Consider the following 57,671-nt stretch of genomic DNA (forward strand, 5'->3'; position numbering starts at 1 on the left):
GTTTTGAAAACCACCTGCTATGCGGGTGGTTCTAAAGAGCTTTCAGCGTGGTATTAAAAAAGCCTCCTAAAATGATAAGATAAATTTGGTTTCCCGACCACAAAATATCAATCATATAGGAGGTTCCTTATGAAAAAGGACAATCAAAGTTTATCACACACAACATGGAAATGTAAGTATCATATAGTTTTCGCACCTAAATACAGACGACAAATCATTTATGGAAAATACAAACAAAGTATTGGAGAAATTCTAAGATTATTATGTGAACGAAAAGGTGTTGAAATAATTGAGGCTAACGCATGTAAAAATCATGTTCATATGTTAGTAAGTATTCCACCAAAATTAAGTGTTTCAGGATTCATATAAATCTATGTTACCAACCTTGGCTCAAGGAGTATCTATTGTTACAGGTACAGCACTGTCATTACCATTAATTATGAAAGTAGATTTTATATTTGATAAAAGTACTAGACCCCAAAGTGATACAATTAATTTAGTAAGTCTTTGGAATGATTAAACTTAATAACAGAAAGTAACTCATTTTTAGTTTTCTGGATCCGTGTGTATTAGGTATTATTCCGAATGAGTTAAAAGAATTACTCGCTTTAAATGAGTTAACTCCTTTTGTTGAAGAGAATGATCAAGTACTTATTCAAGAAAACACAATAGATTATATTGGAATCAACTATTATCAACCAATGAGAGTTAAAGAAGCTACTGGGAAAGATTTTCTCGCAGTGACGACTGATGATCTTTATTCATCTTATGATTGGCCTGATAAACGAATTAATCCTTATCGTGGTTGGGAGATTTATCCAGAGGCTTTGTATGATGTTGCAATGATGATGAAGGAAGACTACGAGAACATACCGTGGTATGTTTCAGAAAATGGCATGGGTGTCGCAGATGAAGAAAGATTTATGGATGCAGAGGGTATGATTCAGGATGATTATCGAATTGAATTTATGGAGGAACATTTAAAGCAATTGCAAAAAGGTATTCAAGAAGGAAGTAATTGCTTTGGTTAACATACTTGGACTTTTGTAGACTGTTGGTCTTGGTTGAATGGTTATAGAAATAGATATGGATTTTACCGAGTTGATTTAGATAATAATTTTTCACGCTCATTGAAAAAAAGTGGGTTGTGGTTTAAAGAGTTTGTTTCCAAAAAAGCATAATAAATAAAAGAAAAGCTCTCTAATTTTAATAGAAAGCTTTTCTTTTCATTATCCCATAAAAACTAACATTTTTTTCTCTAGTAACTCGCTTAATAATGAAATTGTTTGATTACCATACTCCACAAATTTATAGTGATTGTCATTAAATATAAAGGAAATTTCTTCAGTATTATAAACAGTATGTGTCTTAAATTCTTCGATTTTTTCTAAAGGAATTTGTATATTAAGCGGCTTTTTGCCATTGCTGCGGTCTTTTAAAAACAAGGTATCGTCATTTAACTCGATGGTCACAAAATAAAAACAAAGGGTTGTACCGTTACTTACTTCTACCAATCCATAAATGTCTGTCATGTAAATCATCTCTCCTTAATAGGTTTTCTTGATGTATTCACATGATAATCTATAAAACCCGTACCATAGCAAGAACAAAATAAAAAATCTCTCTAAAATAAGAGAGATTTAAATTTCTAAGCCATTGATAAGGCTAATGTATATATTTTTCTTCTTTTTTCATCTGCACTGATATTCAGCACTATTCCAATTAAGATAGAAAGAGTTAAGAGGTTAGACCCGCCATAACTCATAAAAGGAAAAGGTACACCAGTCATTGGGATAATCCCTAAAATTCCACCTAAGTTAACAAATACTTGAATCAGAATAGCTGAGCCTACACCAATAGCAACTAAAGAGTTAAAACTTGTTGTTGCTTGGATACCAATAGCAAATATACGTAAAATTAGGAAAAGTAAAAGGCCTAGTATAATAAATGAACGGATTAAGCCGAGTTCTTCAATGGTTACAGAGAAGATGAAATCTGTCTCAGCAACGGGTAAGAATCCTTTTTTTTGAATACTTTGTCCTAAACCAAGTCCGAACCAGCCACCATTATAGATAGCATAGTAGGAGTTAACTAACTGGAAGCCGTTGCCCAATTGGTCTGAAAAGGGATCTTTCATGACAGAAAAACGATCATAGACGTGAGAAAATTTACCAGGTAGTAAAAAGCCATCTTTAAACATAACTAGTTGAGTCATGATAAAAGCAAATACTGCCGTAAATCCGGCACCAACAACCATGTAGAGATAGGGAATTCCACTTGAGAACAAGATAGCTAGATAAATCATAGTTAAAATAGCAGCTCCACCAACGTTTGGTTGGATAAATACAAGTAGTATCAAAATTCCGACGATGATAGAGGGGCCAACAACAGTTTCTTTTAGTTGAGAGCCAATCTTATTTTGTTTGACGGAAAATATATAAGATGAGTAGATAATAATAGTAATCATGATAAATTCAGATGGTTGAATGCTGATTGGACCAATATCAATCCACCTTTGAGCCCCACCAATTGTTTGCCCTAGTCCTAAAACTGAGGTTGCTATAAGAACAATCGCAGAGGCGCTAATAAGCATTTTATTAAAGAAGGACGTTTGATAGATCTTTAAATTCGTCCGATAAATAACCATGATCATGATGACCGAAACAATTAAAAAGAACAGTTGTTTTGATGCGATGGACATGGAACTTAATCCTTTTTGGTCAAGATTATAAGAACTGGCACTAAAAATCATAATAATACCAGTGATATTTAGAATAATATAGGGAATTAAAATTTTAAAATCAAGTAATTTAAATTTATTTATCATAAAGTTGTAAACACTCCTTTTAGTCAAGATTTAGTTTAACATAACATTCATAAAGAGACGAGTGTTTCTAAGAGATACTTTTTATAAAATGTATATTTTAAGAAAAATTAATGTTTCCTTAAAGAATTATAGTAGTTACCTAAGGATATCTATTGCTTGGGTGCAAACAATGGTTTACTATGATAGAGTTGAGATAATTAAGGGGGATGAAAAATGGCGAATGTTATCAAAGGAAAAGAAGTTGCTAAGTTTTTTTTATCTAATAGACCAAAAAAGAACTTAGAAGCGAATCTTTCTAAACCTAAACTAGCAATTATTCGTGTTGGTGAAGACGAAAGTGAGAAATCATATGAGCGTTCAGTATTAACAAAATTAGTTCCTCTAGGAATTGATTGCGAATCAAAAGTAATGGATGTTAATGTTTCTCAAGATGTGTTCAATCAAACATTTGATGAAATAAATAGAGATCCTTCTATTCATGGTATACTCTTATTAAAACCTGTGCCAAAGACACTCTCTTTAGATCATGTGATTCAAACAATTGATCCTTTAAAAGATGTGGATTGTATTGGAGCAGTAAATATGGCAAGGATTTACCAAGAAGGTCCAAAAGGTTTTATTCCGTGTACAGCAAAAGCGGTGATGAAAATTATTGAATTTGAACAAATAGATTTAAAAGGTAAGTCTGTCGTGATGGTTGGTTTTGGTATGGTGATTGGTAGACCATTAACTTTACTTTTAGTAGAGGCAGGAAGTACGGTCACTATTTGTAATGAATTTACGAAAGATTTGAAAAAAGAATCTTCCAGAGCAGATGTATTAATCGTTGCCACAGGTGTCAAACATCTCATTAGCGCATCCCATGTGAAAAAAGATGCGGCTGTGATTGATGTAGGAATTAATGTAGCTGATGATGGTCGCATTGTCGGTGACGTTGATTTTGATGAAGTTGTTAATAAAGCAGGTAGCATTACACCAGTTCCTGGAGGTGTTGGGACTGTTACAACTTATGTCTTAGCAGAACATGTCATGGAAGCTTATGAGTTACAAAACAAATTGAAGTAGTAGAAAGTTGGCAATATATGGATTATAAAATAAATAAAGTCACACCCTATGCTGTGTTATCTATATCTCTAATTTTAACGAGTGGTATGGCGATTAACGGGACACTTCCCTTAATTAAAGAGCAACTTAGTTTAACTCAAACTCAAAGCGAGTTACTTGGGACAATCCCAAGTTTAACTGTTTTTCTATTTGTTTTATTTTCAAATGTCTTAATTGATAAATTAGGAATGAAACGCTTAGTCTTATTAGGCTTAGGTTTAGTTGCGATTGGAGGGACTTTACCAGTCATTATCCCTGGTAATTACACGTTAATTTTATTAAGTCGTTTGATTTTAGGAGCAGGCTTAGGTTGTTATAATTCCTCATCTGTAAACTATATTAATGAGTTATTTACAGGAAAAGAGCGAATGACTCTATTAGGTCTACGTAATTCAATGGAAAGTATCGGTCAAATGGCATTGACTTTTTTATCAGGCTTTTTATTATTTTTTGGTTGGCGTTATTCTTATTTAATTTACTTATTCGCTATTCCAATTGCTATTATTTTTTATTTATATGTACCTGAGGCTAAAAAGGAAGAAAAACAAGAAAAGGAAGCCTTTAAACCTCAATTGATTTCTATTTTATCCGTCTTGTTTGCTTCTGTAATGGTCATGAATAGCATTGCTATAGCTGTTCGTTTCCCTGGTTTAGCAGTTGACCTTAAAGGACCAAGCTACAATACCAGTTTCTTTTTAGCATTGATGCCTGTTTTAGGAATTGTTTCAGGTTTTTTATTCCAGCAAATCACGTCAAAAATAAAACATCGTATTCTCTACTTAGCTGTTTTTATTAACGCCATAGCTAATTTATTAATGGCATTAGGTCAATATTCGTTTAGTTTACTCGTAATTGGCTTACTGATTTCAAGTATTCCAGTTGCATGGGTACTGCCGTATCTCTTTAATCACATTGAAGTGATTGCTAAAGGAATCAGCACACGAGTATTAACGTCTTTTATTTTCTTAGGGTGTAATATAGGAGTCTTAGTTGCTCCGTTATTAATGAGTCTCATCGCTTTTATTGGCGGAACAGATGATTTATATTTTCCTTTTTATGTCTTTACGGCATTGTTTATACTTATTTTAATTGGACTGATGATTGGTCTAAAAAATATGGAGAAAAACACAACAGATTAATGTTGTGTTTTTTTTATTAAATTATTATGAGAAAGAGGCTTAGAGAGTTTGTTCAAAAAAATAGCACGTGATACTATAAAGAAGGAAAGCGCTTACTATATTTAAAGCATCTCTAACTAGGAGGAATTCACATGGAATTATTTAATGAAATGGAGCTCTATGATTACGAACAAGTTGTTTTTTGTCAGGATAAAGCATCTGGTTTAAAAGGAATTATCGCCATTCATGATACGACATTAGGACCTGCATTGGGTGGTTGTCGTATGTGGCCTTATGAAAATGAGGAAGAGGCTTTACGAGATGTTTTAAGATTGTCAAAAGGCATGACATATAAAAACGCTGCAGCTGGATTAAACATCGGTGGTGGGAAATCAGTTATTATCGGGGATCCAAGAAAAGATAAAAGTGAAGCCTTATTTAGAGCCATGGGACGTTTTGTTGAGAGTTTGAATGGCCGCTATATCATTGCTGAGGACGTTGGAACAACTGAAGAAGACATGAACTTTATGTACCTTGAAACAGATTATGTGACAGGAAGTACAGCTAGTGCCGGAGCTTCAGGTAACCCAAGTCCAAAAACGGCTTTAGGCATTTACTATTCAATGAAAAGAACGGCAAAAGAAGTTTTTGGAACAGATTCTCTGGCTGATTTAACGATTAGTGTTCAAGGAGTAGGAAATGTAGCTTATGAATTATGTCGCTTAATTCATGAAGAAGGTGGAAAACTGATTGTCACAGATATCAATAAGGAAGCCGTTCAACGAGTGGTTGATGATTTCAATGCCACAAGTGTGTCAGTTGATGAGATTTATGACGTAGAAGCGGATATCTTCTCACCATGTGCTTTGGGAGCTATTTTGAATGACACAACTATCCCAAGACTAAAAGTCAAAGCTATTTGTGGTTCTGCCAACAATCAATTAGCAGAAGGAAAAAAACATGGAAAAATGCTAGAAGATGCTGGCATTTTGTATGCACCAGACTTTATTGTTAACAGTGGTGGTGTGATTAATGTAGCAGACGAATTAGGAGGCTACAACGAAGAACGCGCGGTTAAGAAAATTCAAGGTATCTATGATCAAATGGGACAAATTTTCCTTATAGCTAAAGAACAAGGGATTACAACAGTTGAAGCTGCTAACCATTTAGCTGAAGAGAGAATTAACCAAATGCTAAATGTAAGAAGAACGTTCTTGAGTAGTGAAAAATCATCTATTTCTAAAAGATAATAAATTGAAAAAGAAAATATTGTTAGAAAAGCAGTTGTCTACGATAAAGAACATGATATTGTGACAGCGATAGGGTTTGCGTATAGAGAATTTGCTGTTAAAGTTGCAGAATTATTTAGGATATGATGACGTTGCAAGACGATTATCTGGAGTCAGAGTGGACCGGGAGTATACGCCAGAGGAATTAACCTTTTACATGAATCCTCCCACAGATACATCGTTATAAACAAAGAAAAAAGTCCGATTTATATCAGGACTTTTTTTGTTTGTTTAGCTAATTCAAGAATAGTGCGAGCTACGTCTTCTTCTGAAACATATGTTGCTTGATCAACTTCTTTAAGTAAGTTACCAACAACAAATTTTTGATTGGCATTTTCAAACATAGGTAAGTCGTTAGTGTCATTACCAAACATGACTAGATTGCCTTCGATACCTAATTGCTTAAAAGCAGTCCATTTTGAAATACCTGTTGGTGATAAATCGATTAATTCTTCGCTTCCATGAAAATGGACAGAAATAGCTTGTTCTTCTAATTCAGAAATAACGGTTTTGTCTGTTGTAAATAACACCACTTTGACAATTGTTTCCAGTTCTCGAGGGTGAATATTATTTGCTAGGTTATTTGGATCAACGCCTAAAAAAAGAGGATGTGTCGTGTCTCCTTTAAAGGAGTAATCCCACTGACTGTCCATCATGTAATTAAGTTGACGGGTTTCAATTAGGTCTAGCATAAAAGCGATTTGCTGATCAGTAAAACTAGAAGTTTGTATCGTTTCACCTTGTTTGGTAAAGGCTCCGTTACCGCCAATTAAATCAAAGTTATAGAACACCTCTGGTAACACTGGTAACATATCGCGAATTGGTCGTGCTGAAGCAAAAATAACTTGGTGTTTTTCGCTTAGTAACTCAATTGCTTGAGTGATTTCTGAGGTCATTTTTTGACCTTTAAAAATAGTGGTACCATCTAAATCAAAGACAACTGGCATGACATTTCGCTCCTTTTTGTATCAATAGTGTTATCCTACCTAAAAAAAGGATTAAATGCAATGGAGTAATGAATCTTAAAACGTTATACTAAGGTTATCAATAAGTGAACGGAGGGATTGTTCTGGCGAATCATCATGCATTATCAGTTAGATTGATTGAAGTAAACACTCTTTATATAAATGAAAACGATCGAAATACTTTTAGTCTTTTTTTTGCCATTAAAGGCAACTTTTTATGCAAGAAGAAAAACGAAGAGTTTTTATTAAAAGAACAGACCTTTATGTTTAATAATAGTGGAGAGTCTCTTGTGGTGTACCAGGAAAATCATCAAAACTCTTTATTGCAGTTGAAGTTTTATTTTTCTGAAATCGAAAAAATCATTGGCGAAGATTGGCGTCCTTATTTTAGTGATGATAAATTGATTTATACGAGTGAAGAAGAAAAGACCGTCCTAACAGAAAATATTTTTCGTCTTGTTTTAGATTACTCAGAGTACGGGATTAAAGACCAACCATTTGCAACAATGAACCGATTATTTTCATTTTTAGATCAACTTAATAAAATTGTCTTGATTGAAAAACAAGTCGAGAATTCACCTTCGTTTTTGGTTAGTGACCATCCTAAGATTATGTCAGTCATTCAGTACGTTGAAGAGTTTTACAACAGACGAATTAGCTTACAAGAAATAGCGAAAAGAGAATTTTTGTCAGAAGCTTATTTATCTCGTTTGTTTAAAGAAGAAACGGGGATTAATTTTTCTGATTATGTGGACTCCATTCGACTCCAACATGCAGTCGAAGAATTAAGACAGTCACAATTACCGATTTTAACGATTGCTCTTAATAATGGTTTTTCCACTGCCAAACGCTTTTCCAGTTTATTTAAAGAAAAATATGACATGACACCTAATCAGTATCGAAAAGAAATCGTTACTGAAGAAAATAAGGTTCTAGCAAAAGAAGGACTAAAAGAAGATTACCGTGTTGTGCCTGAAGATGAAATGATTCAAATAATTGCTCAATTTATGTTAAACAAAAACATAAAAAAAGACCCCGATGAGCTACCAACTCAATATCAATTATCAGTTGAGACAAAGAGCTACCAGCAACTAACAAAACCTGAAAAAATCATCAATATTGGAGCAGCAGAAAAAGGGATTTCTGAAGATGTGAGGGAGCAGATCCGTTTGCTTCAAGAAAAAATTTCTTTCGAGTACATTCGCTTCTTCGGGTTATGCGATGAAGCGTCTCATGAAGGTCATATTATCATGGATAAATTTGTTAATAATCATCGTCTATTCACCTTTATTCATGATATGAGGCTAAAACCAATTATCGTTCTTGAGGTTAAAGAGGAAACGACTTTTGCTTCTTGGGAGAAAGAATTGAGGAGCCTTCGAAAGATTATTCGAGGTTACGTTCACTTTGAAGCTAGTTTTAAATTTGGTTGGTATTTAGAGATTAAGGTTCCTGATACAGGAGATAGCGAAAAATACATTCAGTTCTATCATGATGCAGCAAAGTTTTTAAGAAACAATTTTACGACAGGTTTTATCGGGCTCACCGTATCCTATAAAGAAAAAAGATTGTTTAAAGAGATTTATGAATGGGCGGCAGATACTTTTTATCAGCCTGATTTTATTTCTTTTAATTACCGAGATAACGCTATTAAAGGCAAACGTCATGAGTCAGAATATTTAGAGTTCATCGAAGAACTGGATCGATTAAAAGTCTGGCTTGAAGAAAAAAATAAAACTAAGGTTCCAGACATAATGGTAACCGAGTGGAATATTATTGCCAGCAACAAACAAGTTTTAACGGGAACTTTTTTTCGTTCAGGGATTGTGATGAAGTCTTTAGTCCAATTATCCACTCGTGTCAAAAGTGTGGGATTCTGGTTAAATTTAGAAAGTGAAACGACACTAAAGGACAATCGAAATAGAGATTCAAATTTGTCTATCTTCCTTCATGGTTCTTTAAGGAGGCCTTTGTTCTTTGTGTTAACTCTGTTTGAACGAGTAGGAGACCAAATTATTCTTGAAGAAGATAACTTTATTTTAACCAAACGCTTTAATTCTTATTACCTATTATTTTATAATTACTACTATATTAATCCGGCTGATACAGCGTATCAAAATCTTTGGAAAACGTCTCAGAAAGAAGCTATCTTTTCTTTTGACGATTTAAAAGCAGGTAAATATCTAGTCAAACGTTTTTTATTAGATAGTAATCATGGCGGTATTTACAATCAGTGGCTAAAAGCTGGTGGTTTATCAGAAATGGATACGGATATTCAAGAGTATTTATTTCAATCTGTTGTGCCAGATTTTCAAGTAAAAGAGCTAGACATTGATGATGGTCGTTTAGAAGAAAAAACAAACCTAGAGATCAATGCTTGTTATTTACTGATCATAAATCGGATCACTTAAAGGCAAATATCAAAAAAAGACCTATCAATTTTGATATTATAACGCTTTATTAGTGAAAGAAACAAAATCAACCCATAAATATCATAAAAATCCACACGACATGTATCATAATAAAGCTTATGATACATGTGTGAAGACGTATAAAGAGGTGCGCAAGTGAAAAAAGTATTAGTGTTACATACAGGTGGTACTATTTCTATGACTCAAGAACAAGATGGAGCAGTTAGTTTATCAGAGAATCATCCACTTAGTCAGAGCATGGATTTAATGCCAAAAAATGTCGACGTAATCGTCGAAGAAATATTTAATTTACCTTCACCACATATTACACCGAAAGAAATGTTGGTGTTAAAAAATCGAATTGAGAAAGCTCAAGAGGAACAATTTGATGGTGTTGTTATCACACACGGAACAGATACATTAGAAGAAACAGCTTATTTCTTAGATATTTCCTTTGAGAAAAAAATCGCTGTTGTGTTAACTGGAGCCATGCGCTCAAGTAACGAATTAGGTTCTGATGGGTTGTACAATTATGTACAAGCTATTATTACAGCTTCTGATGATAAGTCGAAAGAACAAGGTGTCTTAGTTGTTATGAATGATGAAATTCATGCGGGACGTTTTGTTACGAAGACTCATACAACAAGTGTTGATACTTTTAGAACACCGACGTTTGGTCCTATTGGTATTCTATCAAAACGACAAGTTATCTTTTTAAAAGAAGTTGTTGAACATGATTCCATGACAATTGATTCGGCGGAAGGGAAAGTCATTTTACTAAAAGCCTATGCGGGCATGGACGCTATGTTATTTGAGATGTTAAAAGAATCTCAAGTAGACGGCGTGATTATTGAAGCCCTTGGTGCAGGTAATTTACCTCCTCAAGTCATTGGAAGTTTAGAGGCGCTTATTCAATCGGGTGTGCCAGTTGCTTTAGTTTCAAGATGTTCTAACGGAATTGCTGAGGACATCTATGATTATGAAGGTGGCGGTATCCCACTAAGAAAGATGGGTGTCATGTTTGTCAAAGGTTTAACAGGTCCAAAAGCGAGATTGCGCATGCTCGTAGGAATTAATGCACGTTTATCACATCATGAGTTACGTCAGTTTATGACAGAATAAGACTATAAAAGGGGATAAACCACATGATGTATCGTATAGAAAAAGACAGCGTTGGAGAACTTGAAATACCGATAGATAGTTATTACGGGGTACATTCGCTACGTGCGAAAATCAATTTTCCAATTACCAATCAATCATTAGATCAAGATTTTATTATTAGCTTGGCTGAAGTCAAAAAAGCAATGGCTTTAGCTAATCACCAATTAGGATTGCTATCTGACGAGAAGGCTCGAGCAATTGTTCAGGCTAGCGACGAAATAATCAATGGTAAATGGCATGACCAATTTATTGTCGATCCTATTCAAGGTGGTGCTGGAACAAGTAGTAATATGAATGTTAACGAAGTGATTACAAACCGCGCTATTGAAATTTTAGGCGGGGTAAAAGGTGATTTTTCTATTATTCATCCCAATGATGATGTTAATAAAGGTCAATCAACTAATGATGTATACCCAACAGCTGGTAAATTAACCATGTTGAAAAAAGTACCAATGTTAATGTCAGAATTAGATCGATTATCAGATGTGTTAAAAGATAAAGCAGATGCGTTTAGAGATATTCAAAAATTAGGTCGAACTCAATTAAGTGATGCTGTTCCAATGACGTTAGGTCAAGAGTTTCATGCCTATTACTCAGTTGTGAAGCGTAACATGAAACGACTAGAGCATGTTAAATCAGAAATTACAGCTGTTAATCTTGGTGGAACAGCTATTGGTACAGGTATTACAGCACACACAGAGTTATCTGAAACAGTATTACCTTATTTAAATGCTATTACAGACCAACAAATGACCATTGCAGATGATTTAGTTGATGGTACGCAAAACATTGAGCAATATGTTGCCTTATCAGATACGTTAAAAGTTATTGCTATTAGTTTATCAAAAATTGCCAATGACATTCGTTTACTGTCATCTGGTCCAAACTCAGGGATAGGTGAAATTATTATTCCAGCTAGACAAAATGGTTCGTCTATTATGCCAGGAAAAATCAATCCAGTTATCCCAGAAGTGTTGACCCAATGTGCTTTTGTGGTTATGGGAAATAACAGTGTGATTGGTTCTGCAGCAGAAGCAGGTCAATTAGAGCTAAATGCGTTTGAACCTGTTGTTTTTCATAAATTATTAGAATCTTTCCAAGTACTAACCAATGGTATTTCAACCTTTATTGATCATTGTGTGATTGATATTGAAGCAAATGAAGAGAGATGTTACGACAATTTAGAACGCAGTACTTACTTAGCAACTGTTCTTTCTGAAACAATCGGTTACACAAAAGCCGCAGAAATTGCTAAAGAAAGCCTAACAACAGGTAAAACAATTAGAGAAATCGCCTTACAACAAGGTATTTCTATTGATGGAAAAAACGAAGTATCTGTTAAATAAATTGGAATAGGGAGTGTCATTTTTGGACGTTAAACAACAAGCATTAGATGCTCACGAACAACATCATGGGAAAATCGAAATAACTAGTAAAATGAAAGTGACTAATAATGAAGAGTTAGCACTTGCTTATACACCAGGAGTGGCTGAACCTTGTAAAAAAATCGCTGAAAACCCAGAAGATAGCTATAAATACACATCAAGAGGTAATTTAGTCGCAGTTATATCTGATGGGACTGCTGTTTTAGGATTAGGGGATATTGGTCCTCGTGCTGCCATGCCGGTTATGGAAGGTAAAGCAATTTTATTTAAAGAATTTGCTAATATTGATTCGATTCCTTTAGTGTTAGATGAAACCAATCCAGACAAACTAGTGGAAATTATTTCATCTCTTCAATATAGTTTTGGCGGGATTAATCTTGAGGATATTTCTGCACCTCGTTGTTTTGAGATTGAGAAACGATTAAAGGAACAATTAGAAATCCCTGTATTTCATGATGATCAACATGGAACAGCCATTGTCACTGTTTCAGGAATCATCAATAGTTTAAAGCTTAAGAAAAAAGAATTCTCGGAAATGAAAGTTGTATTAAATGGTCCAGGAGCTGCTGGGACTGCCATTATCAAATTGCTTTTAGAATTTGGTGTGACAGACATTATTGCTTGCGACCGTAAAGGCGCTATCTATCAAGGGCGTGAGGGACTCGCCGGTACTTACAAAGAAGAGCTAGCAGAACTAACTAACCCAAGAAGTGTTCAAGGTAACCTAGAAGAAGCTATTAAGGGTGCTGATATCTTTATTGGTGTGTCTGTAGCAGGAGCCTTAACTAAAGAAATGGTTCAGTCCATGAATCAGGAACCGATTGTTTTTGCTATGGCTAATCCTGTACCTGAGATAATGTATGAGGAAGCGATTGAAGCAGGTGTCTTTATTATGGGGACCGGTCGTTCAGATTTTCCTAATCAAATCAATAATGTACTAGCTTTTCCTGGTGTCTTTAAAGGGGCATTAAGTGTGAGAGCTAGCCAAATCAATGAAGAGATGAAAAAAGCAGCAGCTCTTGCCATTGCGTCAATTATTTCAGAAGAAGAGTTAACAACTGAGTATGTAATTCCAAATCCTTTTGATCCTCGTGTAGCAGAAGCAGTAGCGTTTGCTGTGGCAGAGGCAGCTAAGGCAACTGGTGTTGCAAAAGGAGGAAATTAATTAATGAGTTATCGGATTGAAAAAGATTCAATAGGCGAAGTGAAAGTTCCTTTAGAGAATAAATGGGGAGCTCAAACAGAAAGAAGTCGCCAAAATTTTAAAATAGGTAAAGATTTAATGCCAATCGAAGTGGTGTATGGTTTAGTTGAAATTAAACGAGCAGCAGCTATCGTTAATCATCAATTAGGTAAATTATCTGAAGAAAAAGCAGAAGTGATTGTTTCTGTTTGTGATGAAATTTTAAAAGGTGTTTGGGATTCTGAATTTCCTTTAAGAGTTTTCCAAACAGGTAGTGGAACTCAAAGTAATATGAACGTCAATGAAGTGATTGCTCATTTATGTGAAGAAAGAGGTAGTCTAATCCATCCCAATGATGACGTGAACATGTCGCAAAGTTCTAATGACACATTTCCAACAGCAATGCACATTGCAGGCTTAACGTTATTGCAGCCTTTACAACAAGAGCTTAGTCAATGGATTGACTTACTCCAAGAATTAGAAACAAAGAATAAAGGCATTATTAAAATTGGCCGTACTCATTTACAAGATGCCACACCTTTAACCTTTGGACAAGAGATAAGTGGTTGGAAAACCATGATCATGAAAGCTAAATCCTTCATTGAAACAAGTAGTGAGTCTCTTAACTATTTAACAATTGGCGGAACGGCTGTTGGGACAGGTTTAAATGCACCAGTTGGCTTCGATGTTGAAATGGCTAAAGAAATCGCTGCTCACACTGGTTTACCTTTTGAAACGGAAGAAAATAAGTTTTATGGTTTAACTAGTTATTCAGGTATCTCTTTTACTCATGGGGCGTTACGTGCCTTAGCAAGTGATTTGATGAAGATTGCTAATGACATTCGTTGGTTAGCAAGTGGTCCTCGTGCAGGATTAGGTGAAATCACGATTCCTGAAAACGAACCAGGTAGCTCAATTATGCCAGGAAAAGTTAATCCAACTCAAGCAGAGGCCTTGACGATGGTCGTTTGTGAAGTTCTTGGAAACGACACGACGATTCAATTTGCCAGTAGCCAAGGAAACTTTGAACTAAATGTCTACAAACCAGTCATTATAGCTAATTTTCTAGAGAGTGTTACCTTATTAACAGAAGGAATGAAGTCATTTAGAACAAATTGTCTTTCAGGTGTTGAAGCAAACGTTGAAGCTATGACACGAGGAGTGGAACGTTCATTAATGTTAGTGACAGCTCTAAGTCCTTATATTGGTTATGAAAAATGTGCTATTGTAGCTAAATTAGCTCATAAAGAAAACCTTTCTTTAGAAGAGGCGATACTTAAATTAGAGTATGCAACAAAAGAAGAATTTAACGAATGGGTTAGACCAGAAGAGATGATCTAACCCGTCGTTTTGAATAGATAAGAGTCTTAAAAACGAGAACGAACCCCTTGTTCTTTGTTTTTGAGGCTTTTTTCTATTGTGAGAGTTCTCTAAACTATAGTAAACTGATACTAATAAAGAAGGTGGAGGCACGTATGAAGATTTTGTTAGTGGAAGATGATAGTAAATTAAGTCATTTAATTAAAAGCCACTTAGAAAAGTATGGTTATGAGGTATTTGTTCCAACAGAGTTCAAAAATTTACTTGATTATTTCAAGTCAATTGCACCAGATTTGATTCTAATGGATGTTAACTTACCTGTATTTGACGGGTTTTATTGGACTAAACAATTGCGTCAATTGACAAAATGTCCGATTATTTTTCTCTCAGCAAGAGATAGTCAGATGGACCAAGTTCTAGCTCTAGAGTACGGTGGGGATGATTATATCGTTAAGCCTTTTTCATATGATTTGTTACTTGCTAAAGTCAAAAGTCACTTAAGAAGAGCTTACGGGGAGTATGCCGTAGTCAAAGAAGAAAGTAGTCTAACTGTCAAAGAAATGACTTATTTTCCCGATCGATTAGAGATGGTAGTTAAGGAAAAACAAGAAACGTTGTCCTTAAAAGAAGGGCAGCTACTAAAAGTCTTGATGTCCAATTATCCTGATGTTGTCTCAAGACAAGAGCTATTAGGTGAGATTTGGGATGATGAGAGTTTTGTCGATGATAATACACTTTCAGTTAATATGACACGTTTAAGAAAAAAATTGGCTCAAATGGATTTAGAAGAAAGTGTGTTAACAGTCCGTGGAAAAGGTTATCGTTTAGTCATTTAATGGATAGGAGAGTCAGATGAAAGAATTTCTAAAAAATCAAAGTCTCTATCTCATTAGTTTGATTACAAGTATTAGCTTAGTTGTGGGAATCATGTGGTTAGATGGCTATCGTGATACTAAATTATTAATTTATGCGTGTTTACTGACACTACTAAGTGTGGTTTTATTTTTAGGTATTACGTACTTAAGACAAAAAAAGTTATATCAATTAATGGAATCTAAAGAAGTACGGGTGAATTTTGAGCAAGTCCAGGAAGATTCAAGTAACTTATCAAGGAATGTTTATGAGTTACTTAATAAGGAACACCTCTATTATTACCAAGTCATTCAGGAACAGAAATATGCACTAGAAGAGCATCAACATTTTATGTATCAATGGGTTCACCAGATGAAAACGCCGTTAGCTGTTATTGAATTGATGGTTGACGGGGGAGAGTTGGATAAACATAGTTTGTTAGAAGAAACGGATCGTATGAAAGAAGGTCTAAATCTTGCTCTTAATATGGCTCGGATAGATTCATTTAATCAAGATTTTATGATTGAGCAAGTTAACCTCAAACAACTAGTTACTCAAGTGATTAATGAACAAAAAAGAAATCTTATTCGCCATCAAGTCTTTCCAAAACTTGAAATAGATGAGCAGATTGTCATTGAAACAGATAGAAAATGGCTTGCTTTTTGTCTGACTCAACTACTTTTAAATAGCATTAAGTATACGAAAAAAAATGAATCAAGACTGATGATAACCTCAAGGATGACCAAAAACACATGTGAGCTAAGTCTGAAAGATTATGGGATTGGAATTGAGAAAAAGGATTTACCACGCATTTTTAATCCTTTTTTTACAGGAAATACAGGGCGTAATCAACGAGAGGCAACTGGAATGGGACTTTATTTGGTAAAAAAAGTATTAAGCAGATTGGATCACGGGATTACAGTGGCATCTGAAAAAGACGTGGGAACAACCATGACAATTACTTTTAACGAAATGGGGCGTAAGAAATGACTGAATTTATGTTAATAGGGCAAAAGGACAACGCAGTGGCTATGGCAAAATACATGAGAAATCAATTTCCATTTGTTGGTGTTAAATCCCCCGATAGAAAAAATCAAAGTAAAGAGTTAATAAAAGAAAGTAAACAAATGTCTTTAAAAGAGCTTGAAGAACTAGTAAGAAAATTATATTCTCGCCACGAACGTGAGTATCAAAATGTCGCTATTGATATGTGTGAAGCAAATATTAAACGACTGTCTTGGAGAGAACTTAAATCTCTGTCCTCTCTCATTTTGGATAGACCTTGGTGGGATACAGTAGACGCTTGGCGTAAGATATATAGCCTCTACATTAAACAACATAGGGCTGATAAGGAAATGGTGTTTGATTTCTTTTATAGCCATAATGATTTTTGGATGAGACGCATCGGTATCACCTTACAATTAATGGAAAAAGAGCAGACAGACACACAACTTTTAGAAAAAGCGATTTTGAAAGATCTTAAGACAGAAGAGTTTTTTATTCAAAAGGCAATTGGCTGGTCTTTAAGACAATATAGTAAAGTTAATCCAGAGTGGGTGATTTCTTTTGTGGACCAAACGGACCTAACACCTTTAGCCAAAAGAGAAGCCTTAAAAAACTTAAAAAAATGACCTGAAAATAAACAACTAACTATGAGAAGCTAGTATTCTTAATAGTTAGTTGTTTTTGTTAAATCTAGGATTAAAAATAGCTTAAGAGCATTGCAAAGACTTTGTGAATGTTTTATAGTGATAAAGTGTACAAAGTGTACAAAGTGGAGAAAGTAGGAATATAAAAATGAAACCATCAATTTATGGACTGACTCAAGAAGAGTTGGCTAAATGGCTAGTTGAACATAATGAGAAGAAGTTTAGAGTGACGCAAATTTGGGATTGGTTGTACGTTAAAAGAGTTCGTGAATTTAGTGACATGTCAAACTTATCAAAAGCCACAATTGCTTGTTTGGAAGAACATTTTATCATTAATCCTTTAAATGAAATTGTGGTTCAAGAATCAAATGATGGCACTGTTAAGTATTTATTTGAATTAGAAGACAAGCATATGATTGAAACAGTATTGATGCGTCAAAAATACGGGTTATCTGTTTGTGTTACTACACAAATTGGCTGTAATATCGGTTGTTCATTTTGTGCTAGTGGCCTCTTGAAAAAGCAACGCAATTTAACAGCTGGCGAGATTGTCGCCCAAATTATGCAAGTTCAACATTACTTTGATAATAGAGAACTAGATGAGAGAGTAAGTCATATAGTTGTTATGGGAATAGGAGAGCCCTTTGATAACTATCAAAATGTGCTATCATTCTTAAACATTATGAATGACTCAAAAGGTTTAAATATTGGTGCAAGACACATGACTGTTTCAACGAGTGGATTAGTTCCAAAAATTAAGCAATTTGCTAAAGAACCTATGCAAGTTAACTTAGCTATTTCACTTCATGCTCCTAATAATGAAGTGAGGACTCGTATGATGGTGATTAACAAGGCTTATCCAATTGAGCGCTTGATGGATGCCGTTGATTATTATTTAGAAGAAACCAATCGCCGAATTACTTTTGAATATATCATGTTGTCAAAAGTTAATGATTTGCCAGAACATGCAGAACAATTAGCAGAATTATTAAAAAATAAGAAGAAACTTTCTTATGTCAATTTAATTCCATATAACCCAGTAAGTGAACATGATGAGTATCAAAGAAGTACAAAAGAGGATATCTTAGCTTTTTATGATATCTTGAAAAAAAGAGGCGTAAACTGTGTCGTTCGACAAGAGTTTGGCTCAGACATTGATGCCGCATGTGGTCAATTAAGAAGTAAACAAATGAAAAAAGCGAAGTAATAAGCTGATTAATGCTAAAAGGTGTGAGATGTAAAAGGGACGAAAGTTGTTTTTATATTTCGCCCCTTTTTTTATTTTTTATAGAAAAGTGTTATTTTAAAAAAAGGAAAAGATTGACTTATTAAAAGTAATTTGATACTATTTTTCTCAATACATTAAAGAAAGATGAGAAATATTCTTTTCGACCTTTGGTGATACTATATGAAGAGGTGGTTTTTATGAAAAACAAGACACAGACTTTTTATTTTCGTCGTGTGTATTTAAAATGGCAGGACAAATCTGTACAGGAATGTGAAGACCATCAGTGTTGTTGTTTATCTATCTAGAAAACAAACTTTATATAAAATCAAAAGATGAGGAAGATTAGATGAAAAAACAAGTGATTGGTATTTCTTTAAACGAAACAGAAGATTCAGGAGATAAGTTGCATCATTTGCCGATTAATTACTTACCGGCAGGCTACGCAAGAGGGGTACAACAAGCAGGAGGCTTACCTCTATTAATTCCTGTTTCAGGTAAAGAAGATGCAAAGACTTATATTAGTCAGATAGATAAGCTTATTTTAACAGGTGGTCAAAACGTAAACCCTGCCCTTTACGGAGAAGAACGAGAATTTGATGAAAGTTTGATGTTAACAAGACGTGATGAGTTTGAGATGGCATTAATAGAAGAAGCCATTGCCCAAGAAAAGCCAATTTTTGCCGTTTGCCGAGGGTTACAACTACTGAATGTGTATTTAGGTGGTAGTTTGTATCAAGACCTAAGTAGGCGTGAAATTGAAGTTGTTAGGCACATGCAGGATCCTATTCCACGTGAAGTTCCAACCCATGAAGTAACCATTGAAGCAAACAGTTTATTGAGTCAGGTATACGGCTTATCAACAAAAGTTAATTCATTCCATTTCCAAAGTATTAAAGATCTTGGAAAAGGCTTAGTGATGACAGCCGTCAGTGAAGATGGCATTGTTGAAGGCATTGAAAGTAGTGATCCTAAGAAGCGTTTACTAGGTGTTCAGTGGCATCCTGATTTTTACTTTGAAGAATTTGCCCACGAGCGTCGTATGTTTGAGTTTGTTGTTAATGAGTTATAATTGGAGGAATCGACATGAATAAAAAAGGATGGTTGTTATTAGCAAGTAGTTTATTTTTATTAGTAGGATGTGGTTCTAACAAACAAGAGAGCCAAACAGGAGACAAAAGTAAACCTAAACAGGAGATTAGTGTGGTTTCTTCAGGTGAACTCTCTACTTTAGATAGTGGGCTTTATTCTGATGTCAACAGCTCAGATATGATTGGTCAATCAATGGAAGGGTTGTATCGATTAAATAAAGAAGGACGACCTGAGCTTGCTATGGCAAGTGAGGAGCCAACTATTAGTGAAGATGGCTTAGTGTATACATTTAAGATTCGAAAAGATGCCAAATGGTCTAATGGCGATGATGTGAAAGCTGAAGACTTTGTTTTATCGTTTCAACAAGTAATTAACCCAGATTACGGCTCAACAAGTAGTAATCAAATGGATATCTTTAAAAATGGGCGTGCTATTCGAGAAGGAAAAGACAAGTTAGACAATTTTGGTGTAAAAGCACTAGATGACAAGACTCTTGAATTAAGTTTAGAATACCCTGTACCTTATTTAGATCAAGTGTTAGTTGGAACTCCATTTATGCCTAAAAATGCTAAGTTTGCTAAAGAAAAAGGAACAGTGTATGGAACTAGTTCAGATAATTTTGTAGGAAATGGACCTTTTCTTGTAACGGGTTGGAGCGGGACGAATGACTCTTGGGAACTGGTTAAAAACGACTCCTATTGGGACGCTAAAAACGTTAAGCTAGAAAAAATCAATGTGCAAGTGGTTAAAGAAGTAGCAACAGGTGTGCAACTATTTGAAGCAGGAGACGTGGATTATACGACTTTAAGTGATACATATGCCCAAGAATACAAAGATTCTCCGCAAGCTCATTTTGTACCAAAAGCTTTAGTTGGCTATTTAAGTCCTAATCAAAAACGAGAAGTTACGGGTAATGTTCATGTGAGAAAAGCTTTCTTACAAGCAATCGACAAAGAACAATTTGCAAAAGAGGTCCTTGGAGATGGCTCATTAGCCTTAAATGGATTTGTTCCAGAAAACTTTGCAACAAATCCTAAAACAAAAGAGGATTTTAGAAAAGAAAATGGAGAGTTGCTTTCATATAATGTGAAAGAATCTCAAAAGAACTGGGAATTAGCTAAAAAAGAATTAGGAAAAGACAAGATAGAGTTAGGACTCATGTCAGCAGATTCTGGGACAGCTAAGAAAACTATTGAATATGTTCAAGGTCAACTGCAACAAAATTTACCTGGCTTAACAATTACCTTGAAATCAATGCCTTTACAAAATCGTTTAGACTTCCAAAATAAAGGTGAGTTTGATTTAGTATTTGGGACTTGGACACCAGATTATGCAGATCCGATTAACTTTTTAGAGTTTTATGATTCTAAAGGTGGGTTAAATACGGCTAAATATAACAATCCTGCTTATGATGAAGGGTTAAAAGAAGCTCGTTTTGATTTAGCACAAACTCCAGAAAAACGTTGGGATAAACTGTTAGATTTGGAAAAAATCTTGATTGAAGAAGATGCAGCAGTATTGCCGCTTTATCAAGGATCGGTTGGTTATTTAGCATCAGATCGTTTGAAAGACATTCAAGTATTTCCTTTTGGAAGAACAGTATCTTACCGACTGGCGTATGTTGAGTAAATTAAAAGTAAAAAAAACTTTTATTTCTTGACATTTAATTTTTCTTCTTTTAAAATAAAGAGGAATAAATCGTACAGATAACACAAAGTAATTTGTGTCGAGAGAGAGGCGAAATTTATCATTATTGATGAATTTTGTCTCTTTTTTTTACGTGTAAAGGAGAGAATTATGGAACAAGAAAAACGATTTCATGTTAATTTAGCCGTTCTTGCTACGGGAATGATGGCTTTTGCCGGGGTCTTAATTGAAACAGCAATGAATGTGACATTCCCCACTTTAATTGAGGAATTTAGTATCACCACGAGTCAGGTACAATGGGTAACCACCATCTATCTATTGATGATTTCAATCGTTGTGCCTCTATCATCGTATTTGATTAAAAATTACAGTAAGCGCCAACTATTTATGGCTTCAAGCGTTTTCTTTATTGGTGGTGTACTGATTGATGCGTTTGCTTTTTCATTCAGTATGTTATTACTAGGACGCTTATTACAAGGGGTTGCAACAGGGATTGCTTTACCTTTAATGTTTAACATTATTTTAACCAAAGTTCCTTTAGAAAAAAGAGGAATGATGATTGGGATTGGTAACTTAACCACTTCAATTGCTCCTGCTATGGGACCAACATACGGGGGGATTCTTACCACTCAATTAAATTGGAAGTACATTTACTTATTACTGATTCCGATTTTAATTATTTCGACAGTTATTGGTTTATATGCGATACCCAAAGAACACAAAGAGAAAGTTGATACCATCAATACCAAAGCAGCTATTTATCTATCTGTGATGTTTACAGGTTTATTATTCTTCTTTAGCTACTTACAATCACCATTCGGTTGGGCATCTCTTGTGGTAGGTTTAATCGCAGGTATGATGTTCTACAAAGCTAACAAAGAAAAAACTTTGTTAAATCTTTCTGTTTTTTCTAACAAGATGTTTACTATCTATTTGTTATCCTTTTTAGTTTATCAAATTTTATTGTTAGGTGTTTCTTTTGTTTTACCAAACTATATTCAAATCGTTTCAGATGTACCAGCATCACGAGCAGGTCTAATGATGTTCCCGGGAGCGTTAACAGGGGCTTTGTTTGCACCAATCTCAGGTAAAATGTTGGATAAATTTGGCTTTAAGAAACCGATTGGAATTGGGATTGCAGCAGCATCTCTTGGATGGCTTGGTTTAATTTTAGTAATTCAAACAAGTAATATGATCTTAATCACAACTTGTCACGTGATCTTTATGATTGGTGTAGGCTTGTCTTATAGTAATGTGATGACAGTTGGTTTGTCATCAATTAAAACGAATGAACAAGATGATGGAAATGCTATTTTTAGTACATTACAACAGTTTATGGGAGCTATCTCTACCTCTTTTGTCGCTATCATACTAGATGTTTTCCAAAAATCTAATTCAGATTATCAAGTAGGGACAAGTATTGGGGCTAAAGTAGCCTTAAGTATTCTATTTGGATTATTAATAATCAGTGGCATTTCCGTTTATAAAACGTTTTCAAAAAAAGCTTAAAAAAAGACTATTAACTAAAGTTATGACTCAATGTTCTTGAATAAAGAATGTTGAGTCTCTTTTTTTATAATTAGCACTTAAAATATAAAATAAAAACGAACATTAAAGAAAAACTCATTTTTGCTTTTATATCAATTGAAATATGTTATTATTTAGTTAAGCATCACAAGTTTTAAAGCAAATGATTGTATAGAGAGGGGAAATGATTAATGGACAAAAAGACACCACTTTATCAAAAACATGTTGATTTAAAGGGGAAAATAATCCCTTTTGGTGGTTATCTCTTACCTGTTCAATACGCTGACACTGGATTAGTAAAAGAACATTTAGCAGTACGTGAAAGCGTAGGCGTGTTTGATGTCTCTCATATGGGTGAAATTATCATTGAGGGAAGCGACGCATTAACGAACGTTCAACAGCTTTTTACGAATGATTTTAAGGATATGGTCTTTGGCCAGATTAAATATACCTTAATGTGTAATGAAGAAGGTGGCATCATTGATGACTTGATTTTGTATAAATATCATGATGACAAGTTCATGGCAGTCGTTAATGCTTCTAACAAGGAGAAAGACTTCGCTTGGATCACTTCAAAACTTTCAGGAGATGTTAGAGCGATTGATAAAAGTGCTGAGACAGGCTTAATTGCGATTCAAGGACCTAAAGCTAAAGCGACCCTTGAAAAGTTAGTTAAAGCAGAAGATTTTCCTGAAAAATATTATACGTTTAAAGAAGGCATTTTGATTCATGGGATTCCTGTTGATTTATCAGAAACAGGTTACACGGGTGAAAATGGCTTTGAACTCTATACAAAGGCTGAAGATATTGCTACTATTTGGGATTTAGTCTTTGAGGCAGGTGAAGAATTCGGTATTACGCCCTGTGGTCTAGGGGCAAGAGATACCTTACGTCTTGAAGCAGGTATGCCTTTATATGGTCATGAAATGTCTTCAGATATTACACCTCTTCAAGTTGGCTTAAAGTTTGCAGTTAAACTAAATAAAGATGACTTTTTTGGAAAGGCAGCTTTAGAAAATAGCGAGCCTGAACGTGTTCGAGTTGGCTTAAAAATTACAGGTAAGGGAATCGTTAGAGAAGACGCACTGATTTTTGCTGATGGAAAAGAAATCGGTATTAGTACATCAGGGACTCATGCTCCTTACTTAGGTTATGCCATTGCCATGGCTCTTATTGATAAAGATAAATCAAGTATTGGCCAAGAAGTTGAAGTTGAAGTACGTAAAAGAAGAATTAAGGCTGAAGTTGTTCCAATGCCTTTTTATAAAAAATAAGATACTTTTTTAGGAGGAAATTTGTTATGTCAAGACCAGCAGAAATTAACTATTTAGCAACTCATGAGTGGGTAAAATTTATTGATGAAACAACCGCACTTGTAGGAATTACAGATTTTGCTCAAGAGCAATTAGGAGATATCGTGTTCGTTGAGCTTCCAGAAGTTGACCAAGAAGTATCTAAAGGAGACCAAGTAGCAGAAGTTGAATCTGTGAAAACTGTTTCTGATATATATACTCCTTTTACAGGAACGATTTCAAAAATAAATGATGCATTAGAAGATGCTCCAGAAAGCGTTAATGAAGCGCCATTTGAAAACTGGTTATTTGAAGTAAGTAATATTACTGATAAAGAAGAATTGTTGAATCTTGAGGACTATAACAAAGTAGTTGAAGAGGAGGCGTAAATTAGATGGGGAAATATAATTACATTCCTTCAAGCAAAGATGAACAAAAGGAAATTCTTAATATCCTTGGCTTAACAAGTGTTGAGGAGTTATTTGAAGAGATTCCTGAAGAGCTTAAGATTAAGGAGTTAAACATTCCAAGTGGCAAATCAGAGGTAGAAGTTCGTCGTATTATGGAAAGTTTAGCTAAAAAAAACCAAGTATTTTCTTCTATTTTTAGAGGAGCAGGTTCATACAATCATTATATCCCATCAATTGTGAAACAAATTACGTCAAAAGAAGAATTTTTGACTGCCTATACGCCTTATCAAGCAGAGATTAGCCAGGGGATTCTGCAATCTATTTTTGAGTTTCAAACGATGGTAACTGAGTTAACTGGCTTACCAGTCTCTAATGCGTCAGTTTATGACGGATCTAGTGCTGCAGCGGAGGCTGTTAATATGTGTATTGATCGTCGTCGTAAGAAAGCACTGGTATCAGCTACAAGTCATCCGATGACAATTCAAACGATTCAAACCTATTGTCATGCTATGGGGACAGAAGTTGTCATTGTACCAGCCAAAGATGGTGTCACAGATAAAGAAGCTTTGGTATCTTTAATGGATGAGGGAACAGCTTGCTTTTATGTGGAACAGCCAAACTTTTATGGTTGCCTAGAAGAGTGCGAGGTCATCAGTGAGTTAGTTCATGAGAACAAGAGTAAAATGATTATGGGAATTAACCCTATTACAACAGCAGTCTTAAAAACACCTTTTGAATGTGGAGCTGATATTGCAACAGGTGAAGGGCAACCTTTAGGCTTACCGATGAACTTTGGTGGACCTTACCTTGGATTTATGGCAACCACTGAAAAAATGATGAGAAAATTACCAGGGCGAATTGTGGGACAAACCGTTGATAAAGATGGAGAAAGAGCCTTTGTTTTAACGCTCCAAGCTAGAGAACAACACATTCGCCGTGAAAAAGCCTCTTCAAATATTTGTTCGAATCAAGCTCATTGTGCTTTAACAGCAAGTGTCTACTTATCAGCAATGGGGCCAAATGGTTTAAGAGAAGTTGCAGAGCAGTGCTACAGTAAAGCGCACTATTTGCAAGTACGATTAGCAGAAATTGGCGGCTTTGATTTAGTCTACTCATCAGAGTTTTTCCATGAGTTTGTGACCACAACTCCCATAGAAGCAACAGAATTGACTAAAAAACTGCAAGAAAAAGGGGTTTTAGGTGGTTTACCTGTAGAAGGAAATCTATTGTGGTGTGTCACTGAATTATGTCAGAAGGAAGATATTGACCAATTAGTATCAACGCTAAAGGAGGTTACTAACGGATGAAATTAGTATTTGAAAGAAGTCAAACAGGCAGACAAAATGATTTTATTCCTGCTTTAGATGTTGAAGAAGTTGCATTACCAGAAAAATTTGTCAGAAAACAAGATTTACGATTACCAGAAATCTCACAAGTTGATATGAGTCGTCATTACACGAAATTAGCTGATAATAGTTTTGGTGTTAATAATGGTTTCTATCCACTTGGTTCTTGTACAATGAAATATAATCCAAAGATTAATGATGAGATGGCTAATTTACCTAATTTTAGTCAAATCCATCCCTTACAACCACTTGATACAGTTCAAGGTTCTCTTGAAGTATTTCATTTAGCTGAGACTCTGTTAGGTGAAATTACTGGAATGGATGCCATGACTTTCCAACCCGCAGCAGGAGCTCAAGGAGAGCTTACTGGAATTATGTTAATCAAGGCGTATCATGAAGACAGAGGGGATATAAAACGTAATAAAATTATTGTCCCTGATTCAGCTCATGGAACGAATCCAGCGACAGCTTCTATGGTTGATTACGAGACAATTAATATTCCATCTAAAGCTAATGGACGTGTTGATTTAGAGAAATTAAAAGAAGTTGTGGGAGATGATACAGCAGGACTGATGTTAACAAATCCTAGTACTGTTGGATTATTCGAGTACGATATTATTGAAATCACTCAAATTATTCATGAAGCCGGGGGACTTTGCTATTATGATGGGGCTAATCTAAATGCGATTATGGGAACAGTTCGTCCTGGGGATATGGGATTTGATGTGGTTCACTTAAATATTCATAAAACATTTTCAACGCCTCATGGTGGTGGTGGACCTGGTTCTGGTCCGATTGGTTGTAAAGAAATTTTGATGCCGTACTTGCCTAATAACCATGTGGTAAAAGTCGGCGATCAATTTGAATTTGAAACAGCAGAAAAATCGATTGGTAGTGTCAAAACATTTTATGGACATTTCGCCATTGTTGTTAGAGCGTTAACGTATATTCTTTTCTTAGGGAAAGAAGGCATTCCACAAGCGTCTAAGACAGCAGTTTTAAATGCCAATTACATGCGTCATGAGTTGAAAGACTTCTATGATATGGCCTATGAAGGACCTTGTATGCATGAGTTTGTTATGTCATTAGATAAACTGAAAAAAGAAACAGGTGTAACTGCCTTAGATGTGTCAAAAGCTCTGCTTGATAACGGCATGCATCCACCAACCATGTATTTCCCAGATGTGGTGAAAGAAGCGTTAATGCTTGAACCAACTGAAACAGAAAGCAAAGAAACATTAGATGAAGTGATTGCCGTCTTTAAAGCGATTCACCAAGAAGCTTATAGTAACCCACAAGCTATTAAAGATGCGCCTGTTAATACGCTTATCAAGCGTGTTGACGAGACTCAAGCAGCAAGAAATCCAATTTTAACGTATCAATTTTAAAAAGAGACACCAGAAATGTTAATCATTTTCTGGTGTTTCTTTTTTTGATTCCCACATATGTCTAAAATAGGCATAATTTTCTAAATCTTGAAAGGTACCAAAACGGAAAATCTCTTGTTTTAACGTTCCTTCATGGACAAAACCAAGACGTTCATAAAGTCTTATAGCTTTTGTATTAAATCCAAAAACTTGTAGCTTAATTTTGTTAAGAGGCATGTACATAAAAATGAAATCCATTAGTAGTTCGATTGATTCACTACCAAATCCTTGATTACTTTGAGTTTTAGTCAAGGTTAGACCTATCTCGCAAGTGCTATTTTGATAGTTAACACCGTAAAGAGCAATCGAGCCAACCAGTTCTTTGTTGTCTATTCGACAAATCGCAAAGTTGTAACCAGCTTCATTGCTTTTGATAAACGTTTCTAATTGAGTGACTGTCACGGGATAAGGAACATCATCATCTCCATACAAGCGACTATCTGATTCATTTTCAAACTTTACAAGGATATCTAAATCAGGTGATTCAATTGGACGCAATAAAATGTGTTTTCCTGTCAAATAAGGATGTGTCATACAAAATCAACCTCTCTTTTTTAATGTAGCGTCTAAATGAATGTTTCAAATGGAAACATATTTCTAACGTACTTATTAATAAGATAGATAAAAAGTAAGTATTAAACGAAAAAATTATGAAAAAGTTTTCTTGTCGATTGTTTTTGTATATGTTGATTAATGATTCTTTATCTGTTTGTTTACTAAACACAATAAAGGAGTAGAAAAAAGTAAAAATAATAAACCCTGTGATTTTATTTTTATTTTTGTGAAAAAGTATAGTAAACTTATAACTATTATTATTTTTACAAACTTATTACAAAGGGGAGAAACATTGATGGAATGGATCAAATTGATCGGTATCGTCATAATCGTTTTAGGATTTATTTTTAAATTTGATACGATTGCAGTAGTTGTTGTAGCAGGTCTTGCAACAGCACTAGTGTCAGGAATTACACCTGTCCAATTTTTAGAAGAATTAGGAAAGGCTTTTGTTGATCAACGAATTGTAACGATTTTCTTTTTAACGTTGCCATTAATTGGTTTAGCAGAATCTCATGGTTTGAAAGAACAAGCGGTTAACTTAATCAAAAAGGTTAAGGGACTCACAACGGGAACTTTCTTATCTATTTATTTAATTGTCAGAGAATTAGCGGGAGCATTTTCAATCCGTTTAGGTGGACATCCACAATTTGTACGCCCACTTGTTCAACCAATGGCAGAAGCCTCTGCTGAAGCAAAATACGGTGAACTTGATGCAAAAGACAAAGAAACTATTAAGGCTAAGTCTGCTGCTATGGATAACTATGGTAACTTTTTTGGTCAAAACACATTTATTAGTGCGGCTGGTGTGTTATTAATCGTTGGGACTTTAGATTCTATGGGGTATAAAGTATCTGGATTAGATATTGTTAAAGCTTCTATCCCAGTAGCATTAATCATGATTGTTATTGGAGTTCTTTCAAACAAAATGTTTGATAATAAATTAGCAAGAAAATACAAAAACAAAGGAGATAAGAAATAATGGAGACATTTTTTAATAATCTATTAGAGTTTTTCTTTGTTTTAGTTGGGTTACAATTGGTTTACACAGCATACAAAGTATTTAAAGACACAAACAACTCAAAACGAATTGGTTCAGCACTTTTTTGGCTAGACTTGGGAGCTTTGTTCATGTTAGGAAAAGTATTGCCTAACGCAGTTAACGGTCTACTTGTTGTTTTATTAGGGGTGATTTCATTATTTAGACAATTTGAAATCAGTCAATTTGAACCCTTCAATCAAGAAGAATTAGAAAAAGATGCTAAAAAATATGGTAATAAAATCTTTATTCCTGTTTTATCTTTAGCTGTAGTGTCAGTTCTATTAGCCTTTTTCATTCCTTTATCAAGTAAATCAGCAATCGGTGTGGCTTCTATCGTAGGTATTGTGTTAGCTATGATTATTTTTAAATCAAAACCAAAACACATTATCAAAGAAAGTGACCGAATGATTCAAGCAATGGGAACATCAGGTATTTTACCTCAATTATTAGCTGCACTTGGAGCTATCTTTACTGTTGCTGGTGTAGGCGATGTGATCTCTCAAATGATTGGTGGTTTTGTACCAGAAGGGAACAAATTAGCTGGTGTGATTGCTTATGTTCTTGGTATGGTTGTTTTCACCATGATTATGGGAAATGGCTTTGCGGCGTTCACTGTGATTACAGCTGGAGTCGGAATACCTTTTGTTATTGCTCAAGGAGCAGATCCAGCTATTGCAGGCGCTCTTGCTTTAACAGCTGGGTATTGTGGTACTCTATTAACACCAATGGCAGCCAACTTTAACATTTTACCTGCGTCACTTCTAGAGATGGAAAACCCTAACGGAGTGATTAAAGAGCAAGCGAGAATTGCTGTTATCATGATTATTGCGCATATTGCCTTGATGTACTTCTGGGCATTTTAATAAAAGAAAGGAAGTTTATGATGAAAATTTTAGTAACTGGATTTGATCCATTCGGACAAGATATTATGAATCCTGCAATTGAAGCAGTGAAACGTTTACCTGAGGAAATTTCAGGCGCGCAAATTATTAAATTAGAAATCCCAACTGTTTTTAACAAAAGTGCTGAGGTTATGGCTCAAGCAATGAAAGAACACGATGTGGATTATGTTTTAAACATTGGGCAAGCTGGTGGTCGTTTTGATTTAACACCAGAACGTGTTGCTATCAACTTAGATGACGCTCGTATCCCAGATAATGAAGGAAACCAACCAATTGATGTCGTTATTAAAGAAGATGGTGAAGTAGCTTACTTCTCGCAATTACCTGTTAAAGCAATGGTAACTGCGATGAAACAAGTTGGCTTACCAGCATCTGTTTCTAATACAGCAGGAACTTTCGTTTGTAACCACATTATGTACCAAGGTCTTTACTTAACTCACACAGCATTTCCAAAAGCGAAAGCTGGATTCATGCATGTGCCTTTCTTACCAGAACAAGTGGTAGAAAGACCGGGTATGCCTGCTATGAGTTTAGAAGATATTACTAGAGGAATTGTTGCTGCTATTGAAGCAATTGTTGCCTTTGATGGTAAAGCAGATCTAGCTATTGTGGGTGGACAAACTCACTAATATAAAAAGAATGGTAATCTAAGCCTAACAAGCTTAAATTTCCATTCTTTTTTTTAGTTGAAAATATCTTTAATAATCTGTCCAGAAACAGTTATTGGGAAATGTTTCAATCCTAATAATTTAGCAAATGTGGGTGCTTCATCTACTAAATTAGCTGTTGGAATTTTAAGCCCTTTTTTGATGTCAGGACCGAAGAAACAAACAGTTGTTTCATATTGAGGTTTATCTGGGTGAGACCCATGAATACCGAAGTAGTGATTTGGCTGACCAATAGCTTCTTTGGTCACTTTCTCAAAAAGAGGCCTTGTGATTTCATCAGTGAAATAATAACCAGCTTTAGCTTCTACCATGAAAGTAGCATTTGGATCTGCTCCCATTTTGTCACTTTCTTCAGATGTATAAATAGCTTCAATGCCTTCTAAGTTGTTGATTTCATTGTAAATGTCTTTAGGATCAACGGAGCTATTCTTTTTACAATAAATATAAGTTGACCCATCACAACTTTTGGCATAAACTTGCCAATTATTTTTGATCCCACCATTTGGTTTAGCTTCTGCCCAACCTTTTTTAACAAATAGAGTGTTTAGCTTAATCATGGTATCTACATCAATTTGATAATGATCTCCTAAAACAACAAAGTTTGTTGATTCAAAAGTGCCATTATCTTTTGTTGCTTGGATAATTTTAGCTAGACGATCATCTTGTCTTTTCAAGGCTTCGATTGCCTCTTCTGACTGAACGCCATAAGCATGTCGCATACTATCCATATCAACTAAATGGATAAGGGTTAAGTCTGGTTGATAATGCTCAATGGTGTCAACAGCACAAGCAGTGATAAACTCATCTAAGTAGGGCTGCATGATCCCTTTTCTTAAATGACCATATTTCTGATTCATTTTTAGTAAAAATAAAGGAGAGCTTGCTTTTAAGGAAATCATTACTTGGTTAGTCCAAATACGATTTGGAAAAATTTCTGCAATATTATAATCAATCGAGCTACTTGCAGTAACCGGCCATAAAAAGGCAGCGGTTTTTAGTCCTTCATCTTTAGCAGTAGAATAAAGTGTAGGAACTTTAATTTCCTTATCGTACCAGAACCAATCTGGAGATAGCCTTGTTGCTTGCGTTTTTGTATTGTTTACAACACCGTGTTTTTTTGGATATTCACCTGTCATTAAGGTAACATGAGAGGGATATGTTAGTGTTGGGTAGATTCCTTTAACTTTTTCGACGTGACTACCTTCATCAATTAGTTGTGACAAAGTAGGTAGCTTGTCTTTGTGTAACTCTATATCCATAGCGCCTAGAGCGTCAATGGAGATGATGATTAGTTTCTTATTCACTATTGAAGCCTCCTTTGAGAGTATTATATCAAAAAAACATTTTTTGAAAAATAAATTGACAAGATTTTTTTTTATGGGTATACTGTGTTCAATTATTAAATAGATTGTAGGAGTGGCAGACATGAACCAAATCATTAAGCGTCTAATCTCACAATTGAATAACTTTTACTTTAGCTTTTATAGAGCAAGTTTGTAACCATGTGACATGGATACAAACGACAAACAGTTTGTATCTATGAGGCTAGAGAACTTTAATTTGACTTTAAAGGCCCCGTAGATAAATAAATCTATCGGGGCTTTTCTTTTATGATAATAGTTATATTCAAAAAAGACGGTAACTTTAGATTTGTTGTATCAATCTATGAAAAGTTATCGTCTTTTATTTTGTAATTAGAAAGGAGAAACAATGAAACAAGAAATATCAGGTTATACCAGATTAGCAGGCGTTATTGCTAATCCGATTAAACATAGTTTATCACCAATGATTCACAATTATGGGTATCAACAAACAGGAGTTGACGCTGTTTATCTTGCTTTTGAAGTAGAAAGACAAGATTTTTTACAGACGTTAGAAACAGTGAAACTCTTTAATATGCTAGGGGTTAATATCTCTATGCCTTATAAAAAGCAAGCCTATGACGCTTGTGACACCGTATCAGAAGTAGCAGCACTTATTGGAAATGTGAATACAATTGTTCAAAAGAAGGGTCAGTTAATTGGCTGTAACACTGATGGACTTGGGTTCATTGAAAGCCTTAAAGAAAAGGATGTTTCCATAGAAGGAAAAAGCTTGATGATACTAGGTGCTGGAGGAGCAGCAAGAGCTATTATTTGCCAGTGTGCTCTCCTTGGTACGAAAGAAATAAATGTCTTTAAGCGAAAAAACGAAACATACAAACAACAAGAGATAGAACTACAAGAAATTGCAAGAAAAACGCAAGCCATGATTGTTTTACATGATTTTAATGATGATGGCAAGAGAAACCAAGTCATCGAGAAAAGTGACATTATTGTTAATGCGACACAGCTTGGTATGGGGAAAGATGACAGAATGCCGTTTGATGATTTTTCAAAGGTAACCAAGCAACACGTTTTAGTTGATTTAATTTATCACCCCCTTGAAACACGTTGGCTTAAGAAAGCGAATGACAAAGGCATTAAAACAATAAACGGTTTAGGTATGTTAGTTCATCAAGGTGCATTAGCTTTTAACTTGATGACTCAAAAAGACCTGCCAGTTAAAAGCTTATTACAAGACATAGAACAATTAATGGAAAAGAAAAAGGAGAATTAGACATGATTATTATTATGGAGCAAGGTGCCACAAAAGAACAAGTAGAAGCAGTTATCAAACGTGTAAAAGAAGTAGGATTAGAAGTTCATCTAAGTGAAGGAAAAGACCAAACGGTGATTGGCTTAGTTGGAGACACTGAAAAAATGATTGATGTGCCGTTTAGAGGGTTTGATGGTGTTGCCGATACGGTAAAAGTAACGAGTACTTATAAATTAACGTCTCGTCAGTTCCATCCAGTAGATACAGTCGTTGATGTAGATGGCTTAAAAATTGGTGGCGAGGAGGCTTTTGTGACAATGGCTGGACCTTGTTCGATTGAAGGGTTGGATCAAATAATGGAGTGTGCTCGAATCGCTAAAGCTGGTGGAGCCACTGTATTACGTGGAGGGGCTTTTAAACCAAGAACATCTCCTTACGCATTTCAAGGTTTAGAAGAAGAAGGTCTGAAATACATTCGTGAAGCAGCAGACAAGTTTGATATGAAAGTTATTACAGAAGTAATGGATGAAGCGAATTTAGAATTAGTGGCTAAATACACTGATATTTTACAAATTGGTGCACGAAATATGCAAAACTTTAAGCTTCTTCAAGCAGTTGGAAAAACTGGAATGCCAGTGGCTTTAAAACGAGGCATCTCAGGCACTATTGATGAGTGGTTAAATGCGGCAGAATACATTGCAGCAAGTGGTAATCAAAAAGTCATCTTTGTAGAACGAGGTATTAGAACATACGAAACAGCGACGCGAAACACATTGGATTTAAGTGCAGTTCCTGTTATTCAAAAATTAAGCCATTTCCCAATTATTGTGGATCCAAGTCACGGAGTGGGTGTCTGGGATTACGTGACACCAATGGCAGTAGCAGGTGTTGCTAGTGGCGCATCTGGCATGATCGTTGAAATCCATCCAGAACCTAATAAAGCATGGTCAGATGGCCAACAAAGTCTAAATGAAAAACGTTACCTGAATATGATGGAACAAATTCACGTGATGGAAAAAGCCATGAAAGAAGTCAAACTAATTAGAGAAAAGATTTAAGGAGTGAACAAGATGCAACTACAAGTTAAATTACCAGATAACGCTTATGAGTTAGTCATCGAAAAAAATCGTTTATCTCAAGTAGGAGATTGGGTTGCTAGTCTTTGGGATAATCGACAAATCGTGATTATTTCTGATGAAACAGTCGCTTCTTTATATGGAGAGTCGGTTCTTAAATCAATTGAAGAAAAAGGGTTTAACACGTCTCTTGTGACGGTTCCACCAGGTGAAGAAAGTAAAAGTTTATTACAAGCTGAAAAGTTATATCACTACCTTGCTGAAAAAGGAATGACACGAAAAGATGGCATTATTCTTTTAGGTGGTGGCGTTGTTGGGGATTTAGGTGGATTTGTCGCTTCAACCTATATGCGAGGCTTGAGTTTCTTGCAAATCCCAACAACTCTCTTAGCCCAAGTTGATAGTAGTATCGGTGGGAAAACAGCTGTGAATACAAGTCTTGCTAAGAATTTAGTGGGAAGTTTTGCGCAACCAGATGGTGTTTTGATTGATCCAATGACATTAGAAACCTTAGAAGACAGACGACTCAGAGAAGGATTGGCAGAAGTTGTTAAGTCAGCTGCTATTTTAGATAAAGAATTATGGCATTTTTTAAGTGAGATGGCAGATGAATACGAAGCCTTAGAGAATGCAGAAGCTATTATCTATGCTTGTTGTAATATCAAAAGACAAGTTGTGGAACAAGATGAAAAAGACCATGGTGTACGTTTATTGCTTAATTTTGGACATACCATTGGTCATGCAATTGAACAAACACAAGGCTATGGTGTTGTTAGCCACGGAGAAGCAGTTGCTATTGGCATGTGCCAACTGACTAAAGTGGCAGAAGATAAAGGCTTAACTCAAGTCGGAACTTTAGACAAGTTAGTTCAACTACTTGAGACCTTTCATTTACCAACTGGATTAGAGAATTGGGATGAAGAAAAAATGTATCAAGCTCTAACCCATGATAAAAAAACAAGAGGCAACCAAATCAAATTAATTGTATTAAAAGAAATTGGTGAAGCATTTATTGAGACCATTCAATTAGAAGAGATGACAGATTACTTGTCACGTTCATAAAAAGGAAAAGAGGAATTTACCCATGAGATATTTAACAGCAGGAGAATCACACGGACCAGAGTTAACAACGATTATTGATGGGTTACCAGCGGGAATTCCCATTTCGGTTGAACAGATTAATCAGGATTTAAAGAGAAGACAAGGTGGTTATGGTCGAGGAGGCCGTATGTTAATTGAAACAGACACGGTAGAGATCACCTCAGGCATTAGACATGGCAAAACATTAGGCTCTCCAATTACATTAATCGTTAAAAATGATGATTTTAAAAATTGGGAGACCGTTATGGGGATTGAACCAGTAGATAAACGAGCGAAAAAAATGCGCCGTTTATCTAAACCAAGACCAGGACATGCTGATTTAGTAGGTGGCATTAAGTATGACCATGATGATTTAAGAAATGTGTTAGAGCGTTCTTCTGCAAGAGAAACAGCAATGCGTGTCGCAGTAGGCTCAATTTGTAAACAGTTATTAGCTGCTCTTGAGATAGATGTGGCTAGTCACGTGTTAGAAATTGGTGGGGTTCGTGGAAATATCCCGGATAATATGACTGTGAAAGAGATTCAAGAGCGAGCAGAGCAATCTGTGGTTCGTTGTGTCGATGAAGCCATTGAAGAAGAGATGAAAGCTAAAATAGATCAAACCAAAGCAGATAAAAATACCATTGGTGGCGTTGTTGAAGTTGTTGTTGGAGGAGTTCCAATTGGACTTGGAAGTCATACCCAGTGGGATGCTAAGTTAGACGGTAAAATTGCTCAAGCAATCGTATCCATCAATGCCTTTAAAGGTGTGGAATTTGGTGTTGGTTTTGAGGCGGCTCGTTTATACGGTAGTGAAGTAATGGATGAAATTATTTGGAGTAAAGAAGCAGGTTACACGAGAACAAGTAATAATTTAGGTGGATTTGAAGGTGGTATGACAAATGGGATGCCTGTCGTGGTTCGTGGTGTGATGAAACCTATTCCAACACTGTACAAACCTCTTCAATCTGTTGATATTGATACAAAGGAAGTATACAAAGCTAGTGTGGAACGTTCTGATAGTTCAGCTGTTCCAGCTGCAAGTATTGTTGCTGAAGCTATGGTAGCTATTGAGATTGCTAAAGCTATGTTAGATAAATTTGAAAGTGATTCTTTCAAAGCGATGCAGATAGAAGTGAAACGTTATCGCGACTATACTCTTAACTATTAAAAAGAGGAGGTCTCGAATATGGAAAAAGCGCAACATGTGCTTATGATCGGTGTCGGTCTAATTGGAGCATCACTTAGTTTAGCCATTAAAAAGAGTCACCCAGACACCACTATTTCTGGATTTAGCCACTCTAAAGAAGAGTTAGAGGGAGCAAAAAAAATAGGTGTTTTAGATAACTATTTCTTAAATTTAAGAGAGGGAGCTAGTCAGGCTGATGTCATTTTTTTATGTACGCCTGTCTTAGTTACCCTAGAATTAATGCAAGAATTAGCATACTGTTCACTAAAATCAACGGTTATCATTACGGATGTGTGTAGTACAAAACAAGATGTGATGACAGAAGCTAAGCGCTTATTTACACCACATACAACGTTTATTGGTGGTCATCCTATGGCGGGATCTCATAAATCAGGCTTTTTAGCAGGAGATAAAGATTTATTTGAAAATGCTTTTTATATCTTAGTATCAGAAGGAAACCCTCAAGTTATAGAGATGTCTTCTTTAAAAGAGTTATTAGTAGGAACTCAGGCGAAATTTGTTGAGTTGACAGCCAAAGAACATGATCAAATAACAGGAGTCTTAAGTCATATGCCACATGTGATTGCTTCTCTTTTAGTTAATGAAGCAGAGTCACTAATGACGACGTATCCTCTGTCAAGAAAATTGGCAGCAGGAGGCTTTAGAGATATTACTCGAATTGCCTCATCTGACCCGAGAATGTGGACAGATATTTCATTAAGTAATGGGGAGATTCTTCAAGATGAAATCAATCATTGGCTTGAAGCGCTTCTTGAGTTTAAAGAGTATTTGATGAATTCAGATGAAGCAGCTATTTTTTCATTTTTTAATGAAGCGAGAAGGATTCGTGAAAGTATCCCAGTTCATCAAGAAGGCAGTATTCCAGGCTTCCATGATTTATACATTAACGTCCCAGATCACCCAGGTGCAATCGCAGAAGTAACAGGTGTTCTAGCTTCTGAAGGGATAAGTTTAATTAATATTAAAATTATTGAAACAAGAGATGACATTTTTGGGATTCTCTGTGTGTCATTTAAAAACGAAAAAGATTTAAACAAAGCAAGGCAGATGATTACGCAAAAAACGGCGTATACTTGTCTAGTTCAGTAAGGAGAAAGCGATGCAACTAATGACAAATGTAACTTCCCTAAAAGGGACAATTGAAGTGCCAGGAGATAAATCTATTTCTCACAGAAGTATTATGTTTGGTGCCTTGGCAACAGGCAAAACAACAATCACGCATTTTTTAAAAGCAGATGATTGTTTAAATACCATTAAGATTTTCAGACAACTAGGTGTTGAAATTGAAGAAAAAGAAAAGGAAATCGTTGTGACGGGTGTAGGTTTTCAAGGATTGAAACAACCAAGTGACATTTTAGATGTAGGTAATTCAGGAACGACTATCCGCTTATTAATGGGTATCCTAGCAGGCCAAAATCTAGAAGTAATCTTAACCGGAGATAGCTCTATTCAAAAACGTCCGATGAATCGAGTAATGCTTCCCTTACAAGAGATGGGAGTTGAGGTGTCAGGATTTGAAGGGACACAATTTCCACCAATAAACCTCAAGGGAAATAAAGACATTCAACCAATTCATTACCAATTGCCAGTTGCAAGCGCCCAAGTCAAGTCAGCTCTCTTATTTGCAGCACTTTATGCTAAGAAAGAGTCCGTGATTATTGAAAAAGAATTAACAAGAGACCATACAGAGGTGATGATTCGCCAATTTGGTGGACAGATTGACGTTAGTGGGAAAGAGATTAAATTGAGTGGTCATCAGCAGTTTAAAGGAACTCATGTCAATGTCCCAGGAGATATTTCTTCAGCAGCTTTCTTTATCGTAGCAGGACTTTTAGTATCAAATAGTCGAATTGTCCTTAAAAATGTCGGCTTAAATCAAACACGGACAGGTATTATTGATGTGATTAAAGCTATGGGAGGCGATATCTCTATTGAGGACATAGATGAGGTTAATGAATCAGGTACTGTGATTGTGACAAGTAGTGACTTAGTAGGAACAGAGATTAGTGGCGAGTTGATTCCTAGATTAATTGATGAAATCCCCATTTTGGCTTTATTAGCGACTCAAGCAACTGGTACAACAGTTATAAAAGACGCAGAAGAATTACGAGTGAAAGAAACAGACCGTATTCAAGCTGTGGCAGATGAATTAAGTAAGTTAGGTGCTGATGTGACTCCGACTGACGACGGCTTAATTGTTAAAGGTCCAACACCTTTAACTGCTGGTAGCGTAACAAGCTACGGAGACCATCGTATAGGTATGATGCTACAAGTCGCAGCTTTACTCGTTAATGAAGGCGAAGTTATTCTTGATAAAAGCGAGGCAGTCTCTGTTTCATATCCTACATTTTTTAAAGATTTAGCTAAATTAGTGAGTGATGCTAAATGAGTGGCATTATATTAGTTGGTTTTATGGGGTCTGGTAAATCAACCGTAGGAAAACAATTAGCAGAAGCTTTACATTGCGAGTTTATTGAGATGGATCAAGAAATTGAAAGAAAAACAAATCAAACAATCCCTGAGATATTCGCATCAAAGGGTGAAATTTTTTTTAGAGAAACTGAGTATCAAGTATTGACTGAATCCATACAAAAGAAAGCTGTTGTAGCAACAGGTGGTGGAGTTGTGACCTTTGATAAAAGTAAAGCTCTTTTAAAAAGAGAATCACCTGTTATCTACTTAAAAGGTCATGTGGACACTTTGTTTAGCCGTATTGTGAATGATCAACACAATAAACGACCATTAGCAACGGCTAAAACAAAACAAGAAATAGCAGAGATGATGTCACAAAGAGAAACACTATATGAGGAGGTCGCTACCCATACCATTGTGATTGACGACTTACCCGTGTCAGACATTGTGTCTATCATTATGAAGGAAATAAAGGGGATGAGACTATGAAAATAGGATATCTTGGACCAGAAGGCTCATTTACGCATACAGCAACTACTTGTTTTTTTAGCAATCACTTAGTTGTTCCTTTTCCTTCTATTGTGAGTACTCTAAAAGAATTAGAAGAAGGAGACTTGGATTATGTAGTTGTTCCTATTGAAAATTCAATCGAAGGCACTGTGAATCAAACACTAGATTATTTGTATCATCAACTATCTATTCCAGTGCAAGGAGAGATTATTTTACCGATTAAGCAACATCTAATGGTGAACCGTAAACAAGTCACATCCCTTGAACGACTAGAAGTTATTAAATCCCATCCGCAAGCCTTAGCCCAATCGCAAACTTTTTTAGCTAATCACTTTAAGAATGTGCCACAAGTGATGACAGAATCCACAACAACAGCTGCACAGTGGATAGCGTCACACCCAGAAGAAAGAGCAGCTTGTGTGGGGCCAAAAGAAGCGGCAGGGATGTATGATTTAGTGATTGTTCACGACAATATTCAAGATATAGTGACAAATGAGACGAGGTTCTGGATTGTTGGTAAGAATACGTTGCGAGAGAACAATTGGCAAAAAAGTGGTGACAGAAAGACCATTGGTGTGTCTTTTCCAGAGAATAAACCTGGAAATTTACATAAAATCTTATCTGTTTTTAGTTGGCGCGGGATAGATCTAACTAAAATTGAATCAAGACCTTTAAGGACTAAACTAGGTGACTATTACTTTTTGATAGATATGAAACAGGAACAAAAAGAATTAAATCAAGGGGCCTTAGAAGAAATTAGAGCGTTAGGCGGAGAGATTAAACTATTGGGAGATTATAGCTTTTTTAGAAAAACGCTTTAGCATAAAAATAGTTAAAGATTTGAGCGAAACCATTTCAATACCTTAAAAAATAGTCTATGATGAACAGATAATGATTAAGTAGAGGGTGTAAATAATGTCAAATATGACAAGAATGGATCGACATCGCCAAGCGGAAAAAGAAAAAAATGAGAAAAAAAATAAAAAACAGGTAAAAGAACAACTTCAAGGGCCTGTACCAGATAATGATTACAAAAGTGGTGGTGGTGGAAACATACCACCTAAAGGAACAAAACCACCAAAAGCAAAGAAACCTAAGAAGAAAAGAAAGAAAACACGCATTTTCTTAATGGTTCTACTGGTGATTGTTATTCTTTGTACGTTTGGTTATTTTAAAGGCTATATGGCAACCAAAATGGATAAAAATAATCAGCAACCAGATGTAGGAAATTTTGTTGGTGAAAAATCAACAGACGGCTCAACGAATATTTTATTATTAGGTAGCGACTCAAGAGGTGAAGATCAGGGACGTTCTGACACTATTATGATTGCTCATTATGATAAAAAGAATAAACAACCTAAAATTGTTTCTATTATGAGAGATACGTTTGTCCCAATCCCAACAAAAGATGGGGTTGAATACAATAAAATCAATGCGGCTTATGCTTATGGTGGACCAGAGCTTGTTAGACAAACAATTAAACAAACCTTTGGTATTCCTATTCAGTATTATGCCATTGTTAACTTTGAGTCGTTCCCTAAAATAGTGGATACGCTCGCTCCTGGTGGACTCAAAATAGATGCTGAAAAAGACTTAGAAGTTGAAGGGACTGTGATTAAAAAAGGGCCTCAAAAAATGAACGGACATGAAGCCTTGCAGTATGCTCGCTTTAGAAAAGATGAAGAAGGTGACTTTGGTCGTGTTCGTCGTCAACAACAAGTAATGTCAGCTCTTGTAAGTACTAGTTTAAGTCCGCTTAATGCGTGGCATATTCCAGAAGCTCTAGGAAAAGTTCGTGGCTATACGCAAACAGATATTCCGTTTAGTTTTTACCCATCAGCAGGAATGAATTATTTATTTAGTTCTCATAAACCGTTAGAAATTCTGACAGTTCCAGTAAAAGATACTTGGACAGACGGTTACTATGACTATGCAGGTAGTGTCCTTGAAATTGATGAAGGAGCTAATAAAGCTGCGATTAATGAATTTTTTAATAAGTAAGAATTATCTGGCTTTTTCTTTACATTGCCAGAAGAGAACTCTATAATGTAGGTTAGGCATTATAGAGCCCAAAGAGAAAAGAATTGAGGAAATCGGATGAAAATTGCAGTCGTCACGGATAGCACCGCTTATATCAAAGAAGACTATCGCACTCGTGAAGATTTATTTATAGTCCCTGTCCCCCTAATTATTGATGATCAAGTGTATTTAGAAGACATTGATATTCACGTGGATGGTTTTTATGACAAACTAAGACAAGCGAAAAGTTTCCCCAAAACATCTCAACCTGCGATTGGTGAGTTGTTTGAATTATATGATCGTATTGGTAGTCTTGGCTATGATGCTGTGATCAGTATTCATATGTCATCAGGAATTTCTGGCTTAGTCCATTCAGTAGCAAGTATAGCAAGTGAAGTCAAATCAATTTCTGTCTATCCTTTTGATTCGCTATTAACCAGCGGACCAATGGGGAAAATGGTGGAAGTTGCAATGGATATGGCTCAACAAGGTGAAGCTACTCCTGATATGATAGTAAGTAAATTAACACAGATGAGAGAAAAAGTTGAAGGTTTAATTGTTGTAGATGATTTAAATCATTTAGTACGTGGAGGCCGTTTGAAGAATGGGGCTGCTATTATTGGTACCTTATTGAAAATCAAACCCATTCTAATGTTTAAAAACGGTGATATTGTTTTAAGTGAGAAAATTCGTTCACAAAAGAAAGCATTGAAACGTGTTGAAGACATTGCTTTAAATGAAGTTGCAAGTAAGCCTGATGATAGTACGTTTTATGTGATTCATTGTAACAATTTAGAAACTGCTGAGATTGTTAAACATGACTTATTAAAAAAACACAAAGAGTTAGAAGTTATTATTTGTGATTTTGGTCCTGTTATTGGCACTCATTTAGGTGAAAAATCAGTTGCAATTGGTGTTGCACCAAAAGGATAATTAGAAGGCTTAGCAAGTCACTTGTTAAGTCTTTTTTTGTTTCACCTTTCAAATTTATGATAGAATGAAATCGTAACAAAACAGAAAGAAGGAAAAGAAATGACTCCAAGTAATTTTCGACCAAGTCGTGTCGTTGTTGATTTAGACGCGATTAGTTACAACGTAAAAGAAGAGATAAACAGATTAAATAAAAAACAAGAACTCTTTGCAGTCGTAAAGGCAAATGGTTATGGACATGGAGCAGTGGAAGTGGCTCAAATAGCTATTAAAGCAGGGGCAACTGGTCTTTGTGTGTCTAATCTAGATGAAGCCTTGGAGTTAAGAAAAGCTGGGATAAAGGTCCCTGTCTTAGTGTTGAGTTATGTCTCATTAGCTTATTTACCAATCGTTATTGACAATAATATTACTTTAGCTGCTCCAAGCTTAGAATGGCTAGAAGAGCTTGATCAAGTGATTGAAGAACCTGTTAAGATTCACTTGAAAATTGACTCTGGTATGGGACGCATTGGTTTGTATGGTAAAGAGAGTATGGAAGCCGCTAAAAAAATCTTAGATAATAATGAGTTAATTATTTTTGAAGGTTTGTTTACTCATTTTGCAACAGCAGATTCTAAGAGTCTAGAGCATTTTAACGTGCAACAAAGCCGCTTTTTGGAAGCTTTAGAAATCTTAGGTGAAGGCGTTAAATATATTCACACAGCTAACTCAGCTACAGCTCTTTGGCATGATGCTTGGGAGAGTAATCTAGTTCGCTTTGGAGACGCCATGTATGGGATGAACCCTTCTGGTAGAGAACTAGAAGAACCTTATCCGCTTAAACAGGCATTAACTCTAGAAACAGAAGTAATTCATATCAAAGAATTAAACAAAGGTGAAAAAGTTGGCTATGGTGCCACTTATGAAACAAAAGGAAAAGAGTGGGTTGCCACTTTACCAATCGGCTATGCAGATGGTCTCATTAGACGCTTTCAAGGATACGAAGTAATTGTTAATGGCAAGAAATACCCAATAATTGGTCGCGTGTGTATGGATCAATGCATGATTAGATTAGATGAGAAAGTCCCAGTTGGAACAAAAGTAACTATTTTTGGACAAAATCAGCATGAATTTAATTCAGTCCAATCTGGAGCAGAATATGTGGGAACGATTAATTACGAAGTGACTTGTGGTCTGACGGATCGTTTGCCTCGTATGTACGTAGGAACTAACTAGATGATCGCAGCGTATCTAAATATTTTAGTTGTTTTTGCCATTATTCTTTTGAGTTATATCCTAACTTGGAAAAAATGGTTTGACAGTCATGTTGCAGATGTCTTTTCAAAATTAGTCTTAAACATCACACTACCTTTAAGCATGTTTCTTAACATGACACAAAAGTTTACTCGCGAAGAGTTTTTAGAGCTATTTAAGGGTATTGCGTTACCCTTTGTGTCCATACTAATCACATTTGGTATTAGTTTTCTTTACGCCAAACTAACTAAAGTCCCTATATCAAGGCGTGGATCTTTTATGACCATGTTTACTGCTGCCAATACGATTTTTATGGGACTTCCTGTTAATATGGCTGTTTTTGGCGAAAAGGCGATTCCTTATGCCTTGCTTTATTATATTTGTAATACCACATTCTTTTTTACAGTGGGGATTATGTTAATAGCTAAAGATAATCCAGAAATCAAATTAAAAGAGGCTCATTTTAGTTTTAAGAAATTAGGAAAACAACTAATGTCACCAGCTTTAATGGGGTTTATCGTAGGAATATTATGGTTGTTGACAGGCAAACCTGTACCTAAACCGTTATTTGATTTTTCTTCTTATATTGGTGGTATGACTACTGCCTTATCCCTTTTTGTGATTGGAATCATCATTTATGAGACTGGGATTAAAAATTTGAAGATGAATAAAGATGTGGCAGGCGTTTTAATTGGAAGGTACTTAATCTCACCACTGGTTGTGTATTTGGTTTCTTTCGTTATACCGGTTCCACCCTTGATGTTACAAGTATTTATCCTACAGTCAGCTATGCCAGTTCAAAATGCTATGCCCATACTTTCTAGGAGTTATGGAGCAGACGAGGAGTTTGCTACAAGCTGTTTGACTTACTCTATTTTAAGTTATTTTGTATTTATTTTAGTGATTCTTAAATTGTTTATGTAAAGTATGGTATAATGCCAAAGGACAAAAAAGAAGAAAGAAGGTGAGAGAATGAATACATTTAATCAATTCAAACTCAAAGAATATATTATTGAAGCCTTAGACGAAAAAGGATTCAAAGAACCAACAGAAGTGCAAAAGAAATTAATCCCAGTGATTATGAACGGGAAAAACGTAGTCGGCCAATCTCAGACAGGATCAGGGAAAACTCATACGTTCTTACTACCAATGATGGAAGCTATCGACTCTCAAAAAGACGAAGTTCAAGGAATTATTACAACACCAAGTCGTGAGTTAGCTGAACAAATTTATCAAGCAGCTATCCAAATTGCGAAACACTCTCCAGAAGAAATTAGAGTGGCTCAATACGTTGGTGGAACAGACAAACAACGTCAAATGGATAAATTAAAATCAAATCAACCTCACTTAGTTATTGGAACACCTGGTCGAATTTTAGATTTAATCTCTAGCCAGTCGTTAAAATCACATACAGCAAAATTCTTTGTTGTAGATGAGGCTGATATGACACTTGATATGGGATTCTTAGAAGATGTGGATCAAATCGCAGCAACTTTACCTAAGAATTTACAAATGCTTGTTTTTTCAGCAACTATTCCAGTGAAATTACAACCATTCTTGAAAAAATACATGGATAATCCTGTAGTAGAACACATTAAACCAAGTTCAATTATCTCTGATACAATTGATAACTGGGTGATTTCAACAAAAGGTCAAGATGTGAACCAATTAGTGTATAAATTACTGACAATTGGTCATCCGTACTTAGTAATGGTATTTGCTAATACCAAACAACGTGTAGACGAAATTGCTACTTATTTAAAAGAGCAAGGGTTAAAAGTAGCTACTATCCATGGTGATATTCCTCCTCGTGAACGTAAACGAGTGATGAAAAACATCCAAAACTTAGACTATCAATTTGTTGTAGCGACTGACTTAGCAGCTCGTGGTATTGATATTGAAGGTGTTTCTCATGTTATTAATGCGGAAATCCCAACAGATTTAGATTTCTTCATTCACCGTGTGGGACGTACTGGTCGTAATGGATTAGACGGAACAGCAATTACACTTTACGCACCATCTGATGAAAATCAATTAGCTGAATTAGAAAAATTAGGCATTGAGTTCCATCCAAAAGCTATCCACGGAGGAGAAATTAAAGATTCTTATCACCGTGATCGTCGTAAAAAACGTGAAAAATCACAACGCCAATTAGATACAACTATGATTGGTATGGTTCAAAAGAAAAAGAAAAAAGTAAAACCAGGTTATAAAAAGAAAATCAATGCAGCCATTAGCCATAACGAGAAGAAAAAACGTCAATTGGAAAGACGTCAAACTAACCGTACTAATCGTAAAGCTAGAAAAGAAGATTTTTAATAGATAGTAAAAAAAGAGGCTGACTAAAATGTCAGCCTCTATTCTTTTACCTGAATTTTCTTTATTAGTCAGGGGATAAAAAGTCTGCTCTTTCAACAACTTCACAATTAAGATTCAATCGAAAAAGCCGATTGTCCCTTAATTCCTCCAGTTGCTCAGAGCAAAACGACTTTTGACCCACCCTGTTTGCGCTATACAGGCTTTATTTGGGAAGTCACGTCTTTAAGGGTGACATTATTCAATGAAGCCATTAATTCAGCTTGGATTTGTTGATAGGTGTTATCAAGTGCTTCCTGAATTTGACTACCAACTACACAGTTTAACTCAGTGTTTTGATGGATACCAAAGGGTAGTTCATCTTGATGCACAGCGAGATAAACGTCAAGCAACGTTATTTCTTCTGGTGCTCGCGCTAGTTTATTGGCTTTTTTTCCAATGCGACTTTCGATTAATTGCGCTTCTTTTAATTGACTCATGATTCTTCTAATGACAACAGGATTCGTTTTAACGCTTCCAGCAATTTGGGTGGAGGTCAAATGTTGTTCTGCCTCAATATCAAGTAGACTTAAAATATGAATCGCAACGCTAAGTTTAGTGGACAATTAATCACCTCCTTGACTTAGTAACGAACACTAACTCTTACTTGATTATCAGTGTTTGTCTCAATTTGGTCAAGTAGAGCCACTGCATAGTCTTGATAGCTTATGACGCTTTCACCTTTTTCATTTGTAGTGAATTCTTCACCTGTCAATGTGTAATGACCAGTGCGTTCTCCCTCAGGATTAAAGAATGCTGCTGGGCTAAGGTATAACCAGTTAACATCTGTTACGAGTCTAAGATTTGCTAAAGCTTCACTCATTGCAATCGCAGTTGGTTTAAAAGCGTCTGGGAAATCTTTGCCATCTTTTAATTGTAAACTATGCTCTTTGTTGATGTATAAACTACCAGCACCACCAACGACAACTAATCGAGTATCACTGTCTTTTAAGATCGAGGTTAGGTGAGCAAGGCTTGTTACATGAAGATTTGGTTTATCTTGGGGGGCGTTGAAGGCATTAATAATAACATCAAAACCAGCCAAATCTAAAGACGTTAAATCAAATAAATCTTTCTCAATAAAAGCAACTTCTTTATTTTGTAGTTTTTCTTTGTTTCTGACAATCGCAGTCACATCATGACCTCTTTTTATAGCCTCCTCTAATAGAGTAGATCCTGCTTTTCCGCTTGCTGCAATAATACCGATTTTCATAAATGATTCCTCCTAATTTTTAATGTAACTTCATTTGTTACATTAAGACTATAAAAATTAGTGATTCCTGTCAAAGAGAAAGCTCAACAAAAAAAAATAAGCAATGACAACTAAAAAGAGTCATTCCTTATTTACGAATAGGATTAAAGATTTTTTTCTAATTTAACACAGATAATGCCATCTTCTATAAATTCATCTGAAACAACGCTATAACCTAATTTTTGGTAGAAGGTGATAGCTTGTTTTTCACCGTGGATTCTTGAGAGTGTGCAGTTGTTTTGTCTACCGATATTTTCTAACTCTAGGATAACGCGTCTGCCAATGCCTTTTTTTCGCCATTCACGTCTAACGCAGACTCGGTCAGGTCTAACAGTAGTAGCGTCATCTTGTTGATATCTACCTGTTGCAATAGGTGTTTGTTGGTAATAAATGACTACGTAATTGGTGTGATCAGTGTCTAAAGAGTCAAATTCAGCTTTAGGTGAAATGTTTTGCTCTTGTACAAATACAAGAGTTCTTAAATAAAAAGAAGCAGCTTTTACCCATTGTTTATTACTAAAAATAACGGTTATCAATCTTATCATCTCCCAGTTTCTTGTCATGTCTACTTTTATGATACCATTAATTATCAGACAGAGAATAAAAATTATGTGTTTTTTTATTTTTTATTTCTTTAGCGGCATGAATGTTGACAGAATCAAGGATATTCATTATAATTTGTATGCTAGTAAGGAACAGATTTTTTAGACAGTTTAGAGAGCTTTCTGGTAGGTGAAAAGAAAGAGTGTTCGAGAAATAATGGCTATCCTTACATAAATTTGATAAGAAATTATCACGTGTTACTTTGCGTTAAAAAGTACTAAAGACGTAATGAATGTTGAAGCATTCTTGCAAGCAAGGTGGTACCGCGGTAGACGCCCTTGTTATGCAAGGTGCTTTTTTATATTTTTTAGGAGGAAAACAAATGAAACAATTGACAAGTGTTGAAGTAAGACAAATGTATTTAGATTTCTTTAAATCAAAAGGGCATCAAGTTGAGCCTAGCGCATCACTAGTACCAATCGAAGATCCAACTCTTTTATGGATTAACTCTGGAGTCGCTACATTAAAAAAATATTTTGATGGGACAGTAACACCAGAAAACCCAAGAATTACCAATTCACAAAAAAGTATCCGCACAAACGATATCGAAAACGTAGGAAAGACAGCACGTCACCATACGATGTTTGAAATGTTAGGAAACTTTTCAATTGGGGACTACTTTAAAAAAGAAGCGATTCATTGGGCTTGGGAATTACTAACAAGTGAAGAATGGTTTGCTTTAGATAAATCAAAACTTTATGTAACTGTGTATCCAGAAGATAAAGAAGCTCGTCGTATTTGGCATGAAGAAATTGGATTACCTCAAGAATCAATTATTGATATTGAAGATAACTTTTGGGATATTGGAGCTGGCCCATGTGGACCGGATTCAGAAATTTTCTACGACCGTGGCCAAGCATTTAACGATGTTGCTGAAGATGATCCAGAAAACTATCCTGGTGGAGAAAATGAACGTTACCTTGAAATTTGGAACTTAGTATTTTCTGAATTTAACCATACTGAAGATCACCAATACGAACCATTACCTCAAAAAAATATTGATACAGGTATGGGCTTAGAGCGTATGGTATCTATCTTCCAAGATGCGCCAACAAACTTTGAAACAGATCTCTTCTTACCAATTATCCATGCAACAGAAGAAATGTCTAAAGTTAAAAAATACGATGATGATTTAGCAACAAAAACAAGCTTTAAAGTAATTGCTGACCATGTACGTGCCGTAAGCTTTGCCATTGGTGATGGAGCTTTACCATCTAATGAAGGCCGTGGCTATGTATTACGTCGTTTATTACGTCGTGCTGTTATGCATGGTAAAAAATTAGGAATTGATGAAGCATTTCTATACAAATTAGTGCCAGTTGTGGGACATATTATGGAAAGCTACTACCCTGAAATCATTGAAAAACAAAGCTTTATTGAAAAAATCATTAAAACTGAAGAAGAACGTTTCCACGAAACAATCAATGATGGTTTACAAATTATCACTGATTTAATTGCTTCTCTTAAAGAAGAAGGAAAAGACACATTAGAAGGAAAAGACATCTTCAAATTATATGATACATATGGTTTCCCAGTGGAATTAACAGAAGAAATGGCCGAAGAAGAAGGCCTTAAAGTAGATCATGATGGGTTTGAAGTTGAAATGACTGCTCAACGTGAAAGAGCAAGAGCGGCTCGTTCAACTGAAAGCTCAATGAACGTTCAATCAGCTGTTTTATCTGACATTAAAGAAGCAAGTGAATTCATTGGTTATGACAAAACAGTAGCTACTGGTACATTAGTAGCCCTTGTCCAAGATGATGAAGAAAAAGAAAATGTATCTACTGGAGAAGCACAATTAATCTTCAATCAAACACCTTTCTATGCTGAAATGGGTGGACAAGTTGCAGATACTGGTGTGATTAAAAACGCAGAGGGACAAGTAGTTGCAACTGTTCTTAATGTGAAGAAAGCACCAAACGCACAACCTTTACACTTAGTAGAAGTGACAGGAGAACTTGTAAAAGGTGAAGAGTATACGTTAGTGGTAGATGAGTTATTAAGAAACAAAATCATCAAAAATCATACAGCGACTCATTTACTTCACCGTGCTTTAAAAGATGTATTAGGAGAGCATGCTAATCAAGCAGGTTCATTAGTTTCTCCAAATCATTTACGTTTTGACTTCACTCATTTTGAAGCAGTTACAGCTGATGAATTAAAAGAGATGGAACGAAAAGTAAATGAAAAAATTTGGGAAAGCATTCCTGTAGTAACCATTGAAACAGACGTTGATACTGCTAAAGAAATGGGCGCTATGGCATTATTCGGTGAGAAATACGGCAAAGTTGTCCGTGTTGTTAGCGTATCTGACTATTCAGTAGAACTTTGTGGTGGGGTTCATGTAAACAATACATCTGATATTGGTATCTTCAAGATTACCTCAGAATCAGGTATTGGTGCAGGTGTGAGACGTATTGAAGCTGTTACAAGTAAAGAAGCTTTTGAAGTCTTACAAACAGAAGAAACAGCTTTAAAAGAAGTAGCTCATTTAGTGAAAGCTCCTCAATTAAAAGACACTGTTTCAAAAGTAACTAGCTTACAAGAACAACTAAAAGAGTTACAAAAAGAAAATGAAGCCTTATTATCAAAATTAGCAAATGCTCAAAGTAGCGAAATTTTTGGTAATGTTCAAACAATTGGTGACGTTACAGTCATTGCTGCTGAAGTAAATGTGAAAGATATGAACCAATTACGTCAACTAGCTGACCAATGGAAACAAAAAGAATTATCTGATGTATTAGTATTAGGAACCTCTCAAGATGGCAAAGTAAACTTACTTGCTGCTATGACAAAAGAGATGAATGCAAAAGGTCTTAAAGCTGGAGATTTAATTAAAGCAATCGCTCCTCACGTTGGTGGTGGTGGTGGTGGCCGTCCAGATATGGCTCAAGCCGGTGGTAAAAATCCTGCTGGTATGAAAGAGGCACTTGCTGCAGTTAATGAGTGGGTCGCTTCAAAATAAGATATTGATTTAGACTTGTAAAGTACCAAGAACTGTCATGTTCGGTACTTTACAAGTCTTTTTTGTTTTCTTACAGAGGCGTAAGAAACCTGTCATTTTAGGCAATACGTTCTAGGTGGAAGATGGTTTATAATAAGAATAAACGAGTGATGGAGGAAGAATAATGACAATGATTACACTAGATAAAATAGTCAAAGTTTACCAAGGGGTAGTTCCACATGAAGCCTTGAAAAAAATTGATTTAAACGTTGAAAAAGGTGAGTTTTTAAGTATCATGGGTCCTTCTGGTAGTGGTAAGACCACCTTGTTAAATATTATAGCAACATTGGATAAACCAACAAGTGGTTATATTAAGATTGATGGCAAAGAAGTCAGTCAATTAGGAAAAGACGAGCTAAGTGCTTTTCGCTTAAAGAAAATTGGCTTTGTGTTTCAAGATTTCAATTTACTGCCTCCTTTGACAGTAGAAGAAAATATTATGTTGCCCTTAACCTTAGATAATGATTCACCTAAGAATATGAAAAAGAAAGTCAAGAAAATAATGGAGGATTTAGGAATTGCTCACTTAGCCAAAAATCGAATTCACGAAGCTTCTGGTGGAGAGAAACAACGTATTGCTATTGCACGTGCCTTAATCAATGACCCAGAAATTATCTTAGCTGACGAGCCTACGGGGAATTTGGATTCTAAAGCAGCAGGGGACGTGATGACCTTGCTTTCTGAGATTAATAAAATTCGCAAAGTCACAACAATTATGGTAACTCATGATGCCATATCTGCTAGTTATTCAAATCGTGTGGCATTTATCAAAGACGGTGAGTTTTACAATGACATCTACTGTGGAGATCATCGTGAAGATTTCTATCAAAATATTTTAGACGTACTCGCACATCTAGGAGGGACGAATCATGAATTTCAATCAACTCGTCATTCGTAATGTTCTAAGAAATGGTCGTGAATATTTAACTTATTTCTTCAGTAGTTTGTTTTCTGTCATGGTATTCTTTATTTTCTCTTTATTGTATTTCCATCCTGATTTAGGAAGTCAGTTACGAGGAAGTAGTGACACCATGTCTGAGATGGCGACTTTTGGGATAACAGTTGCCGAAGTGGTGATTGCATTAATGTCTTTTGTTTTCTTGTGGTATGCTTTTAGTGCTTTTCTGCAAACAAGAAAACCTCAACTCTCGGTTTACTTGACCTTAGGTATGTCTGAGAAGAAATTACGGAAGATGATTGTGTCAGAAAACTTAGTCTTAGGCTTTGGCTCGATTTTAGTCGGAACTCTTGCTGGGATAACCTTCTCTAAGTTGATTTTATTAATCTCTCAAAATATTTTAGCCGTTGAGGAAGGCTTGGCGTTTTATTTCCCTTGGAAAGCGATTTTGCTTACTTGGGTTGTCTATGCATTCATATTTCTGTTCATATCTCTTGTGACTATTTTAAAATTACGCAAACTAAATTTTATTGAAATGAAGTACGAACAAGAAGATATCGTAGTCGAACCGAAAACAAGCGTTGTTCTTGCAGCGCTTGGCGTGTGTCTTATTTTAGTTGGTTATATCTTAGTCTTTGGCTTTGTCTTAGATTGGGGTGGATTAGGAACTAACTTAATTACTCTACTTGCTTGTGTTCTAATCACCATATTAGGAACTTTTCTATTTTTTAAATACGCAAGTGTGCGTTTATTTTACTCGCTAAGAAACAAAAATATTTTCTTTAGACATGGCAACATGTTGACGATTAGTAACCTAATGCAACGAATGAAAAGTAACGCAACAATGTATTTTATGATTGCGATTGTAGGAGCTATTGCCTTTGTAGGTATCGGCGTGTCAAAAGCCATTGGTAGCTATGAATTTGGTAGCACTCAAGCGGATTCTTTTGCGGTTGTTTATACGAACAACTACGGAGATCCAACTGAAGCTAGTAAGAAAATTCATGCTGAGAATATTAAAGAAATTGAACAGCTGATTGAGAAGGAAGCACCAAATTATCTCTCTATAGATTTAAATCAAACGGATATTTGGGTGGAAGATGAAGCAATAGGTAGCTCAGAAATGTTAACGGGAATTAGCGAAAGTACCTTCAATCAACTTTTAACTTTTGAAGGTAAAGAGCCAGTTGTTGTTCCGAATGGCACCGTTTTGAAATTGGCACGAACAAATTCAGATGTTAAACAAGTCAAAAAAGAAAAATTAACATCGGTTAAAAAACCTGTTTCTTTATTATTCCAAACGGATAATGATAGCGAAGAACGTTCTTTAGCAACGCTAACATATTCAGAAGAGCAGATGGCCATTAGCCGTCCTCAAAATGCTTTGGCTGTTGTATCAGATGCAACCTTTGAAGAAATTAAAAAGAAAACACCCTATGAGTCACCAAACATTCATATTTTCCAGTTTAATGACTGGCAAAAATATCCTGAGATGAACAAAAAAATAGCTCAAGATTTATCCAAAAAACAAGTAGTGAGTGAGCAAAAGCTAGACGATTACTTCACTTCGATTAATAAGCGACCAGAAAATGATTTAACAGAAAGTGAAATTGATGGCATGATGGCTGTTGAAGCTGAAGGCTTTTATTACAGTACCATGTATAAAACATGGCTGGATACGAAACAAAAAAATGGCACAATTCTATTAATTAGTGTGTTGTTGGGTTCTGTATTCTTTACGTTTTCTTGTAGTATCATTTACTTTAAGTTGTTTAGTGAACTGGAAAAAGATGGGAAATATCATCGTTCTCTCTACATTCTTGGTGTCCCTGAAAAGAGAAGAAGGAAGATGGTAACAGTAGAGATGCTGATTATGTTCTTTATGCCATTTGTTATTTCAAGTTTACATTTTGTTGTAGCAATGAGCGCCTTAAAAACGATGGTTAATTTACCTGTTTATCAGTATCTAGGGCAGATTTTAATTGTGTATATTATCTTTCAAGTGTTGTTTTTCTTATTATGTCGCAGACAGTATGTCAAAACACTCAATAAATATGCTGAAAATATTAAGCGTTAGTGAAAAATCTCTTCAAGCGAAGAGATTTTTTATTTGATAAATGTTGAAACTATGCTATACTGATTGTTGTTATAAATAAGGGGGCGTTATGGATTCGACAGGCATAATTGAGCTTGAATTGCGCTTCGTAGGTTACGTCTACGTAAAAACGTTACAGTTAAATATAACTGCTAAAAACGAAAACAATACTTTCGCTTTAGCTGCCTAAAAACAGCGAGTGAAGATCCTCTCGGCATCGCCCATGTGCTCGAGTAAGGGTCTCAAAATTAGTGGGATACGTTAAATTTTTCCGTCTGTAAAGTTTAAAAGAGATTATCAGACTAGCGATGTTTAGGGCCTGTTATGCGGCATGAGGCAAAGCGAAATTTAAATAGTATGACTATAAGCGTAGATGTTTAAGTAGCAATGTGTTTGGACGCGGGTTCAAATCCCGCCGCTTCCATCTTATTTTAAAGAAAAGGTCTTATAAACGTTGATACATCAATGATGTGTTAGTGTTTGTAAGACCTTTTTCTTATGCTTAAATACGGTTTTGAATACGGTTAGGTCTAAATACCAACGTATTTGGCAAATATATCGGCAGTTTGTTCTTTCTTTTCTTTTGATACGTGAGCGTAAATATTTAGGGTTGTTTGAATGCCTGAGTGACCTAATCTTTCTTGTACTTCTTTGATACTTGCTCCTGCTTCAAAGAGTAGGGAACAATGAGTATGTCTTAGGCTATGAGTTGTTATTCTTCTCATGCCATATTTTTTTTCTAATCGAAGTTGGTACTTTCTAGTGATGCGAGGTTGCAGCAGCTCATTAGATAAATTACTAAAAACTAACTGAGATTTTTTCAATGTGTTATGTCCTCTAGTGAAATACTCTTTTTTTGAGTCACACGCCATTTTTAATATCTCGATTGTTTTATCATCTACACTAATCACACGCTTAGAATTAGCCGTTTTAGGGGTTTGGACTAGTAACCTATTGTCTATCCCTCTTGTAATGATGCTTGGTAGTTGTTTTACAATGTAAAATGACTACTGAGTTTTTTATTTTATAGAATCGCCAAACTCAATTTTGCTCTCGGTAATGAGGCGAAAATCCCGCAGACCCGATGGAGATATTTCCTTGGGTAAAATATGGTGGTAGCATACATATATCAATGAATATGACAATACAATTTTACCCTCTCTTAAATATTTGATGTAGCTCGCCACACTTTTGTGGTGAGTGTTATTATCCACCCTTAACTTTAAGGCGGGCACAGATTTGTGCTGGCTGAAAATTCACTTAACAACGGTTATTTTATTGGGTATAATTAAAATAATAAATGAGACGAGAGGCGTTAAAATGGGGATGACGAATGCTCTATCTAAAATGTATGATTTAGTTTCAGGAAGTAATGACCCAGTTTTATTAAAAGCGATAATGGAAGTTCAACAAGATTTGATTAAAATACAAGAAGAAAACAGAAAACTTAGGCAAGATGTATATGAGTTTGAGAATGAAAAAAGGTTAAAATCAGAACTAAAATATGAAAATAACGCATATTTTAAGAATGGAAATAAGAAACAAGCATTTTGTACTAATTGTTATGATAATGAAGGAAAGTTAATAACAATGACATGGGATGTTCATGCATATTCTACCGAGTTTACGTTCGCTTGTCCGAATTGTAAGAATACTTTTGAGTCTAAAATTGAGCATAAGCTCGACACCGATTATTTTAAAGATCTTTAATTTTTTTTCAAATATAAAATAATTCGCCCGTGGTAATGAAGATTTTTGAATACGTGATTGAATACGGTTAGATTTTTAACCATGTTTATTTATGATTAAAAACTAACTTAATTGTGATTATTTAATAGTAAGAAACTATTATTGTTTGGTAGTGGTTAGGTAGCCTAAGCTCTCGCCGCATCCATTATTTCTAACTTGTTAAAGAGCTGTTAAATCAGTTTTTTGACAAGTTTTTTTGTATAGTTACCTTTCTGAAAATGAATAGCCACTGATTTTCTAATATTAGTCCTTTAGTCTGATTGTAGTCGTTCGGTTAAATGTTATGTTTAATATACAGTAAAATAGAAGTAAATAAAAAAACTATTTATAAAGGGGTGATTTGATGACTAAGTTGATTATTTTGCATGGTTTAGGACAAACTATTAAGGATTGGGATAATGTGGTAAAAAATTTAGATTGTGATTGTTTAGTTTTCAATTTATTTGAGGGTATTACGTCGGAGTCGACTATCACCATAGAGAGTATGTACTCAGAAGTATCAAATAAATTAGATAGTATTAATGAACCATTCTATCTATCTGGATTATCTTTAGGCGGACTGTTAGCTCTTATGTATACAACTAGGAATAACAATCGTCACATCAAAGGAATAATTGTATCAGGAGCCATTTACAAATCGATTCCTAAGTGGATTAATAATATACAAACGGCTATTTTTCAACTGCTTCCTAAATCAAATTTTGAGAAAATGGGTTTGAATGGTAAACAAGCAATAGACTTAATGAAATCCATTGATCTAGATTTGGAAGAGGATTTAAGTAAAATAACATTACCAACTCTCATAATTTGTGGAGAAAAAGATAAAATTAATTTAAAGTCCTCAAAACAAATGAGCCAACTAATAAAGGAATCAGAACTTCAAATTGTTTTAAATGGTGGACATGAGTTGAATAAAGATAAACCTTTAGAGCTATCAAAATTAATTACCAACTTTATAGGTTTAGTAGAGGGAAGTTACTAATCTAGTAGCTTCTTTTTTGTATTAACACTCACAAACCTATTCTATTTGTATTCTAATAATGGTATCTTAATTAAAAGGATGTGTTATATCGTGAAAATAGGAAAGCTTTTATTTCTTCCGTTACTCTTTTTAATGTTAAGTGAATGTAGCTCAAAGAAAGATAATGCTATAGAGTCTTCAACTCAAATGAATCCTAAAGAGGAATCAACAAATACTACTAGTCAAACTAGAGAGATAAATATAGACTTTATTTGTGGGGAATGGCAATCAATTAACGAAGATGATGACTATTATATGGTAATTGATAAAATAAATGATAAGACTATAAAATATTCAGATAACCTCGAAAGAAAAGGCAGTCAAGAACTGACAATAGAAGAAGTATCAAAAGATTCAGTGACAGCTTTAACAAAGGATGAAAAAAATAGATACATTTTTATCTATTCGAAGAATGACACATTAACGTCCTTTTTTGGAGTTAATTCATCTTATTATTCAGATAAGGGAGAAAAAGCACCAGAAGGATTATCGAAGCCAATTGAATATAGTCTTTTATTAAAGTGTGGTACAGAAGAGGTATTAAATGGAGGAGTAAAAAGATGAGACAAGTTTATTTTGTTCGTCACTCACTAAGAGATTTTACAATCAGAGAAGACAGAGAAGTTCCTTTAACTGTTGAGGGAATGAAGTTGGCTAAAGAATTAAAACCATTTTTTGTTAATAAGGATATATCAAGAATTTACTCAAGTCCTTATCTTAGAGCTGTTCAGACTATAGAACCCTTAGCAGAGTTACTAAATATAGACATCATTTTAGTGGAAGAGTTAAGAGAAAGAACTGTAGGTGACTGGGTGGAGAATTTTTCTGAATTCTCAAATAGCCAATGGAAAGATTTTGATTACAAATTAGAAAATGGTGAATCTCTAAATCAAGTCCGACAACGCATAGTTTCTGTCTATGAAAAAATTCTGAAACAAGAAGAGTCCAATATTATCATAAGTGGTCATGGGACATCTTTAGCAATTCTATTTAACGCTATATTGGATGGGGATTTTGGATTTGAAGATTTTCACAAAATGAAGATGCCAGATATTTATTGTGGAGTATATTCAAACAATCAACTGATAACTTTTGAGCATGTTTTAGATTAAAAGTTAAAATTGATGTTAAAAAATATTATTTTTTGAAGTTATAAGAAAATTAATTCAAATGATGTTATCCTAGTCAGTTAGTTAGGAAGAAGAGTAAAATTAATCGAATTTATTTTATGAGTTGAATATAGTATTTTC

At 35.2% G+C, this 57,671-nt stretch carries 51 protein-coding genes, 1 other RNA gene and 2 pseudogenes; 45 read left to right on the forward strand and 9 right to left on the reverse strand.

Annotated features, from left to right (window positions below):
- Positions 1-129: 129 nt before the first annotated feature.
- Positions 130-366: pseudogene (gene tnpA, locus DOK76_RS06635) on the forward strand (IS200/IS605 family transposase); the annotation flags it as partial.
- Positions 367-548: 182 nt separating this feature from the next.
- Positions 549-1,181 (forward strand): annotated as a pseudogene (locus DOK76_RS06640) (family 1 glycosylhydrolase); the annotation flags it as partial.
- A 48-nt stretch (positions 1,182-1,229) separates the two neighbouring features.
- On the opposite strand, the gene DOK76_RS06645 reads toward DOK76_RS06640, so the two are convergent.
- The gene (locus tag DOK76_RS06645) at positions 1,230-1,532 is read right to left on the reverse strand and encodes a hypothetical protein (RefSeq protein ID WP_206966047.1); all 303 of its coding nucleotides are present in this window, start codon (positions 1,530-1,532) and stop codon (positions 1,230-1,232) included.
- A 116-nt stretch (positions 1,533-1,648) separates the two neighbouring features.
- Positions 1,649-2,827, reverse strand: coding sequence for an FtsW/RodA/SpoVE family cell cycle protein (locus tag DOK76_RS06650; RefSeq protein ID WP_206966049.1), 1,179 nt, complete (start codon positions 2,825-2,827; stop codon positions 1,649-1,651).
- Between the two features lie 213 nt (positions 2,828-3,040).
- On the opposite strand from DOK76_RS06650, the gene DOK76_RS06655 reads away from it, so the two are divergent.
- The 3 genes from DOK76_RS06655 (at position 3,041) to DOK76_RS06665 (ending at position 6,299) form a co-directional block, all read left to right on the forward strand.
- Positions 3,041-3,892 (forward strand): bifunctional 5,10-methylenetetrahydrofolate dehydrogenase/5,10-methenyltetrahydrofolate cyclohydrolase, encoded by an 852-nt coding sequence (locus DOK76_RS06655; protein WP_206966052.1) that lies wholly within the window; start codon positions 3,041-3,043, stop codon positions 3,890-3,892.
- Between the two features lie 17 nt (positions 3,893-3,909).
- Complete coding sequence (locus DOK76_RS06660; protein ID WP_206966054.1) at positions 3,910-5,070, forward strand: MFS transporter; 1,161 nt, start codon at positions 3,910-3,912, stop codon at positions 5,068-5,070.
- A 131-nt stretch (positions 5,071-5,201) separates the two neighbouring features.
- Entirely contained in the window at positions 5,202-6,299 is a 1,098-nt protein-coding gene (locus DOK76_RS06665; protein ID WP_206966056.1) for a Glu/Leu/Phe/Val dehydrogenase dimerization domain-containing protein, read from the forward strand.
- A 245-nt stretch (positions 6,300-6,544) separates the two neighbouring features.
- Here DOK76_RS06665 and DOK76_RS06670 read toward each other — a convergent pair whose 3' ends face one another.
- Complete coding sequence (locus DOK76_RS06670) at positions 6,545-7,285, reverse strand: HAD-IIB family hydrolase (RefSeq protein WP_206966058.1); 741 nt, start codon at positions 7,283-7,285, stop codon at positions 6,545-6,547.
- 104 nt (positions 7,286-7,389) lie between these two features.
- Between DOK76_RS06670 and DOK76_RS06675 the strand changes: the two genes are divergently transcribed.
- The 16 genes from DOK76_RS06675 to gcvPB all read left to right on the forward strand — a co-directional run bounded on the left by DOK76_RS06675 (position 7,390) and on the right by gcvPB (position 27,191).
- Entirely contained in the window at positions 7,390-9,714 is a 2,325-nt protein-coding gene (locus DOK76_RS06675) for a helix-turn-helix domain-containing protein (RefSeq protein WP_206966061.1), read from the forward strand.
- A 156-nt stretch (positions 9,715-9,870) separates the two neighbouring features.
- Positions 9,871-10,836, forward strand: coding sequence for an asparaginase (locus tag DOK76_RS06680; protein ID WP_206966062.1), 966 nt, complete (start codon positions 9,871-9,873; stop codon positions 10,834-10,836).
- 23 nt (positions 10,837-10,859) lie between these two features.
- The gene (locus tag DOK76_RS06685) at positions 10,860-12,221 is read left to right on the forward strand and encodes an aspartate ammonia-lyase (RefSeq protein ID WP_206966064.1); all 1,362 of its coding nucleotides are present in this window, start codon (positions 10,860-10,862) and stop codon (positions 12,219-12,221) included.
- A gap of 22 nt (positions 12,222-12,243) precedes the next feature.
- On the forward strand, positions 12,244-13,425 hold the full coding sequence (locus DOK76_RS06690) for an NAD(P)-dependent malic enzyme (protein WP_206966066.1): 1,182 nt from the start codon (positions 12,244-12,246) through the stop codon (positions 13,423-13,425).
- Between the two features lie 3 nt (positions 13,426-13,428).
- Positions 13,429-14,784, forward strand: coding sequence for a class II fumarate hydratase (locus DOK76_RS06695; protein WP_206966068.1), 1,356 nt, complete (start codon positions 13,429-13,431; stop codon positions 14,782-14,784).
- Positions 14,785-14,918: 134 nt separating this feature from the next.
- Positions 14,919-15,599 carry a response regulator transcription factor gene (locus DOK76_RS06700; protein WP_206966070.1) on the forward strand — a complete coding sequence of 227 codons (681 nt, stop codon included), beginning with the start codon at positions 14,919-14,921 and terminating at the stop codon, positions 15,597-15,599.
- A gap of 16 nt (positions 15,600-15,615) precedes the next feature.
- Entirely contained in the window at positions 15,616-16,605 is a 990-nt protein-coding gene (locus DOK76_RS06705) for a sensor histidine kinase (RefSeq protein ID WP_206966072.1), read from the forward strand.
- Positions 16,602-17,246, forward strand: coding sequence for a DNA alkylation repair protein (locus tag DOK76_RS06710; RefSeq protein WP_206966074.1), 645 nt, complete (start codon positions 16,602-16,604; stop codon positions 17,244-17,246). Before DOK76_RS06705 ends, DOK76_RS06710 begins: the two co-directional genes overlap by 4 nt.
- Positions 17,247-17,412: 166 nt before the next feature.
- Positions 17,413-18,471, forward strand: a complete 1,059-nt coding sequence (gene rlmN / locus DOK76_RS06715) for a dual-specificity RNA methyltransferase RlmN (RefSeq protein ID WP_206966076.1) — start codon at positions 17,413-17,415, stop codon at positions 18,469-18,471.
- Between the two features lie 367 nt (positions 18,472-18,838).
- Positions 18,839-19,561, forward strand: a complete 723-nt coding sequence (locus DOK76_RS06720) for a gamma-glutamyl-gamma-aminobutyrate hydrolase family protein (RefSeq protein WP_206966078.1) — start codon at positions 18,839-18,841, stop codon at positions 19,559-19,561.
- Between the two features lie 14 nt (positions 19,562-19,575).
- Positions 19,576-21,210, forward strand: a complete 1,635-nt coding sequence (locus DOK76_RS06725; protein ID WP_206966079.1) for a peptide ABC transporter substrate-binding protein — start codon at positions 19,576-19,578, stop codon at positions 21,208-21,210.
- A 168-nt stretch (positions 21,211-21,378) separates the two neighbouring features.
- On the forward strand, positions 21,379-22,737 hold the full coding sequence (locus tag DOK76_RS06730) for an MFS transporter (protein WP_206966082.1): 1,359 nt from the start codon (positions 21,379-21,381) through the stop codon (positions 22,735-22,737).
- Positions 22,738-22,946: 209 nt separating this feature from the next.
- Positions 22,947-24,029 (forward strand): glycine cleavage system aminomethyltransferase GcvT, encoded by a 1,083-nt coding sequence (gcvT, locus tag DOK76_RS06735; RefSeq protein ID WP_206966083.1) that lies wholly within the window; start codon positions 22,947-22,949, stop codon positions 24,027-24,029.
- A 26-nt stretch (positions 24,030-24,055) separates the two neighbouring features.
- The gene (gcvH, locus tag DOK76_RS06740) at positions 24,056-24,436 is read left to right on the forward strand and encodes a glycine cleavage system protein GcvH (RefSeq protein WP_206966085.1); all 381 of its coding nucleotides are present in this window, start codon (positions 24,056-24,058) and stop codon (positions 24,434-24,436) included.
- Positions 24,437-24,441: 5 nt separating this feature from the next.
- The gene (gene gcvPA / locus DOK76_RS06745; protein WP_206966087.1) at positions 24,442-25,764 is read left to right on the forward strand and encodes an aminomethyl-transferring glycine dehydrogenase subunit GcvPA; all 1,323 of its coding nucleotides are present in this window, start codon (positions 24,442-24,444) and stop codon (positions 25,762-25,764) included.
- On the forward strand, positions 25,761-27,191 hold the full coding sequence (gene gcvPB / locus DOK76_RS06750; RefSeq protein ID WP_206966089.1) for an aminomethyl-transferring glycine dehydrogenase subunit GcvPB: 1,431 nt from the start codon (positions 25,761-25,763) through the stop codon (positions 27,189-27,191). Before gcvPA ends, gcvPB begins: the two co-directional genes overlap by 4 nt.
- A gap of 18 nt (positions 27,192-27,209) precedes the next feature.
- On the opposite strand, the gene DOK76_RS06755 is transcribed toward gcvPB, so the two are convergent.
- On the reverse strand, positions 27,210-27,764 hold the full coding sequence (locus DOK76_RS06755; protein WP_206966091.1) for a GNAT family N-acetyltransferase: 555 nt from the start codon (positions 27,762-27,764) through the stop codon (positions 27,210-27,212).
- A gap of 316 nt (positions 27,765-28,080) precedes the next feature.
- Here DOK76_RS06755 and DOK76_RS06760 point away from each other — a divergent pair, with 316 nt between their 5' ends.
- Genes DOK76_RS06760 through pcp form a run of 3 tightly spaced genes read left to right on the forward strand, consistent with a single transcriptional unit; the run spans position 28,081 to position 30,358 of the window.
- The gene (locus tag DOK76_RS06760) at positions 28,081-28,767 is read left to right on the forward strand and encodes a DUF969 domain-containing protein (protein WP_206966093.1); all 687 of its coding nucleotides are present in this window, start codon (positions 28,081-28,083) and stop codon (positions 28,765-28,767) included.
- Positions 28,767-29,690, forward strand: a complete 924-nt coding sequence (locus tag DOK76_RS06765; protein ID WP_206966095.1) for a DUF979 domain-containing protein — start codon at positions 28,767-28,769, stop codon at positions 29,688-29,690. The genes DOK76_RS06760 and DOK76_RS06765 overlap by 1 nt, the downstream gene beginning before the upstream one ends.
- Before the next feature lie 20 nt (positions 29,691-29,710).
- Entirely contained in the window at positions 29,711-30,358 is a 648-nt protein-coding gene (gene pcp, locus DOK76_RS06770; protein ID WP_206966096.1) for a pyroglutamyl-peptidase I, read from the forward strand.
- A gap of 53 nt (positions 30,359-30,411) precedes the next feature.
- Here the strand turns inward: pcp and DOK76_RS06775 are convergent, their stop codons facing one another.
- Positions 30,412-31,704, reverse strand: a complete 1,293-nt coding sequence (locus DOK76_RS06775; protein ID WP_370590112.1) for an alkaline phosphatase family protein — start codon at positions 31,702-31,704, stop codon at positions 30,412-30,414.
- A gap of 403 nt (positions 31,705-32,107) precedes the next feature.
- On the opposite strand from DOK76_RS06775, the gene aroE reads away from it, so the two are divergent.
- The 13 genes from aroE to DOK76_RS06840 all read left to right on the forward strand — a co-directional run bounded on the left by aroE (position 32,108) and on the right by DOK76_RS06840 (position 45,763).
- Positions 32,108-32,995: a shikimate dehydrogenase gene (aroE, locus tag DOK76_RS06780; protein WP_206966098.1), complete on the forward strand. Its 888-nt coding sequence runs from the start codon at positions 32,108-32,110 to the stop codon at positions 32,993-32,995.
- Positions 32,996-32,997: 2 nt separating this feature from the next.
- On the forward strand, positions 32,998-34,032 hold the full coding sequence (aroF, locus tag DOK76_RS06785; protein ID WP_206966100.1) for a 3-deoxy-7-phosphoheptulonate synthase: 1,035 nt from the start codon (positions 32,998-33,000) through the stop codon (positions 34,030-34,032).
- Between the two features lie 12 nt (positions 34,033-34,044).
- Entirely contained in the window at positions 34,045-35,112 is a 1,068-nt protein-coding gene (gene aroB / locus DOK76_RS06790; protein WP_206966102.1) for a 3-dehydroquinate synthase, read from the forward strand.
- Between the two features lie 22 nt (positions 35,113-35,134).
- The gene (gene aroC / locus DOK76_RS06795; RefSeq protein ID WP_206966104.1) at positions 35,135-36,301 is read left to right on the forward strand and encodes a chorismate synthase; all 1,167 of its coding nucleotides are present in this window, start codon (positions 35,135-35,137) and stop codon (positions 36,299-36,301) included.
- Positions 36,302-36,319: 18 nt separating this feature from the next.
- The gene (locus DOK76_RS06800; protein ID WP_206966106.1) at positions 36,320-37,429 is read left to right on the forward strand and encodes a prephenate dehydrogenase; all 1,110 of its coding nucleotides are present in this window, start codon (positions 36,320-36,322) and stop codon (positions 37,427-37,429) included.
- 10 nt (positions 37,430-37,439) lie between these two features.
- A complete protein-coding gene (aroA, locus tag DOK76_RS06805) occupies positions 37,440-38,729 on the forward strand; it encodes a 3-phosphoshikimate 1-carboxyvinyltransferase (RefSeq protein WP_206966108.1) in 1,290 nt (429 codons plus the stop codon).
- Positions 38,726-39,241: a shikimate kinase gene (locus DOK76_RS06810; RefSeq protein WP_206966111.1), complete on the forward strand. Its 516-nt coding sequence runs from the start codon at positions 38,726-38,728 to the stop codon at positions 39,239-39,241. Before aroA ends, DOK76_RS06810 begins: the two co-directional genes overlap by 4 nt.
- Positions 39,238-40,083 carry a prephenate dehydratase gene (gene pheA / locus DOK76_RS06815; RefSeq protein WP_206966112.1) on the forward strand — a complete coding sequence of 282 codons (846 nt, stop codon included), beginning with the start codon at positions 39,238-39,240 and terminating at the stop codon, positions 40,081-40,083. The genes DOK76_RS06810 and pheA overlap by 4 nt, the downstream gene beginning before the upstream one ends.
- A 94-nt stretch (positions 40,084-40,177) precedes the next feature.
- Positions 40,178-41,263 carry an LCP family protein gene (locus DOK76_RS06820; RefSeq protein ID WP_242542235.1) on the forward strand — a complete coding sequence of 362 codons (1,086 nt, stop codon included), beginning with the start codon at positions 40,178-40,180 and terminating at the stop codon, positions 41,261-41,263.
- A gap of 96 nt (positions 41,264-41,359) precedes the next feature.
- Positions 41,360-42,214, forward strand: coding sequence for a DegV family protein (locus DOK76_RS06825; protein ID WP_206966115.1), 855 nt, complete (start codon positions 41,360-41,362; stop codon positions 42,212-42,214).
- Positions 42,215-42,313: 99 nt separating this feature from the next.
- On the forward strand, positions 42,314-43,426 hold the full coding sequence (alr, locus tag DOK76_RS06830) for an alanine racemase (protein ID WP_206966117.1): 1,113 nt from the start codon (positions 42,314-42,316) through the stop codon (positions 43,424-43,426).
- Positions 43,427-44,368, forward strand: coding sequence for an AEC family transporter (locus DOK76_RS06835; protein ID WP_206966119.1), 942 nt, complete (start codon positions 43,427-43,429; stop codon positions 44,366-44,368).
- Between the two features lie 48 nt (positions 44,369-44,416).
- The gene (locus DOK76_RS06840; RefSeq protein ID WP_206966121.1) at positions 44,417-45,763 is read left to right on the forward strand and encodes a DEAD/DEAH box helicase; all 1,347 of its coding nucleotides are present in this window, start codon (positions 44,417-44,419) and stop codon (positions 45,761-45,763) included.
- A 191-nt stretch (positions 45,764-45,954) separates the two neighbouring features.
- Here DOK76_RS06840 and DOK76_RS06845 read toward each other — a convergent pair whose 3' ends face one another.
- The 3 genes from DOK76_RS06845 to DOK76_RS06855 all read right to left on the reverse strand — a co-directional run bounded on the left by DOK76_RS06845 (position 45,955) and on the right by DOK76_RS06855 (position 47,587).
- Entirely contained in the window at positions 45,955-46,365 is a 411-nt protein-coding gene (locus tag DOK76_RS06845) for an Rrf2 family transcriptional regulator (RefSeq protein WP_206966123.1), read from the reverse strand.
- A gap of 17 nt (positions 46,366-46,382) precedes the next feature.
- Positions 46,383-47,012 (reverse strand): NAD(P)-dependent oxidoreductase, encoded by a 630-nt coding sequence (locus tag DOK76_RS06850; RefSeq protein ID WP_206966125.1) that lies wholly within the window; start codon positions 47,010-47,012, stop codon positions 46,383-46,385.
- Positions 47,013-47,155: 143 nt separating this feature from the next.
- Positions 47,156-47,587, reverse strand: a complete 432-nt coding sequence (locus DOK76_RS06855; protein WP_206966127.1) for a GNAT family N-acetyltransferase — start codon at positions 47,585-47,587, stop codon at positions 47,156-47,158.
- Positions 47,588-47,976: 389 nt separating this feature from the next.
- Between DOK76_RS06855 and alaS the strand changes: the two genes are divergently transcribed.
- The 4 genes from alaS to ssrA all read left to right on the forward strand — a co-directional run bounded on the left by alaS (position 47,977) and on the right by ssrA (position 54,078).
- Positions 47,977-50,619 carry an alanine--tRNA ligase gene (alaS, locus tag DOK76_RS06860; RefSeq protein ID WP_206966129.1) on the forward strand — a complete coding sequence of 881 codons (2,643 nt, stop codon included), beginning with the start codon at positions 47,977-47,979 and terminating at the stop codon, positions 50,617-50,619.
- Between the two features lie 163 nt (positions 50,620-50,782).
- Positions 50,783-51,556, forward strand: coding sequence for an ABC transporter ATP-binding protein (locus DOK76_RS06865; protein ID WP_242542236.1), 774 nt, complete (start codon positions 50,783-50,785; stop codon positions 51,554-51,556).
- A complete protein-coding gene (locus DOK76_RS06870) occupies positions 51,528-53,633 on the forward strand; it encodes an FtsX-like permease family protein (RefSeq protein WP_206966130.1) in 2,106 nt (701 codons plus the stop codon). Before DOK76_RS06865 ends, DOK76_RS06870 begins: the two co-directional genes overlap by 29 nt.
- 79 nt (positions 53,634-53,712) lie before the next feature.
- Positions 53,713-54,078, forward strand: a transfer-messenger RNA (tmRNA) gene (ssrA, locus tag DOK76_RS06875).
- 103 nt (positions 54,079-54,181) lie between these two features.
- Here the strand turns inward: ssrA and DOK76_RS06880 are convergent.
- Positions 54,182-54,562: a site-specific integrase gene (locus DOK76_RS06880; RefSeq protein WP_370590106.1), complete on the reverse strand. Its 381-nt coding sequence runs from the start codon at positions 54,560-54,562 to the stop codon at positions 54,182-54,184.
- A gap of 409 nt (positions 54,563-54,971) precedes the next feature.
- Between DOK76_RS06880 and DOK76_RS06885 the strand changes: the two genes are divergently transcribed.
- The 4 genes from DOK76_RS06885 (at position 54,972) to DOK76_RS06900 (ending at position 57,533) form a co-directional block, all read left to right on the forward strand.
- Positions 54,972-55,361 (forward strand): hypothetical protein, encoded by a 390-nt coding sequence (locus DOK76_RS06885; RefSeq protein ID WP_206966132.1) that lies wholly within the window; start codon positions 54,972-54,974, stop codon positions 55,359-55,361.
- A 382-nt stretch (positions 55,362-55,743) separates the two neighbouring features.
- A complete protein-coding gene (locus DOK76_RS06890; RefSeq protein ID WP_206966134.1) occupies positions 55,744-56,382 on the forward strand; it encodes an alpha/beta fold hydrolase in 639 nt (212 codons plus the stop codon).
- Positions 56,383-56,472: 90 nt separating this feature from the next.
- Positions 56,473-56,985, forward strand: coding sequence for a hypothetical protein (locus DOK76_RS06895; RefSeq protein WP_206966136.1), 513 nt, complete (start codon positions 56,473-56,475; stop codon positions 56,983-56,985).
- The gene (locus tag DOK76_RS06900) at positions 56,982-57,533 is read left to right on the forward strand and encodes a histidine phosphatase family protein (protein WP_206966138.1); all 552 of its coding nucleotides are present in this window, start codon (positions 56,982-56,984) and stop codon (positions 57,531-57,533) included. The genes DOK76_RS06895 and DOK76_RS06900 overlap by 4 nt, the downstream gene beginning before the upstream one ends.
- Positions 57,534-57,671: the final 138 nt, after the last annotated feature.

The organism is Candidatus Vagococcus giribetii (assembly GCF_017316185.1).
GTDB classification, from domain to species: domain Bacteria; phylum Bacillota; class Bacilli; order Lactobacillales; family Vagococcaceae; genus Vagococcus; species Vagococcus giribetii.

Bases quoted from the DNA above. Each gene is read 5' to 3' on its own strand.
- DOK76_RS06885 (WP_206966132.1), top strand. From the start codon at position 54,972: ATGGGGATGACGAATGCTCTATCTAAAATGTATGATTTAGTTTCAGGA.
- aroB (WP_206966102.1), top strand. From the start codon at position 34,045: ATGCAACTACAAGTTAAATTACCAGATAACGCTTATGAGTTAGTCATC.
- gcvT (WP_206966083.1), top strand. From the start codon at position 22,947: ATGGACAAAAAGACACCACTTTATCAAAAACATGTTGATTTAAAGGGG.
- DOK76_RS06900 (WP_206966138.1), top strand. From the start codon at position 56,982: ATGAGACAAGTTTATTTTGTTCGTCACTCACTAAGAGATTTTACAATC.
- gcvH (WP_206966085.1), top strand. From the start codon at position 24,056: ATGTCAAGACCAGCAGAAATTAACTATTTAGCAACTCATGAGTGGGTA.
- DOK76_RS06665 (WP_206966056.1), top strand. From the start codon at position 5,202: ATGGAATTATTTAATGAAATGGAGCTCTATGATTACGAACAAGTTGTT.
- DOK76_RS06655 (WP_206966052.1), top strand. From the start codon at position 3,041: ATGGCGAATGTTATCAAAGGAAAAGAAGTTGCTAAGTTTTTTTTATCT.
- DOK76_RS06670 (WP_206966058.1), bottom strand. From the start codon at position 7,285: ATGCCAGTTGTCTTTGATTTAGATGGTACCACTATTTTTAAAGGTCAA.
- DOK76_RS06825 (WP_206966115.1), top strand. From the start codon at position 41,360: ATGAAAATTGCAGTCGTCACGGATAGCACCGCTTATATCAAAGAAGAC.
- DOK76_RS06705 (WP_206966072.1), top strand. From the start codon at position 15,616: ATGAAAGAATTTCTAAAAAATCAAAGTCTCTATCTCATTAGTTTGATT.
- aroE (WP_206966098.1), top strand. From the start codon at position 32,108: ATGAAACAAGAAATATCAGGTTATACCAGATTAGCAGGCGTTATTGCT.
- DOK76_RS06840 (WP_206966121.1), top strand. From the start codon at position 44,417: ATGAATACATTTAATCAATTCAAACTCAAAGAATATATTATTGAAGCC.
- DOK76_RS06820 (WP_242542235.1), top strand. From the start codon at position 40,178: ATGTCAAATATGACAAGAATGGATCGACATCGCCAAGCGGAAAAAGAA.
- DOK76_RS06645 (WP_206966047.1), bottom strand. From the start codon at position 1,532: ATGACAGACATTTATGGATTGGTAGAAGTAAGTAACGGTACAACCCTT.
- DOK76_RS06870 (WP_206966130.1), top strand. From the start codon at position 51,528: ATGAATTTCAATCAACTCGTCATTCGTAATGTTCTAAGAAATGGTCGT.
- DOK76_RS06890 (WP_206966134.1), top strand. From the start codon at position 55,744: ATGACTAAGTTGATTATTTTGCATGGTTTAGGACAAACTATTAAGGAT.
- aroC (WP_206966104.1), top strand. From the start codon at position 35,135: ATGAGATATTTAACAGCAGGAGAATCACACGGACCAGAGTTAACAACG.
- DOK76_RS06810 (WP_206966111.1), top strand. From the start codon at position 38,726: ATGAGTGGCATTATATTAGTTGGTTTTATGGGGTCTGGTAAATCAACC.
- DOK76_RS06650 (WP_206966049.1), bottom strand. From the start codon at position 2,827: ATGATAAATAAATTTAAATTACTTGATTTTAAAATTTTAATTCCCTAT.
- DOK76_RS06755 (WP_206966091.1), bottom strand. From the start codon at position 27,764: ATGACACATCCTTATTTGACAGGAAAACACATTTTATTGCGTCCAATT.
- rlmN (WP_206966076.1), top strand. From the start codon at position 17,413: ATGAAACCATCAATTTATGGACTGACTCAAGAAGAGTTGGCTAAATGG.
- DOK76_RS06660 (WP_206966054.1), top strand. From the start codon at position 3,910: ATGGATTATAAAATAAATAAAGTCACACCCTATGCTGTGTTATCTATA.
- DOK76_RS06685 (WP_206966064.1), top strand. From the start codon at position 10,860: ATGATGTATCGTATAGAAAAAGACAGCGTTGGAGAACTTGAAATACCG.
- aroF (WP_206966100.1), top strand. From the start codon at position 32,998: ATGATTATTATTATGGAGCAAGGTGCCACAAAAGAACAAGTAGAAGCA.
- DOK76_RS06765 (WP_206966095.1), top strand. From the start codon at position 28,767: ATGGAGACATTTTTTAATAATCTATTAGAGTTTTTCTTTGTTTTAGTT.
- DOK76_RS06725 (WP_206966079.1), top strand. From the start codon at position 19,576: ATGAATAAAAAAGGATGGTTGTTATTAGCAAGTAGTTTATTTTTATTA.
- DOK76_RS06850 (WP_206966125.1), bottom strand. From the start codon at position 47,012: ATGAAAATCGGTATTATTGCAGCAAGCGGAAAAGCAGGATCTACTCTA.
- aroA (WP_206966108.1), top strand. From the start codon at position 37,440: ATGCAACTAATGACAAATGTAACTTCCCTAAAAGGGACAATTGAAGTG.
- DOK76_RS06865 (WP_242542236.1), top strand. From the start codon at position 50,783: ATGACAATGATTACACTAGATAAAATAGTCAAAGTTTACCAAGGGGTA.
- DOK76_RS06835 (WP_206966119.1), top strand. From the start codon at position 43,427: ATGATCGCAGCGTATCTAAATATTTTAGTTGTTTTTGCCATTATTCTT.
- DOK76_RS06710 (WP_206966074.1), top strand. From the start codon at position 16,602: ATGACTGAATTTATGTTAATAGGGCAAAAGGACAACGCAGTGGCTATG.
- alr (WP_206966117.1), top strand. From the start codon at position 42,314: ATGACTCCAAGTAATTTTCGACCAAGTCGTGTCGTTGTTGATTTAGAC.
- DOK76_RS06700 (WP_206966070.1), top strand. From the start codon at position 14,919: ATGAAGATTTTGTTAGTGGAAGATGATAGTAAATTAAGTCATTTAATT.
- DOK76_RS06695 (WP_206966068.1), top strand. From the start codon at position 13,429: ATGAGTTATCGGATTGAAAAAGATTCAATAGGCGAAGTGAAAGTTCCT.
- gcvPB (WP_206966089.1), top strand. From the start codon at position 25,761: ATGAAATTAGTATTTGAAAGAAGTCAAACAGGCAGACAAAATGATTTT.
- pheA (WP_206966112.1), top strand. From the start codon at position 39,238: ATGAAAATAGGATATCTTGGACCAGAAGGCTCATTTACGCATACAGCA.
- alaS (WP_206966129.1), top strand. From the start codon at position 47,977: ATGAAACAATTGACAAGTGTTGAAGTAAGACAAATGTATTTAGATTTC.
- DOK76_RS06720 (WP_206966078.1), top strand. From the start codon at position 18,839: ATGAAAAAACAAGTGATTGGTATTTCTTTAAACGAAACAGAAGATTCA.
- DOK76_RS06760 (WP_206966093.1), top strand. From the start codon at position 28,081: ATGGAATGGATCAAATTGATCGGTATCGTCATAATCGTTTTAGGATTT.
- pcp (WP_206966096.1), top strand. From the start codon at position 29,711: ATGAAAATTTTAGTAACTGGATTTGATCCATTCGGACAAGATATTATG.
- DOK76_RS06800 (WP_206966106.1), top strand. From the start codon at position 36,320: ATGGAAAAAGCGCAACATGTGCTTATGATCGGTGTCGGTCTAATTGGA.
- DOK76_RS06730 (WP_206966082.1), top strand. From the start codon at position 21,379: ATGGAACAAGAAAAACGATTTCATGTTAATTTAGCCGTTCTTGCTACG.
- gcvPA (WP_206966087.1), top strand. From the start codon at position 24,442: ATGGGGAAATATAATTACATTCCTTCAAGCAAAGATGAACAAAAGGAA.